Origin of the sequence: Streptomyces sp. NPDC058683, from assembly GCF_042716195.1 — a bacterium.
Lineage (GTDB): Bacteria > Actinomycetota > Actinomycetes > Streptomycetales > Streptomycetaceae > Streptomyces.
Window position 1 is genome coordinate 158,966 of record NZ_JBHXSK010000013.1, and the last position, 57,125, is coordinate 216,090.

Genomic DNA, 57,125 nt, shown 5'->3' on the forward strand with positions numbered 1-57,125 from the left:
TACACCGGGGGGTGGTCTGGGGCGCCGGGGGGGGCCTCACCGCCTCCCCCCGGCCCGGCCCCCCGGCGGGGGGCGGCCCCCGCCGCCCCCGCGGGCCCCCCCACGGGCCCCGGGCGCACCGGCATCCGGCGACCGTCCTCGCGTCGTCCAGCGACGATCCACGTCGACGGCAGACCGCCAGTACGAGGGCACGGGCAACACCGTGGTGCGGGCGGATACGCGCGGCCTTCACACGCGGCCTTGGGGTGCAGCGCCCGGGGGCAGTGGTGGCGGTTCGGGGACCGAGCGACGACCGTCAGCCGGTCTCCGGCGCCTGAGGCGGTCACGGACCACACGGCAGCACGGGCTCGCCGGGACCCGGGCAGGCCGCCGCAAATCAGTGGCCGCCCGACCGAGCCGACCGCACGCTGTACGCCATGGAACAACCGCTACGCGGGATTCGCGCGGCCTACGCCGAGTCCACGATCACCGTCTACCAGGCGTACTCGCCGGAGATCGGACTGCCCGCCGCCCGCGAGGGCCGCTTCCCCGGCATGTGGAAGCGGGACCGCATGACCTGGGTCACAAAGCCGCGTTCACAGCCCTTTTCCTGGAGTGACTGCCCCTGCTGAGCTGCCGGGCGCGCTGCTCCAGTTCGAGTCGTAGTCCCCAAGCAGCCGCTCCGGGCCGCCCGAGTCGCACGTGCCGCGGAGGATGCACTCCCCGTCCCCGCTCGGGATCTGTCGGAGCGGCCAATGCCGCAAGGGAAAGGTCTACCCGCTGATCCCTCACGGCAGGACCGGAAGCCCGGCTCGACGCCGGGTCCTCTTCGGCTCTGTGGTTCAGTCGCTGTCGTCGCCGCACTTCGGCTCGGCGAGCCTGTCCTGCCGAGCGGGTCGAGTCGGAGGGGACGACTGGGTGCCGTTCTTGGCGACCGGCTGGAAGTAGTGGTCCAGCGCCCAGGCCGCCACGTGGGCGCCGGCCCGGCAGCCGGCCACGTCCGCCGTGCGGGAGTGGACGCCGCCCCACACCCGGGCGTCGACGACGTCCCGGTTGAGGTCGTCGGCGGACCCGTAGAACCGCGTGGTGCCGGTGACCTCGGAGGGAAGGTAGAGATCGATGTGCGAGGTGCCGAGAACTTCCGTCAGGGCGCGTGCCACGGCAGCGGCGACGGTCGTATGGCCGGCGATGTAGTCCGGGTGTGGTGGGGTGAGGAGCAGCGGCTCCCACGCCGGATCTGCCGTCGTCGCGGGGTTGCCGTCGGTGTCGGCGAGGCGGATGGCGGTGATCGGCCGCCAGGAGCCGTAGTGGAACTTGGCGTCCCATGCCGTGACGACGGCGTCGGTCGCCGACGCGTTGACCGCGGCGAACAGCCGGGCCGTCGCGGCGATGCCGAGCCGGTGCCGGGCGGCGTGGTCTCGTACGCCTGTCTGGACCTGTTCGACCAGGTTGCCGCTGAAGAAGAGCGCGGTCTCGGTCTGCTGCGCGCTCCTGCCCGAGCCGGTCTTCGCACCCATGGCCTTCAGCTCCTGGACATCCTCGGCGTAACCGGCCGAGGAGAGGGCGGGTGGTCCGCCGGGGCGAAACTGCTGCGGGGAGGCGAGCAGGAGGGGGCGGAGCCTTGCGAGCCAGGTGTCGATGAAGGGCTGGAACGCGGGCGGGGTGGGCCGCCAGACCCCCGGCGCCGGGGAAGCGGTGAAGGGAACGTCCGCGAACCTTCCGTCCCCTTCGCGGAGTTCGATGATGCGGGCGGCGGCGCGCTTTCCATAGTCAACGCCCCGGTCTCTGGCCTGACCGGCCGGAAGAGCGGCGAGCGAGTCCGCGTAGGCGGTGTCGAGCCGCTCCTTGAAGGCGGGGAAGTAGGTGAGCAGCACGTCGTGGGCCGCAGTGGCGGCGGCCGCCGCGGAGGATGCCTTGGCCGGACCGCGCTCGCGCCATTTGTACAGGGCATAGCCGCCTTCGATCCCCACCACGGCGTTGTACACGGCGACGGAGACGAACCCCTCCCAGATCGCTGCCTGCCCGGAGGGGCGTGGGCCGAGACTGGTCTTGATCGTGTCGGAGGCGACGGCGTTCCACTCGCGGACCACGGCCGCCGGGTCCGCCGCGGGCCGGGCGTCCGCGTCGGGGGGACTTGTCGCGGCGGTGAGCGTCACGAGGGCGATGGCCACGACGGCGCTGACGAATCCCCGGACACGTGAACGCGGAGGAACGGGAAGAGGGGGATCTTGATACACGACGTCCTCGCTAGAGTTGAGTGCCCAAGGCTTAGCAACGGCCCACTTCGCGATCAAGACAACTCGCCGCGAACCGGGCAGGTCCGGGCCTCGCCCCGTTCCTGGCCCCGGCGAACCGCGCTGCAAGGGGCAGGGCTGCGAACCTGCCCGCCCGCCTCGACACCGGGATCCGGCCGCAAGGCCGCCTGGCAGCGTCCGATCGAGCGATCATGCTTGCTCGCCCACCTCGGTGAGCGTGACCGTGACCGGAGGTCCCCGATCCGCTGAACGTGCGCCGGATCGGTGGGTTGGCGTCAAAGGTCTGTGAGCACGGCTTGACCTGAGTCATCAAGCAGCGTTTACAGCCCGCAAGAACCAATGCCTACGCGCTGGAACGAGGTCACCTTCGGGCCGGCCTGTCGAGGCGAGGATCATGGGCCCGTGATGAAGTGGACGAAGGAGACGCCCCCGGGCGGGCAGTCCGATCATGAGCCCGAGCTCTCGGCCTACCAGCGGGCGATGCGGAACCGGCTTCTCGCGGCCCCGGTGGTGCCCGCGCCCGAACCCTGGCGGCTCGTCTTCGAGTACGAGTACGGCGTCCCTGTCGGCGGACTGCTCGGGATCGGCTTCGCGACGGATCCCGCCACCGGCCACGATCTGGTGATGGTCGTCTCCTCCGACGGGCACGGTCTCTTCGACGCCGTCACCGGCGAGAAGATCGCCAGGGACCGCGACCCCGCTCCCGAGGACAGCACCCCCGACGCCGTCGCCGACCTGTCCTGCCCCGGGCTGGGACCGATCACCGGAAGCCGCGTACACATCGCCGGGCTCTTCGGCGGTGGGCTGCACACCACCACCGAAGACGGCTGGACCCTGGAAGTCGTCACCCCGGCCTGGCCGAACGAACGGGTCCTGCTGTCCGGCGACGGCGGGCTCCCCCACACAGGTCCGCACGGAGAGGAGTGGTGGCACATCTTCCACTCGAACTACTCCACATTCCGTGCAGCCGGCTTCTCCCCCTCCGGCCGAACGATCGCCGTAGCGACGAGCAGCGACCTCTCCCTGTGGACCCGTGGAGCGAACACCGGCACCAGCCGCTCCAGCAATACCGAGACCTGACCGCAAGGGCGGCAGCAGGGCCGTGCCGCGTCAGCCGTCGAAGCGGATCCACTTGAGCGGCGGGCCGCCTAGTGGGGCAAGAGCGGCACGGTGGGTTGCACCGGCCCAGACACTGAAACCGGCGTCACCACGCTCGTCCAAGACATGCAGAACGAGTCCTGGAGCCACGTAGAAGCGCGTGGGGAACGCAGCGCAGAAAGGCCGCAGAGGCACGGGGAGAAGCCCTTCGGTGAGTCGGTCGAGCTGCTGTTTCGTGACCTGGTCGCACAGAGCCACGTACTCCGCACCCATGGAAGCCTCATAAAGCGAGAACTGCATGAGGAAGCCGCTGAGTGGTTCCTGCTCGGCGATCGGAGGTTCGTCGTACTCACGGAACCAGACGGTCGGATCGGTTTCGGGGCCATCGAGCGTCCACAGCAGCGACCAGAAGAACCCTCCCTGGTTCTCTTCGCCGAAGACGAGCATCTCCCCCTTGGGATCGGTCTGAAGCTCGGAAAGGGGAAGGAGTCGATTCTGCACTCCCAGGCAGCGAGGGCGGTGCTGTGCCAGCCGGTAGAACTGCCCTAGTCCGTCAGGAAGATCCAGGGGAGGTGCCTGCACTGGAGGTCGTTCGGCAGTCTCGGACGCAGCGGGATACCAACCGGTGATGAACTGTTCGAGCGCGCCGGCTCGGTCGCCGTTCACCTGTTCGAGCCATTCCAGGTTCGGCAGATCCGCCGGCGGGAGGGGAGGGCGGACGCGGTCCAAGTCGGGCTTGCTCAGCGGTGAAGCGAGTCGAAGCGCACAGTCGGTGAGGACGTGTTCGTTGGAGCCTGGACGGAGTACCGTGCCGGCCCGGGTCACGGATCCGGTGCCCAGGTACACGAGGCCTTCCGAGGCCCGGACCGTCAGGTGAAAGGGCAACTTCCTGTCATCTGTGCCCCACTCCCAGGGCTCTTCCACGAGCCGTTTTCTGACGGGCGTTGGCGCAGGGCCTACCAGACGGACCTCGTCGGCGTTCCACACGCAACTCCTGTCGAGGACATCCCCGGCTTCCACGATGATCAGTGTCCCGGCATCTCCGACAACAACTGTGGCGCTCCCGAAGGTGAAACACTCCCGGGCCGCCGTGCCACCGCAGAGCGCGTACGCCCACTCGTCGTCCACGAGTGACATGGGAGGTATCCCATGAGAATGATCAACCATGTGCACATCTTCCTCGCCGATCCGACGCCGGTTGCCCACGTGCCGGGCGTCGCCTGGCAGCAGCGCCTCAAGAGGTTTGTGAACGAGGCTTGACCTGGATCAAGCCGTCATTCGACCGAGCCGCCTGGCAACGTCAGCTGAAGCGTGCGCCCGCCCGCGTGCAGTGGGACCCCGAGCGGGACCTGCACCTCCAGCCCTGCCGTACCGGTCCTTGCAACTGGACGGGCGTCAAGCCGAGCGGCCGGTCGGGGACGAGCTCGGGGGTGTTCTGCCCGACAGGCACCGGCCCTGTTCCGATCGCGGGATGGACACCGGCGCCCGCTTCGAGCGGTCAGGCGCGCCGCGGTGAGCGAGGTGCTCGCCCGTGCCGGACCTCGGTCAGTCGGCGCCGGGCTCCTCGTAGGGGATGCGGCTCAGGTGCAGGACCGAGCCCAGAGTGCCCCATTCATCGCCGCCGAGCTTGGTGAGCGGGCGCAGCAGCTCGCTGTTGGGACGATCGTCGACGATGTATTCCTCGTCCGCCGCGGCACGGACCACCCGTCCGAAGACCAGAGTGGAGTTGCCCATGCGGAGCGTGGTGTGTGAACGGCACTCCAGAATCACATGGGAGGAAGCCACTCTGGGGGGCCGCACGCATTTGCTTTCCTCCCGCTCGACACCTGCGGTGTCGAATTCGCTGACCGACCGGGGGAAGTCGATGGCGGTGGCGTTGATCAGCCCCAGCAGCGGTTCGGACGAGAAGTTGACGACGAATTCCCCGGTGTCCTCGACGTTGCGGAGGGAGTCCTTGCGTCCGATCGAGGTGAACTGGACGATCGGGGGATCGGTGCTGGCGATGCTGAAGAAGGAGTGCGGGGCGAGGTTTTCGGTTCGTCCGTCCGAGGTGATCGTGGAGACCCAGGCGATGGGCCGGGGAACGACGACCGAAGTCAGGAACCGGTAAAAGGCAGTGCTCCCCATTGTCTCGGGATCGAATTCAATGCGCATGCGTTCCAGTATTTGACCCCGCCGCGCTCGGGGCACCTTCAGGCCACGGTCATGGGTGAGCGGGCTTCCGGGTGGGCCCGCCGAGATCCCGATTGCCAAGGAGCTGCCGCTCGGGGTCCCGGCGGACAAGGACGCCGGAGCCAAGGCCGGGGCCGAGGCCGAGGCCCGGGCCCGGGCCGGCTGCCAAGATCGTCCGTCATGTGTCCGGGTCAGCGAGGCCGGCCCAACGCACGTGACTACGATCGCTGCGACATCGCCAGCTTGTTCAGCTGTGTCCTGATGATCTCATCCGGTACGGCGGCCGGACTCTCGCCTTCTGACCCTCGGGGGCGGTTGAACTCGTAGAACATGGCGACCGTCGCCCCTTGCCGAACGGCCACCACCGCGTAGGGAACTCGGACGGGCTCGTCGTCCTCAGTGTCCGCCGCAAGTTGGGTGAGCCGCAGGGACACGGATTCATCGCCGTAGCCGGGGTCGGGCTGGAGTGCGGTCTCGTCGTACCGGAAGCGCACCCCGATGTCCATGAAGGTCTTGCACCGCTCGGCGGCCGTGCGGAGTGCGTCGATCACCCGCGCGGCATCCCCGGCGCCGTGCGACGCAAGGATCACGGTTGCTCCGGGACGGTGCTTCTTCGAGAAAACCATCCGGCCGATGCGCGCGGTGGCTGCGAAGCCGCTGCTTCCCCCCAGTGCCTGAACGACGGGCGCGCATTCGGCAGGATCCGCCGTCCTGTGAGACGCCCCGGGAGCCGCCAGGGTCTGTTCGACCTCGTAGCCGTCAAGATCCGCGTCCGTGATCGCCGCCCGCTCCAGGTCCGCCTTGCCCAACGGCTTGCCCAACGGCGTGTCCTCCGCGCCGGCCGTCCTGGTCCCTTCCGCCGTTGTGCCTGCCCGGGAGCCCTGCCCCGACTCGCATGCGGCGAGCGTGAAGAGGGTCATGAGCATGGCAATAGCAATGCCGAGCCGTGATTGGCGAACCACTGTCTTCCCCACCCGATTGACTGAATGAGCGCGCGCAGGTTCCCGCCGGCTCAGAAGTTCGGCCCGAGCCCTCCACCCCGGCTCGAAGCATCACGCAGCACAGTAGATCGTCGGATCGGGACGCGGGACGGATCTTGGGGCCGAGAGGCGACGCGAGGACGGAGCCCGGCTGCCAAGCCGGCGCAGGAACCTGTCCTACGCAGCGGAGGCCAGCAGCACCAGGAGCAGCAGAATCAGCCGCAGCACCGAGACCGCTCGACCGCCTTTCACCGTCTCCGGACGATTCTCACGCCGCAGTACCGCACACCCTGTGCCGACGAGTGACATGAGCAGGAGGATCGCTGAGCCGATGAGCAACAGGTCGGAGGGCTGAGGCAGGATCGGGCCTGGTTCCGCCGGGTCGATCTGGTTCTGTGTCGACCACGCGACGAGCAAAGCGGCAAAGTAGCAGGTCAACAGGAGATCCAGCAGCAGGACGACCAGCCAGGTCCCGTCCGGACCGAACCTTCGCGTCTTTCCGCCCGCGCCCGCCACGGGGTGGATCGTAGCGCCACCGGCGCACGGCGGGGCGCTGCGCGCACCCGGGCCCGCAGGCACCGGCACGGCCCGGCTGCCGGGCGTCGGCCGGTCGGCCTCCGCCCTGCGCGCCGGGCCGTGTCGTGGTCAGCTCTCCGGGTCAGCTCTTCGTGTCAGCCCTGCGTGCGGGCCGGGAGTCGCCAGCCCGGGCGCGGGAAGTGGCAGGTGTAGCCGTCCGGGTAGCGCTCCAGGTAGTCCTGGTGCTCGGGCTCGGCCTCCCAGAACGGGCCGACCGGCTCCACCTCGGTGACGACCTTGCCCGGCCAGAGTCCGGAGGCGTCCACGTCCGCGATGGTGTCCTCGGCGATCCGCTTCTGCTCGTCGTCCACGTAGTAGATCGCCGAGCGGTAGCTGAGGCCGATGTCGTTGCCCTGGCGGTTCTTGGTGCTCGGGTCGTGGATCTGGAAGAAGAGCTCCAGGATCGCGCGGTAGTCGGTCTTCTCGGGGTCGAAGAGGATCTCTATGGCCTCCGCGTGCGTGCCGTGGTTGCGGTACGTCGCGTTCGGCACGTCACCCCCGGTGTATCCGACCCGGGTCCCCGTCACGCCCGGGAGCCGGCGGATCAGGTCCTGCATCCCCCAGAAGCATCCGCCCGCCAGCACGGCCCTCTGCGTCTGCGCAGCCATTACGGACCCTCCAATTTCTGTCAGCTCGGTCACTCGGGCTGTTCGGCTCGCACATCACCGGCGTCCCGCGCCCACTCCCCACAACGCGCGAGGGCCCCGGGCGATTCCGCACCCGCCCGAACACCCGACGGTCGGCGTCACGGGCCCGCCGGAGTGAGGGTCGAGCCCGCCGGCCGCCTGCCACCGTTGCCGTCGTCCGTATCGTGCCCCCGTTCGACGCGCCGCAGGCCGCCGGGGGCCGATCGGCCGTCCGGAACGACCATCGCTCGTCAGGGGGAACACCGACGGAGTGGTGGCGGTCGGCCACGGACGATACGAGGTCCATGAAACGGACGCCCTGCGCACCGGCTCCCTTGCGCTGACGGACGGTTGCTTCGATCTCCGCTACGGACGGTTGCTTCGATCTCCGCACCGACGGACTCGGCCGTGCCGGCTCCGGGAATTGGGTTGCGTTCGCCGTGTGCCGGCGGGCTGAATGGCCCGTATGGCCGACATTCATGGCTCCTACGACGAGTTGTTCGCCGCTGTGCCCACCATGCTCTCCGGACTGCTGGACGAGGGGGACGTGGGAGGCGCCGTCGCCGTCTTCGTGGACGGGAAGGCCGTCGTCGACGTGTGGGGCGGGTTCGCCGACGCGGGGCGGAGTGTGCCGTGGGAGCGGGACACGATCGTCAACGTGTTCTCCGTGACCAAGACGATGACCGCGTTGTGCGCGCTCGTCCTGATCGACCGGGGTGAACTGGATCCCGACGCGCCGGTCGCCCGGTACTGGCCCGAGTTCGCCGCGGCGGGGAAGGACGGCGTGCTCGTACGGCATCTGCTGTCGCACACCGCCGGGCTGCCCGACTGGGAGGGGCCGATAGAGGAGCTGTACGACTGGACGTCGGCCACGGCCCGGCTCGCCGGGACGGCTCCGCAGTGGCAGCCGGGGACGGCGGCCGGGTATCACTCGCTCACCCAGGGGTTCCTCGTGGGTGAGGTGGTGCGCCGGATCACCGGGCGGAGCCCGGGCGAGTTCTTCGCCGCCGAGGTGGCCGGGCCGCTGGGCGCCGACTTCCACATCGGGCTGAGTGCCGAGCACGACCGGCGGGTGGCGCTCACCGTGCCGCCGCCGGGCAAGGACGAGGACTACGCGGCCGCCGCACGGGACAGCGACGCGAAACGCGCCGGCGTGGCCACCCTGCGCGTCCGCGACGGCAACAGCCTCGCCTGGCGACGCGCCCAGATCCCCGCGGCCAGCGGCTTCGGCAACGCCCGCTCCATCGCCCTCGTGCAGTCCCTGCTCGCCTGCGGCGGAACCGTCGGCGAGGTGCGGGTGCTGTCGCCTGCGGGGTGCGAACGGGCCCGGGAGGTGCAGTTCGACGGTGACGACCGCGTCCTCGGCATGCCCTCCCGGTACGGCCTGGGCTACGGCCTCTTCGGGAGCGCCCTCGGCTGGGGAGGCTGGGGCGGCGCGCTGGTCTGGGTCGACCCGGACGAGCGGATGGCGCTCGCCTACGTGACCAACCAGATGCGCGAACCGGCGACCGACAACCGGGCGATCGAGCTGGTCATGGCCGCGCAGGACGGACTCAAGGGCCTGCGCGGGTGACCGCGCCGCACCGCCGTCAAGGCGAACCCCGGGCCCTGACCGGCGGAGTCTTCCTCGTCGGCGGGGGCTGGGAGGCGCCGGAGGTGTACGGGCCGCTGCTGCGGGCGGCGGGCGGGGGCAGCCGTCGTATCGGGTGCCTGATCGTCGACGAGGGGGACGGGGAGGAGCAGTTCGCGCGGTACGCGGGGGCGTTGCGGGCCGCCGGGGAGTGCGATCCGGTGCCGTTGCTCGTGCCGGTCGGTGAGCGGTTCCAGCCGGATCCGCTGAAGGACGCACTGGACGGACTGGACGCGCTGGACGGGGTGCTGGTGTGCGGTGGGCTCACGCCCGCCTATCAGGACGCGTTCGCGGGCTGTCCGGAACTGCTGCCCGACGTGCTCGCCGAGCACGGCATCCCCTACGCCGGGTTCTCCGCGGGCGCCGTTCTCGCCGCCCGGCGGGCCGTAGTGGGCGGTTGGCTGGTGGACGGCGTGCCGGTCTGTCCGCCGGACACCGCCGAGGACCTGGACGAGGTCGAGGTCCGGCCCGGCCTCGGCCTGGTGCCCTTCGCGGTGGAGGTGCACGCGGCGCAGTGGGGGACGCTGGCCCGGCTGGTCGCGGCCGTGTCGCACGGCCGGGTGCCGTACGGCGTCGCGATCGACGAGAACACCGTGCTGACGGTGACGGACGAGCGGGGCCTGGTCGGCGGGCGTGGGCGCGTGCATCTCGTACGGCCGTCCGGCGGTGACGGGGCGGGTGCGGTCGTACGGTCGTACGTGCCCGGGGAGTCCGTGCCGCTGGGTCAGCCGCCGCTGCCGTAGGGCCGGGTGAGGATTTCCAGGCGGTGGCCGTTGGGGTCGTCGAAGTAGGTGCCGCGGCCGCCGTCGTTGGTGTTGATCTCGCCGGGGCGGCTGTGGGACGGGTCGGCCCAGTAGGTGAGGCCGGTGTCCCGGACGCGGGTGAAGATCTCGTCGAAGTCGTCCTCGGAGACCAGGAAGGCATAGTGCTGCGGCGGGATGTTCCCGGGGCTCTCCATGTAGTCGAGGGTGACGCCGTTCGGCAGGGCGACCGGGACGAACGGGCCGTATTCCGGGCTGACTTCGAGGCCGAGGATGTCGGCGAGGAACCTTGCCGACGTGTGCTTGTCGTGTGCGGCGACGATGGTGTGGTTCAGGTTCACGGTCATCGTGGGACCTCCTCCTGTCCAACGTACTCCCGGCACCGGTTAAGGTAAGGCTTGCCTTAACCACTGATCGGGAGACCTGGCTGTGCGTGCGTCGAGAATGAAGGCCGTCCTGGCCGTGTCCGCCGTGTCCGTGGTGGGCGGCCTGCTGGCCGGCTGCGGCTCCTCCGCCACTGACAACGATGCCGGTGCGTCGCATGCCGACGGAACCGTCAACAAGGTCTCCGGTGCCTCCGAAGGCCCCTCCGCCGCGCCGAGCGCCCTCGCCGACGGCATGGGTTCGGACAACGAGACCGACGGCCTCTTCCCGCGCACGGTCACCCACTTCGAGGGCAGGACCACCATCAAGGCGCAGCCGAAGCGGATCGCGGTGCTCTCCACCGGGCAGCTCGACGACCTGCTCACCCTCGGCATCGTCCCGACCGCCGGCACCCGCGCCGAGAACGCCGGGCTCGTCCCCGACTACCTGGCCGACGCCTTCCCGCAGAACAAGAAGCAGCTCGCCGCGATGACCGACGTGGGCACCCGCAACGCGCCCAACCTGGAGTCGCTGGCGGCCGCCAAGCCCGACCTGATCCTGGTCAACGACTCGCTCGGAGACTTCTACCCCCAGCTGTCGAAGATCGCGCCCACCGTGGTCACCGCCGGCCAGGGCATCAACTGGAAGCGCGACCTGCTGCTGGTCGGGGACGCCGTCGGCAAGGGGCAGGAGGCGCAGGAACTCCTCGACGACATCGTCGGCAACGCGAAGAAGAGCGGCACCGCTCTCGACCCGTCCACCACCGTGTCCATGGTCCGCTTCACGCCCGACCGCACCCGGATGTTCGGCGTCTCCTCCTTCACCGGCTCGATAGCCGTCGACATGGGCCTCTCCCGCCCCAAGTCCCAGCAGTTCAACGCCATTTCGCAGGACATCAGCGCCGAGAAGGTCGATGTCGCCGACGGTGACTGGATCTTCTACTCCGTGCAGGGCGACGCCGCCAAGACCGACGCGGCTGGGGGCACCCCCTCTGGGGGAACCCTGGCCGGGCCGCTGTGGAAGTCCATGAAGGCGGTCAAGGCCGGTCACACCGTGCAGGTCGACGACGACCCCTGGTACCTCAACGCCGGTCCCACGGCCGCGCGTCTGGTCGTACGACAGCTCGCCGAGCGCCTCCGGTAAGTGCGCCGCGCCCTCGTCTGGCCGACGGCCGCCCTCGTGGTGGCCGTCGTCGCCGTACTCAGCCTCGCCGTCGGCACCCGTGCCGTACCGCCGGCCACGGTGTTCGACGCCCTGCTGCACGGCGGGAACTCACCCGACGCGCTCGTGGTGCGCTCCCTGCGGCTGCCCCGCACCGAGATCGGCCTCACCGCGGGCGCCGCGCTCGGTCTCGCCGGCGCCGCGCTCCAGGCGGTCACCCGCAACCCGCTCGCCGACCCCGGCATCCTCGGGCTGAGCCAGGGCGCGGCGGCGGGGGTCGTGCTCGCCATCGTCCTCGGCGGCTCCGCGTACGGCTTCGGGGCGTACGTCTGGTACGCCTTCACCGGCGCCGTCCTCGCCGCGTGCCTGGTGTACGGGATCGCCTCGCGCGGGCGGGGCGGGGCGTCCCCGGTGAAGCTGGCGCTGGCCGGTACGGCCCTGTCCGCGATGACCGCGGGGGCGACGACGGTCGTCCTCACCTCCAGCTCCGCCACGCTGGACGAGTTCCGGTTCTGGCAGGTGGGGGCGCTCAGCGGGCGGGACGCGGGGACGGTCGTACGGATGCTGCCGTTCCTGGCGGTGGGGGCGGGGCTGGTGCTGGCCTGTGCCAGGGGGCTCGACGCGCTGGCGCTGGGCGACGAGACGGCTCGGGCGCTGGGGCACCGGGTGCATGTCGTACGGGGGTGTGCGGCGCTGGGGGCCACGCTGCTGACCGCTTCCGCGGTGGCGGCGGCCGGGCCGATCGCGTTCGTGGGGCTGGTGGTGCCGCATCTGGCGCGGCGGGTGGTGCGGTCCGGGGGGTATGCGCGGGTGCTGCCGCTGTCGGGGCTGCTGGGGGCGGGGCTGTTGCTCGCCGCGGACGTCCTGGGCCGGGTGGTCCGTGCTCCGGCGGAGGTGCCGGCCGGGGTGATGACGGCGCTGGTGGGGGTGCCGGTACTGGTGGCGCTGGTACGGAGGAAGGGGGCCGTGGCGTGAAGTGGCGGGAGCGGGGGGTGTCGCTTACCGGCGCTGGCAGGGTGCCGCCCGCGCCCACCCGTGCCGCCCCAGCGGCACGACTGCCCGCGGCTGAAGAGGAACGGCAGGCGAATCGCCCCGTCAGGGGCGCGGGGAACTGCGCGACCAGCCCCCACCGGCCCGCAGGGACCGTGCTGCGCCCTCACCGGCCCGCAGGGACGTTCGTGCTGCGCCCGCACCCCCGTTTCTCCCTCCTCCTCCACAGGCGGTCAATGATCGTCGCCCTCGCCCTGCTCCTCGGCCTCCTCCTCGCCATGGCCGCCTCCGCCTCTCTGGGCCAGACCTACATCCCCCCGGCCGACGTCTGGCGCACCCTCCGCGGTGACCCGACCCCCTACGACCTGGTCGTAGGCGAGCTGCGGGTCCCCCGGATCGTGCTCGGCGCCCTCGTCGGCGTCTGCCTCGGGCTCGCCGGGGCGCTCGTGCAGACCGTCACCCGGAACCCGCTCGCCAGCCCGGACGTCATCGGCGTCGGGCACGGCGCCGCCGCCGCGACCGTGCTCGCGCTGGCCACCGGGGCCGTCGCCGCGCCCGGCGCGATGCCGCTCGTGGCCGTCGGCGGCGGACTGGCCGCCGCCGCTCTCGTGTACGCCCTCGCCTGGCGGCACGGCATGCAGCCCAGCCGCTTCGTGCTCACCGGCGTCGGTATCGGCGTCGCGCTGTCCGCCGTCGTCCAGCTGTATCTCACCGACAGCGAGCTGGACGCGGCCGAGCAGGTCAAGCTCTGGCTGACCGGCAGTCTGAACGGGCGCGGGTGGGACCAGGCCGGCCCACTCGCCGTCGTACTCGTCCTCGCCCTGCCGGGGCTGGTGTGGGCGGCCCGGGCCGCGCGGCCCCTCGGTCTCGACCCCGACACCGCCGCCGCCCTCGGCCTCCCCGTCGACCGGGCCCGCCTCGGCCTCACGCTCCTCGGCGTGGTGCTCGCCGCCACCGCCACCGGGGCCGCCGGGCCGATCGGGTTCGTCGCGCTGACCGCACCGCAGCTGGCCCGGCGGCTCACCCGCACGCCTCAGCTGCCGCTGGTCTGCTCGGCGCTGACGGGCGGCCTGGTGCTGGTGACCGCCGACCTGGTGGCCCGCACCCTGGTACCTCCGCTGGAGATCCCGGTGGGTGCGCTCACCTCCCTGGTCGGCGGTCCCTACCTGCTCTATCTCCTCGGCCGACGGAAGTGACCCGGAGGAGTCAGATCGTCGCCGTGTCGATCACGAAGCGGTAGCGGACGTCGCTGTTGACGACCCGCTCGTACGCCTCGTTGACCTGGTCCGCGTTGATCAGTTCGATCTCGGCGCCCAGGCTGTGCTCGGCGCAGAAGTCGAGCATCTCCTGGGTCTCCTGGATACCGCCGATGCCGGAGCTGCTCAGGACGCGGCGGTTGCCGAAGACGGAGGAGAGCAGGATGTGCACCGGCTCCTCCGGGATGCCGACGTTCACCATCGCGCCGTCGGTGCGCAGCAGCGACAGGTACGCGTCGAAGTCGAGCGGCGCCGACACCGTGTTGAGGATGATGTCGAACGTGCCCTTGAGGTCCTCGAAGGTCTTCGGGTCGCTGGTCGCCCGGTAGTCCGTGGCGCCGAGCTTCAGGCCGTCGTCCTTCTTGCGGAGCGACTGGGACAGGACGGTGACCTCCGCGCCGAGGGCGGCGGCGATCTTGACGCCCATGTGCCCCAGGCCGCCCAGGCCGACCACGGCGACCTTCTTGCCGGGACCCGCGTTCCAGTGCTTCAGGGGCGAGTACGTGGTGATGCCGGCGCACAGCAGCGGCGCGGCGACGTCGAGGGAGAGGCCGTCGGGGATGCGGACGACGTAGTTCTCGTCGACGACGATCTTCTGCGAGTAGCCGCCGTAGGTCGGCTGCCCGTCCTTGCCGACGGCGTTGTACGTCCAGGTGGGACCGCCACCGGTGCAGTACTGCTGGAGACCGGCCTTGCAGTTGTCGCACTCGCGGCAGGAGTCGACCATGCAGCCGACGCCCACCCGGTCCCCCACCGCGTACTGGGTGACACCCGGGCCGACCTCGGAGACGACACCCGCGATCTCGTGACCGGGCACCATCGGGAAGATCGCCGTACCCCAGCCCTCGCGGGCCTGGTGGATGTCGGAGTGACAGATACCGGCGAACTCGATGTCGATCAGGACGTCGAATTCACCGACCGCGCGCCGCTCGATCGTGGTCCGCTCCAGCGGGGCCTTCGCGGCGGGCGCGGCGTAAGCAGCAACAGTGGTCATGAGGGGGGTTCTCCTAGGGGTGTATGCGTACCCGGTCGCCTTCTCCCGGGCACCCGTCCAGGCTCCTCCACGCTACGTCCGCCACCCAGCCCTCGCCTCTGCGTACGTCTGGCGTGCCTACCACTGGCGGGATCAGGTTCCCGTGCGTACGACCGTGAATACTGGAGGTATGGAAGAGCAGCCCCCGACCTCCCCCTCCCCGCCCCTGGACCGGCGTGCCGAGCTCAGCGAGTTCCTGCGCACCCGGCGGGCCCGGCTGCGCCCCGGTGACGTGGGGCTGCCGGACTTCGGGCGGCACCGCAGGGTGCCGGGCCTGCGGCGCGAGGAGCTGGCCCAGCTGGCCGGGGTGTCGGTGGCGTACTACACGCGCCTCGAACAGGGCAACGGGCGGAACGTGTCGGCGGAGGTACTGGACGCGATCGCCCGGGCGCTGCGGCTCACCGACGCCGAGCACGCGCATCTCATGCACCTCGCCAAGGGCAAGCAGCACAAGAAGAAGGCGTCGGCGCGGCCGCAGCAGGTGCGTCCGGCGCTGGGTCAGCTGCTGGAGGCGATGGACGGTGTGCCGGCGTACATCGGGGGGCGCCGCTCGGACATCCTGGCGTGGAACGGGATGGCGGCGGCGGTCTTCGGTGACTGGTCGGAGCTGCCGGTCACGGAGCGCAACTGGGCGCGGCTGGTGTTCCTGCGGCCCGAGTACCGCGATCTCTTCGTCGAGTGGGAGCAGAAGGCGATCGACATCGTCTGCCTGCTGCGCATGGACGCGGGCTGCTTCCCCGACGACACCCGGCTGTCCGCGCTGGTCGGCGAGCTCTCGGTGAAGAGCGAGGAGTTCCGCCGGCTGTGGGCGACGCACGACGTCAAGGAGAAGAGCCACGGAGTGAAGCGGCTGCACCACCCCCTGGTGGGCGAGCTGTCCCTCAGCTACGAGTCGTTCCGGATGCCGGACGACCCGGACCAGTCCCTGGTCACCTATCACGCGGAGCCGGGCTCGGCATCAGCACAGGCGCTGCGGCTGCTGGCCAGCTGGGGCACGGACGCGACCCGGGTCGCCGCCCCCTGACCTGACCCCGGGCAGGGGAACGGCCCGCCGGAAGCCGCGCTTCCGACGGGCCGCTCGCTGTGGGTCCACTCAGCGGCTACGGCTCACTTGGCGTAGTACGCGTTGTAGATCGAGACCGTCGACTTGTTGCCCTTCTTGTCGGCGATCTTGGCGTGGAACGAGATGGCCTTGCCCTTGGCCGGGTTCTTGACGGTGATCTTGCCGTGGCTGACCGTCAGCTTCTTCCAGGTCTTGCCGTAGTCGTACGACACGTAGACCGAGAGGGACTTCAGGTTGCGGCCGGCGGCCGAACCCTCGACGGCGACCGGGAAGGTGACCGTCTTGCCCGCCTCGACGCGGCTGTCCGACCCGGTGTTGGCGCCGAAGTGGACGGTGGAGGCCGGGAGCTTGGCCGGGATGCCGCCGGTCGGCTTCTTCGAGTGGAAGGTCCAGCTCGCGTCGATCCGCGTGGAGGCGGCGGCGACCTTGACCGAGCGGATGACCGAGGTGGTCAGCTTGTACTCGGCGTCGGCGGACGGCACGGTGAAGGCGTCGCCGCCGAACAGCGGGTCCTTGTTGGAGCCCACCTTGGTGCCGTTGCGGTACAGGGTGGTGTTCACCGACAGGAAGTCGGAGGACCCGGCGTGCTTGGCGCTGTCGGAGAACAGCGGGATGAAGCCGGAGATCTGGTTGGCGTCGCGGTACAGACCGAACTCGCTGGTCAGATGCGGGCCGAAGATCGCCCTGTTGAAGGTGTTCTGATAGCTCTTGCCCGCCTTGTAGAGCTGCGGGTCGCTCGTGTAGAAGGCGTCGGCGATCGGCAGGCCCTGGGCGTCATGGCCGCTGAACTGGGTGAAGTCGAAGCCCCACAGGGCGCCGTCGACGGTGGAGACGTGGACGGTGCGGGTGCTGGGCAGCTTCTGCTCCACGGCACCGCCCATCACCATGTCCTCACCGACGATGCCCCACGGGCTGACCGAGCCGGTCTTGCCGGGAGCGGAGCCGCCGAGGCTGTTCTTGACCGTGGCGAGCTCGCCGGCCTTGAAGTGCCGGACCTTGTCGCCCTGGATCTTCTTGACCTGGGCGCTGGTGGCGACGTCGTACTCCTCGCTCGCGCCCTTGGTGAACTGGCCGCTCCAGGTCTGGGTCAGACCGCTCGCGACCTCGCCGCCCAGCGGAGCCATCCGGATCTTGTCGAAGGTGTCGAAGCCGACCCCGAACCCGATGCCCGCCGGGTCGTACATGTAGTCGACCGTCGCGAAGGCCGGCTTCGCCTGCGCGTCCGGCACGGTGATGTCGGCCGCCTTGGTGGTGCGGGCGTCGACGGTGACCGTGAGGTCCTGGGTGACGCTCAGCTTGGGCTGGACCAGCCAGTCGATGCCGCCGTCGAAGGTGGTGAAGTCCTTCGCGATCCAGGCGTCGAGCAGGTACGTGCCCTTCGGCACCCGGATCGTGGCGGTCCCGGAGTCGGCGGTCGGCACGGCGTAGGCGTGGCCGTCGCCGAGGCCCGAGTAGCCCACCAGGCCGGTGTCGTAGAGACCGGTCGGGTTGCCGTCGCGCCCGATGTGCTTGACGGTGACGCTGTACGACTGCACCTCACGCTGCACCGCGGCCGCCGTACGGACGCTCTGGCCGTCGCCGGTCGCCGTGACGTACGCCGAGTAGGCGCCGTCCAGGGTGCCGCCCAGCTTGGTGTTCACGGTGACGTCGACGGCGGCCGTGCCGCCCGCCGGGACGGTCACCTTGGTGGCGCCCAGCTTGAAGAAGCCGGCCGGGGCCGCCGCGCCCTTGGGGTCGGTACCGCTCGCCGAGAGGCTGAGGGTGACGTCCTTGGTGCCGAGGTTGCGGTAGGTGAGCTGCTTGGTGACCGGGGTGTCGTCGGTGTGCGGCCACTGCTGCAGACCGAAGCTCACCGACACCGGGTCGGCGACCACGGTCTGCTTGATGGCCTTGTCGACGGCGATACGGCCCGAACCCTGCTCGAACGGCGTGTACTTGCCGCCCTTGGCAGAGCCGGTCAGCGCGGCCTTCAGCTGCTGGTAGCCCCAGTCGGGGTGCTCCTGCTTCAGGATCGCGGCGGCGCCGGCGACATGCGGGGTCGCCATCGACGTACCCGAGATGGTCAGGTAGCCGGGCGGGTTCTCGCCGACCTCCTGGTCGATGAGACTGCCCTTGGCCGCGGCCGCGGTGATGTCGACGCCGGGCGCGGTGACGTCCGGCTTGATGGTGCCCTCGGCGCTGGGACCGGTGGAGGAGAAGTCGGCGAGCTTGTCGTTGCCGTCGACGGCGCCGACGGTGAGCGCGGCGTCCGCGCTGCCCGGCGAACCGATGGACTCGGGACCCTCGTTGCCCGCGGCGATCGCGAACAGGATGCCCTTCTCGTTGGAGAGCTTGTTCACCTCGGCTTCGAGCGGGTCGATGTCCGGGGTGTCGTAGCCGCCCAGGCTGAGGTTGACGACATCGGCGCCCTGGGCCGCCGCCCACTCCATGCCGGCCAGGATGCCGGAGTCGTCACCGGAGCCGGTGTCGTCCAGGACCTTGCCGTTGAGGATCTTCGCGCCGGGCGCGACACCGGTGTACTTGCCGTGCGACTTGGCGCCGGTGCCCGCCGCGATGGACGCGACGTGCGTGCCGTGGCCGAAGTGGTCCGAGGCGTCGGCCGCCGTGGTGAAGTTCTTGGACTCGACCACCTGGTCCTTGAGGTCGGGGTGGGTGCTGTCCACCCCGGTGTCCAGGACGGCGATCTTGACGCCCTTGCCGTTGTAGCCGGCCGCCCACGCCTTGGGGGCGCCGATCTGCGGCACGGACTTGTCGAGGCTGGCCTTGCGGACGCCGTCGAGCCAGACGTGCGCGATGCCGGCGGCGGTCTTGTCCCCGTTGGTGACCGCGTCCCACAGCTCCGGCGTGTCCTTGACCGGGGTCTGCACGGCGTCGGCGTTGAGCGTCCTGAGGCTGTGCCGCAGGGTGCCCGCGTCACGGACGTCGGCCTTGGCGGCGCCGGCGGCGCCCTGGTACCCGACGATGACCTTCAGGCCGTTCTTCTGGGCCTTGCGGGTCGTGGCCTTGTTCAACTCGGTGACGTCGAAGAGCCGTTGGTCCAGCTTGCCCGAGGAGACCAGCCGGACGGCGTCACCCGGGACGACGAGGGTGTGCCCGTCGGACTTGCGGATCTGGAAGGGTATCTGCTCGCGTCCCGCGGCCCGCTCCAGGCCGACGACCCGGCCCTTGGCGTCGAGGGCGACCCGGTCACCGGTGATCAGGGTGACATGGTGCCGGCCGGCGATCGACGAGGCGGCGGCCGCGGCGGCGCGCTGTTCCGGCTTCGCCGACGCCGGGCTGGTCATGCCTGCGGCGAGGGCGACGGCTGCCGCCGTGGCCACCGTGGCCGCGGCAGCTCTTTTCACTTGTCTGCGCAAGACTCCCCCTGGGAGACGGTGTACCGGGCGAATTCCCCATTCACCCGGCCGGGGGCAGTCCCGTACGCATATACGTCAACCCCCCGGAATACGGAGTATGCCGGGGGGCGATCAGCGGGCTCAATAGATGAGAGACCGGTAAGAGATGTACAGGAGAACTGTTACGCGCCGGGGCAGACACTGTTACCCAACTGCGCGGTTGTGCGCGGGAGTTCGGTGTTAGGCACCGTCAGCCCGTGACGCACCTCACGCGCCCGCGTTCTCCTTGACGGTGATCTTGCCCTTGCGGATGGTCGCCAGCCGCGGGGCCTTCTTCGCGATCGCGGAGTCGTGGGTGACCATGATGAAGGTCAGCCCGTGCTCCTTCCACATGCGCTCGAGTACGTCCATGATCTCGTCGCGCATGCCCTCGTCGAGGTTGCCGGTGGGCTCGTCGGCGAGCAGCACCTTGGGCTGCTTGACGAGAGCCCGGGCGATGGCGACGCGCTGCTGCTGGCCGCCGGACATCTCGCCGGGGAGGTGGCCGAGGCGCTCGCCGAGACCGACCGACGTCAGCGCCTCGGCGGCGCGTTCCCGCCGTTCCTTGGCCTTGACGCCGAGCGGGACGAGGGCGGTCTCGACGTTCTCCTGGGCGGTGAGCGTCGGGATCAGGTTGAAGGACTGGAACACGAAACCGATGTTCTCGCTGCGGACCCGGGTCAGCTTGGTCTCGGAGAGCTTGGCCAGGTCGGTGCCGTCCAGGACGATTTCGCCGGAGGTCGGCCGGTCCAGGCCGCCGAGCATCTGCAGGAGGGTGGACTTGCCGCCGCCGGTGGGGCCCTGGATGACCAGGCGGTCGCCGTCGGAGATGGTGAGATCGATGCCGTCGAGGGCGCGGACGGTGTCCTTGCCGCGGGAGTAGAGCTTGGTGACGCTTCTGAGTTCGTACATGGTGACTCCTGGGAGGGTTCTGGGGTGGGGCGGGTGCGTTGTCGGCCGCGGGCCGGTGGGGGTTGTTCGCGCAGTTCCCCGCGCCCCTGACGGGGCCCGTCGTAGCTGCGGGCAGTCGTGCCGCTGGGGCGGCACGGGTGGGCGCAGCGGCACCCTGCGAGCGCCGGTAAGTGACACCCCCCGCCCCAGCCACAACCGACGCCGGCTACTCCACGCGCCGCAGCGCGTCCGCAGGCCGCAGCCTCGACGCCCGCCAGCCGCCGAACGCGCCCGCGATCAGGCCGCCGGCCACCGCCAGCCCCACCGCGACCGCGATCGTCGTCACGCTGACCGGTGCCGTCAGGGCGACCTCCAGCGTCTTCGCGGCCTGCCGCCCGCCGCCGAAGCCACCGCCACCACCGCCGCCGCCGAAGCCGCCCCCGCCGCCGGGAGCGCCGCCGGCGTTGCCGCCGCCACCGCCACCGCTGCCGAGGGAGGCGTCCAGGGTCGGACTGATCTCGGTGACGACGTATGCGCCCGCCAGCCCGAGCGCGATACCGAGCGCGCCGCCGACCAGGCCGTTGACCATGGCCTCGCCGATGACCTGCCCGGTGACCCGGCGGGACTTCCAGCCCAGCGCCTTCAGCGTGCCGAACTCGCGGACCCGGCGGGAGACCGCCGAGGAGGTCAGCAGTCCGGCGACCAGGAACGCGGCCACGAGCACCGCGATGGAGAGCCACTTGCCGACGTTGGTGGCGAGCGAGGACGCCGTGGAGAGGGAGCCGGAGACGGTGTCCGCGAGGTCGGCGGAGGTGGTGACCGTCGTACCCGAGACGTTCTTCTGGATGGTCGACTTGACGGCCGAGATCTGCTTGGAGTCGGTCGCCTTGACGTAGATCGTGGTGACCTTGTTCTTCTCGTCGGCCAGCGTCTGCGCCTGCTTCAGCGGCATGTAGAGGTTGGCCGCCGCGTCACCGCTGTCGGCCGTCGCGATGCCGATGATCGTGTACTTGACCTTGTTGATGGTGACGGTCGAACCGACCTTGTACTTCTTCTCCTTGGCGTACGCCGAGTCGGCGACCAGCACCTTGGCGTTCGTCTCGGTCGTCTTGAAGGTACGGCCGCTGGTGATCTTCGACGAGGTCAGCGGGCCGATCCCGGTCTGGGTGACGTCGGTGCCGTAGACCGTGTACGAGTTGACGTCGAAGTTGGCACCGCCGCCCTGGACCTCACCCTGCGGCGCGCCGGTGCCGCCGCCGTTGCCCTGGCCCTGGCCGCCCTGCTGGTTGCCGCCGGAGCCCTGGTTCTGCTGGAACTGACCCCGGGTGAACTGGCCGCTGATCTTGACCACGTTGAGGTTCAGCCCGCCGACCGCGGTCGCGACGCCCTTCTGGCCGCCGACCTTGGTGACGGTGGTGGAGGCGAGGGTGGTGAAACCCTGCACCATGACGCGGTCGCTGCTCTGCGTGCTCGACGAGCCGTTGTTCTGCGCGTCGAAGTTGAAGCGGGGCCGCTGGGAGGCGCTCGTGGTCGCCGACGCGGCCTTGGTGACGGTCATGTCCGTACCCAGGCCGTACAGCGACTGGAGGACCTTGTCCTGCGCCTTCCCCATGCCGTTGGACACGGAGTTGACCACGATGACCAGTGCGATGCCCAGCGCGAGGCCGGAGGCGACGACGAGAGCCGCCTTTCTGCGGCGGCGCAGTTCGCGCCTCAGGTAGGTGAAGAACATGACCGCAAGGTAGGGACACACCGTGATGGCTCGATAAGGCCGAAATAAGAGAAGCATGAGAAGGCTGTGGCGGGCCCCAGAAATGCCGATGCCGCCCCTGGGGGCGGCATCGGCGAGCTGTGTGGCGACTGTGCGTCAGACGGCCGAACCGGCCTTCCAGTCGGCCCAGTTCAGGTTCCAGCCGTTGAGGCCGTTGTCGGGGGCCACGGTCTTGTCACCGGTGTTGGAGATGATCACCACGTCACCGACGATGGAGTGGCTGTACACCCAGTAGGCCGGCGTACTGGTGTCGTTGGCGCCCTTGGTGTCGGACAGGCCGACACAGCCGTGGCTGGTGTTCACGGCACCGAAGATGGACTTGGCGCCCCAGTAGTTGCCGTGCAGGAAGGTGCCGGAGCTGGTGAGGCGGATGGCGTGCGGCACGTCCTTGATGTCGTACTCGCCCTTGCCGTCGCTGTCGGTGAAGCCCACGGTCGCGCCGTTCATGCGCGTCTCCTTGAACTTCTCGGACATCACCATGATGCCGTTGTACGTCTTGTTCTCGGGCGAACCGGCGGAGATCGGGATGGTCTTGACGGTCTTCCCGTCCTGGGTGATCTTCATCTCCTTGGTCTTGGCGTCGACGTAGGAGACCTGGTTGCGGCCGATGTGGAAGGTGACCGTCTTCTGCTGGACGCCGTAGACACCGGAGGCGCCCTGCACACCGTCGAGCGCCAGCTTCAGCGTGACGGTGGAGTTCTCCTTCCAGTAGTCCTCGGGCCGGCAGTCCATGCGCTGGGTGGAGAACCAGTGGCAGGCGACCTCCTGGCCGCTGCTGGAGGTGACCGTGATGCCCTTCTGGACGGCGGCCTTGTCGGTGATCTGCTTGTCGAAGTTGATCGACACGGGCATGCCGACGCCGACGGTCGAGCCGTCCTCCGGCGTGAAGGTGCCTATGAAGCTGTTGGCCGGGGAGACCGTGGTGAAGGACGCGTTCTCGTGGGCGACCAGGCCGGCGGAGTCCTTGGCCTCGGCGGCGACCTTGTAGGTGGTGGACCGCTCCAGCTGGGCGGAGGGCTTCCAGGTCGTCTTGTCCGCGGACAGGGCGCCGCTGACCGCGGTGCCGTCGCCGGTGGTCATGGTCACGCTGGTGAGCGTGCCCTTGCTGACGGTGACGGCGGCGGAGTTGTTGATGGACGCGTTGCCGGAGCCGTCCTTGGGCGTGATCGTGATGTCGGCCTTGGACGACTTCTTCGCCGCCGCCTGGTCCGACTGGGCCTGCGAGCTCTCACCGCTGCCGGACGCCTTGTCGTCGCTTCCGGAACACGCCGTGAGCACCAGCACACCGCCGAGCAGTGCGGACGCGGCCACCAGGCCCTTGCGCCGCTTACTGTCCGTCATCACACGCTTCTCCATCGTTGCCGAGTCCGCGAACACACCGAGAGTCCCCGTCAAGAACCTTCAACGCTACGGCCGCTGCGTCCCGTTCCACATTCCAGGGAGGTGTGGGGCACACCACGTCCGCCGGGGCGGCCGGTGCGGCAGGGGTCGGTCCGTGCGTTGTCCGAGACGACGAAACCCCGGACGGCGGTTGCCGTCCGGGGTCACTGGTTCCCCGGATCGTTCAGCCGATGCCGTCCTCTTCTTCGTCGCCTTCGCCATCATCCTCGTCGAGGTCCCAGTCCGGCGAATCCGGATCGTAGGAAACGTGCTCGCTGGACCAGGAGGCCTGCTGGAGCTCGACTCCGGGCACCTCACTGACCAGGTCGAACGGGTCGACCAGGTAGGCGAGTGCCTCGGCGGTGTCTTCCGTCACAGCGGTCTCGGCGTGCGCACGCTCCTCGCCGGGCAGCTCGGGGTCCTCGGCGATCCGCTGCAGCGCGGCCTTGGTGACCTCGCCGGCGTCCTCGACTTCGAGGACCAGTTCCACCCGAAGCCGTACAAAACGTGATGTCTCTGGAGTGCTCATGACCGGAGCGTACGACCGAAACCTCCCGTGACTTTCCCGTGACCCGCGATTTTCACTAACATCGCCCCACACGGCCAATTCGCCAGCGTCACAAGGGGATCGATATTCCGTGTCATCCGTTCGCCGCCCGCTGCTGACCGCCACCGCCGCAGGCACGCTCCTGTGCGCGCTGTGGTTCGTCCCGTCCGCCAACGCGTCGCAGGGCACCCCGGCGAGAACCGGCACGTCGGAGAGTACGGCGACGCACGTCACCCAGCAGGCCAAGGCGCTGTCCGAGGCCACCTCCGAGGCGACCGGGGACGCCACCCGACTCGCCGACACCGGAAGCCCGGACACCACGCCGTACGTCATCGGCGGCACCCTTTTCCTGGCCGTCGGCGCGGGGTTCGTGGTGTATTCGGTACGCCGGGAACGGCTGGAATTTTAAATAACTTGACCGGTCCTTGACCGGGGACTCAGAGTCCTCTCATGAAGAGATCATCGGGCGTGCGGATGTGCACCCTCGCCGCCGGCGGCGCACTGTCCCTCGCCCTCATCACGGGCTGCTCCGACGGAAGTTCGAAGGACTCGGCCGCCACCACGGATTCCGCCTCCACCGTCAAGGCGCTGAGCGCCGCGGAGTTGAAGCAGCGGATCCTCGCACAGGGCGAGGTGGACGGCTACAAGGTCAACGCGATCGGCGCGGCCGCGCCGGTCCGGAGCAAGATCAAGGCGAGCGACGAGAAGTGCCGCCCGCTCGCCTACGTCCTCACCGGCCTCGCGCCGGCCGACGCGTCCGCGGAGATCGGCCGCACGGTCCGCGAGGACAAGAAGGACCCGACCGACGACGCGACCTCCCTCGACGACATGGCCGACGGGAAGTTCGAGGCCGCGCTCAAGGACTCCCTGAACCTGAACGTCACCTCCCTCGACCTGTCGTCGTACGACGGGAACGGCGCACAGCAGGCGCTGAAGGCCCTCTCGGCGGCGGTCAAGGACTGCGCGAGCGGCTTCACGGGCGGCTCGGCCGGCGACGAGCAGAAGGTCACGAAGGTCACGGCGACCAAGCCCTCCGGCACCGGCGACGAGTCGGTGGCGTTCACGGCGGTCACGGAGATGGACGGCGACAAGGGCCCGCTGCACGCGGAGGTGGTACGCCACGGCAACACGCTCGCGACGTACTACACGATGAACATCGGCGCGATGATGTCCGGAAAGACGTACACGGTACCGACCCCGGTCATCAAGGCCCAGTCGGCAAAGCTGAAGTAACGCCCAGTTCCCGGCGCCCCCTTGGGGGCGCGGGGAACTGCGCATCCTGGGGGCGCGGGGCTGTATCGATATGCGGCTACCGCCGCGTGGGCGCGACCAGCCCCCACGCACCCGCGGCCGACGACCTACCGCAGCGCCCCGGTCACCTTCTCCGCGGCCTCCACAACCGCTCCGGTCCGCACGAACTCCTCCGCCGCCGCAAGGTCGGGCGCGAGGTACCGGTCAGGGCCGACCCCCTGCACGCCCGCGGAGCGCGCCGCCTCGATGACCGCCAGCGAGGCCGGCGCCGCCGTCAGGCCCTCCCGCAGTTCGATCGCCCGGGTCGCCGCGTACAGCTCGACGGCGATGATCCGCGCCAGATTGCCCACGGCCGTCCGCAGCTTGCGCGCCGCCGACCACCCCATGGACACATGGTCCTCCTGCATCGCGGAGGAGGGGATGGAGTCGGCCGACGCCGGGACGGCGAGCCGCTTCAGCTCGCTGACCAGCGCCGCCTGCGTGTACTGGGCGATCATCAGGCCGGAGTCGACGCCCGCGTCGTCCGCCAGGAACGGCGGCAGCCCGTGGCTGCGGTTCTTGTCCAGCAGCCGGTCGGTCCGCCGCTCGGCGATGGACCCGAGGTCGGCCACCGCGATGGCGAGGAAGTCGAGGACGTAGGCGACCGGCGCGCCATGGAAGTTGCCGTTGGACTCGACCCGTCCGTCGGGCAGCACGACGGGGTTGTCGACGGCGGAGGCCAGCTCCCGCTCGGCGACGAGGCGCGCGTGTGCGAGCGTGTCCCGCCCGGCCCCGGCGACCTGCGGAGCACACCGCACCGAGTACGCGTCCTGGACACGCGGCGCGTCGTCCTGGTGGTGCCCGGTGAGCTGGGAGCCCTGGAGCACGGCGAGCATGTTGGCGGCGCTGTCGCCCTGCCCGGGGTGCGGGCGGATCGCGTGCAGCTCGGGCGCGAGCACCTTGTCCGTGCCGAGCAGCGCCTCCAGGCTCAACGCGGCCGTGACATCCGCGGACTTGTAGAGCATGTCCAGGTCGGCGAGGGCCATGACCAGCATGCCGAGCATGCCGTCGGTGCCGTTGAGGAGCGCGAGCCCCTCCTTCTCGCGGAGTTCGACGGGCGCGATGCCGTGCTCGGCGAGAAGCTCACCGGCGGGGCGGACGACGCCGTCCGGGCCCTCCGCGTCACCCTCGCCCATCAGCGTGAGCGCGCAGTGGGAGAGCGGGGCCAGGTCGCCGGAGCAGCCGAGCGAGCCGAACTCGTGCACGACCGGGGTGATACCGGCGTTCAGCACGTCGGCCATGGTCTGGGCGACCTCGGGACGCACACCGGTGTGTCCGGAGCAGACGGTCTTCAGCCGCAGGAACATCAGGGCCCGCACGACCTCGCGCTCCACCCGCGGCCCCATGCCGGCCGCGTGCGAGCGCACGATGTTGCGCTGCAACTGGGCCCGCAGCTCCGGGCTGATGTGCCGGGTCGCGAGGGCGCCGAAGCCGGTGCTGACGCCGTAGACCGGCTCCGGCTTGGCCGCCAGCGCGTCCACGATCTCGCGGGCCGCCGCGAGGGCCGCGACCGCCTCCGCCGACAGTTCGACGCGGGCGCCGCCGCGCGCCACGGCGAGGACGTCGGACGCGGTGACGCCGGACGTCCCCACCACCACAGTGTGCATATCCATATTCAGGAGCGTACGCAGTGAATGCGGCTGCTGTCACTAGTGGGGTACGGGGTTGCCCCTTACTCATACGTCACAGCCGTACGGGTCATGCCCGCCGGCCCCGGAAGCTGCGCCGCTCGGCCCGCTCCGGCGGGGGCGCGTCGGCCAGCCGTACGACGGGATCGTCCGGCCCCTCCCGCCCGGCCACCACCGGCCGGTCCGCGCGCAGCGCCTTGGCACGGTACTGCGCCGCATCGGCGAGCCGGAACAGACGGCGGGCCGAGCGCACCGGCCCGATCGGGTCCGCGGTCGAGGCCACCCCGCACGCGACCCCCTCCCCCAGCTCCAACTCCCCGGCCCGGCGGCAGAGTTCCTCGGCCGCCTTGACCACGTCGTCGGCCGGCGGCCCGACCGCGAGCAGACAGAACTCGTCCCCGCCGCGCCGCGCGGCGAGGGCGCCCGGGAGCATCGCCCCGCACCGGGAGAGGACCGAGCCGAACCGTTCGAGGAGACGGTCGCCGACGGCGTGCCCCTGGCTGTCGTTGACCCGCTTGAGCCCGTTGAGGTCGCAGACGACGAGACTGACCACGGCGTCGTCCGCGCGGTGCCGGTCGATCGCCTCGTCCAGGCGCACGTCGACGGCACGGCGGTTGGCGAGCCCGGTGAGCGCGTCGGTGTACGCGAGCCGGCGGGCCTCCTCGAGCCGCTCGGTCTGGGCGATCCCGGCGGCGACGACGGAGGCCAGGACGGTGGCGAAGTCGGCGTCGCCGCGGCCGAAGACGGGGGCGTGGACGGCGCGGGCGACATACAGCTCGCCCCAGGCTCTGCCGTGCAGCAGGATCGGCGCGACCAGGCAGCAGCCGCGGCCCCTGCGGCGCAGGGCGTCGACCCGCTGGTGCGAGTAGCCGGGCCGGCCGGCCGCGGGACCCTCGGCCGTCTCCACCCAGGCGTTGGGGCCGCCGCCGCCCGCCCAGCGCTCGTGCAGGAACTCGGTGATCTCCGGGAACTGGTGCACCGGGTAGGCCTCGGCCTCCGGGAACTCCTCCTCGTCCGGGGCGCGCTCCCCGACGTTCACGAGGACCCGCAGCCGGCCGAGGTCGCGCTCCCAGACGGAGAGCGCGGCGAAGCTGCCGTCCAGGGCACGGCAGGCACCGACCGCGGCGGCGTGCCAGCACTCGTGTGGGGTGTGAGCCGCAGCCATGCCCTGAGCCAGCGCCACGACGGCGGCGAGCCGGTTGTCCTCACCCATTACTCCAGGTTAGGGAGGATTGGGTGCATTCGGGACATGGGTGCGGCGAACAGGTGTTGCGACGACCTGTTCCGTCGCGGCCCGCGGCCCGGCCGGGGCTGGTCGCGCAGTTCCCCGCGCCCCTTACGGGTGGGCGCAGGCGGCACCCTGCCAGCGCCGGTCAGCGGCACCCCGGCCCCCGGCCCGCCCGCACCTCACTCCCCCGGCCACTCCGGCTTCCGCTTCTCGTTGAACGCCGCGACTCCCTCCGCGCGGTCGCCCGAGAAGGCCACCGTCCGCCATGCCGCGTCCTCGACCTCCAGCCCGGACCGCAGGTCCAGCCCGTGCCCGAGCCGCAGCGCCCGCTTCGCCGCCCGCAGCCCCACCGGCGAGTTCCCCGCCATCCGCTCCGCCAGCGCCAGCGCCGCGTCCCGGTCCTGTCCCGCCTCCACCAGCTGGTCGACGAGGCCCAGCTCGTGCGCCTCCGCCGCCTCCACCCGGCGCGCCGTGAAGATCAGCTCGGCCGCGCGGGCCGCCCCGACCCGGCGGGGCAGCAGCTGCGTGCCGCCGCCGCCCGGAATCACCCCCACCGACACCTCCGGCAACCCCACCACGGCCGTACCGTCGGCCACGATCACATCGCAGGACAGTGCCAGCTCGAAGCCCCCGCCGAGCGCGTAGCCGTGCACGGCGGCGATCGTCGGCATCGGCAGCTCCAGTACGCCGGTGTACGCCCCGCGCGACAGCGGCCGCGCCCGGACCAGCTCCGCGTCGGTCATGGAGTTGCGCTCCTTGAGGTCGGCGCCGACACAGAACGCCCGTTCGTGCGAGGAGGTCACCACCACCACCCGGGCCTCCCGGTCGGCGCTCAGCGCGGCGCACGCGGCCACGATCGAACGCGCCATCTCCGCCGACACCGCGTTCATGGCCTTGGGCCGGTCCAGTACCAGCTCCGCGACCTGGCCGTGCCGTCGTACCAGCACGAACTCCCCGAACCGCTCCTCGCTCACGACACGCCCTCCGGTTAACGTGGGTTAACAGCCTGGACCCGATCATCGCAGCCGAGTCGTGAACGGGAAAGGGCAGCCGTCCGGTTCCCGGACCGACGCCCGGCAACCCGTTCGAGTGACATCCCACCCAAGTCCCCTCGCACCGCCCAGGGGAGCGCATAACGTGCGCTCGCCACGGCGCATCGGGGGCGCGAGCGCATCGGGGAGGGATCGTGATGACCGGGACGTCGACGCAGCCGACGCGAGACACCGACCTCACGGCCGCGGAGCCGGCACAGCCGATACCGACGCCGCCGGCCACGCACACCGCGCTGCCGACCGCACGGACCGGCCCGGCGCCCACGGCCCGGCCCCCCACGGACATCACCCCGGCCGGCCCGCGCCGCTTCACCCCCCGCCCCCGAGGCCGGCATCGCCGCCCCCGCCCCCGCAGGATCCTCCTCGTCGCCGGCGGAATCGCGCTGGCAGCCGGAGCCCTGAGCCTCGTGCGGGTGAGCGTCGATCCGGGCGCCGGCGGCCCCGGCGCCGCCGAGGCCGAACCCCGGCTGGATCCGGGCACCGGGACGGACCGGTCGACCCCCGCCGCCGCCACGGTCGCCACCGCCACCACCATCCCCCTGGTGAGCCCTTCGTCGACCTCGGCGCTGGGCGGGGTGAGCACGACCCCGACGACGGCCTCCACCCTCGTACCCCCGCGGGCCACGCCCCCGACCACCGCACCAGCCACCCCGGGTACGACCACGATCCCCGAGTCCCCCGACACACCGGCCCCCTCGACCACCCCACGGCCGACCCCGGCACCACCCCGGGCCACACCCCGGCCCTCCGCCTCCGCCCACCCCGGTCTCTGCGTCCCGATGGTCGGGCTGTGCGTCGACCTACCGGGAACACCCGTCGGCTAGCCCTGCCCCTGTCCCTGCCTACACGACTGCGCGGAGGTCACGGGGCGGCCGGCGGCGCATCCCGGCGCGTGAGCAGCCACGGCTCCACGACGCCCAGGCCACGCACCGGGCGCTGCCACATCGGCTGGAGGGCGAAGCGGTACGTCGGAGGTTCCTCGCCCTCCTTCTCGGCGGTGGCCGCGGCCTCGGCGGCCTCCGCCTCCGAGGCGGGCGCCTCGCCGGAGCGGATCAGTTCCTCGGCGAACGCCGAGTCGACGAGCACGGCGTCCCGGGGGGCTATGGAGGTCAGCCGGGAGGCCAGGTTCACGGTCGTGCCGAAGACATCGCCCATTCGGGTGGTCACGGTGCCGAAGGCCATGCCGACCCGCAGCTCCGGCATCGTCTCGTCGTGCGCCATCGTCTCGACCAGGCGCAGGGCGATGTCGGCGGCCGTGCCGGCGTCGTCGGCGGCGTACAGGACCTCGTCGCCGAGGGTCTTGATGAGCCGGCCGCCGCGGGCCGCGACCAGGTCGGCGGCGGTGGTCTCGAACGCCTCGACCAGCTCGCCGAGCTCCTCCTCCTCCATCCGGCGGGTCAGCCGGGTGAACCCGACGAGGTCGGCGAAGCCGACGGCCAGCCGCCGGTCGACCATCTCCTCGTCGTCGGCCGACTGCACGACCCGGCCGGCCGAGGCGGCGAGCTGGCGGCGCCAGACATAGACCAGGAACTCCTCCAGCTCGGGCAGGAGCAGCTCGACGATCGGGTACGTGACCTCGGTGCGGGTCATGCCCGGCTCGGGGGGCTCGGTCAGGCCCTCCAGGAAGGAATCCATCTGCCACTCGGCCAGACGGGCGGTGGTCTGCCCGGTCGACCGGGCCACCTGCACGGCCATGGCCTCGCTGAGCAGGCCCGCCTCGACGAGACCGGCGAGCCGGCGCAGTGCCAGCACGTCGGCCTCGGTGAGCGCCTTGGCCTGCCCGATGTCCGCGAAGCCCATGGCCCGCCAGAACCTCGACGCCAGTTCCATGGAGACGCCGGCGCTGCGGGCCGCCTGGAACGGGGTGTAGCGGCGCTCGGCACCGAGGATCAGGCCTTCGAGGCGCAGGGCGAGCGGGTCCTCGCCGGAGTCGGCGGCGTCCGCGCCCTCGCCGGAGCCCGTGTCGTCGACGGTCACGCCTGCTGCCCTTCCGATCTGCCGCGGTCGCATACTGACCGGCCTCAACTCTACGGCAGCTGTGCGGTAGCTCACTTCGTGAGGTGGGCCGGCATCAGGGTTCACGGGGTGGTGAAAGGGGCCGGTCGCCGCGGCCGGCACCTCCTGGGGGCTGCCGCCCCGCCCTCACGCCGGTCGCAGGTGCACGATGTCGCCCGCCCCCACCGGCTCCTGCACCCCCGCCTCGGTGCCGATCACCAGTCGTCCGTCCCCGTCCACGGCCACCGCCTCCCCCACCAGCGACCGGTCTCCCGGCAGCTCGGCCCGGACGGTCCGCCCCAACGTCGCGCACCCCGCCGCATACGCCTCCTGGAGCCCGCTGCGCGCCGGATCGCCCTCCGCCGCCCGCCAGCGCCCGTACCAGTCCTCCAGCGACCGCAGCACCGCCCGCAGCAGCGGATCCCGGTCCGTGGTCACCGCGCCGGCCAGCGCCAGCGACCCCGCCTGCGGCACCGGCAGCTCCTCCGCACGGAGCGTGACGTTGATGCCGACGCCGACCACGACGGCGTCCTCGCCGGCCCGCTCCGCCAGGATGCCGCCGGCCTTGCGCTCCTCGTCACCGACGGTGAGCAGCAGGTCGTTCGGCCATTTCAGTGCCGTATCGACACCGGCCACCCGCGCCAGCCCCGTCGCCACCGCCACCCCGGTCAGCAGCGGCAGCCAGCCCCAGCGGGCCACCGGCACCTCGGCCGGCTTCAGCAGCACCGAGAAGAACAGGCCCGAGCGGGCCGGCGCCGTCCACTGGCGGTCCAGGCGGCCCCGCCCGGCCGTCTGCTCCTCGGCCACGAGCACAGCGCCCTCGTCCGCGCCCCCCGCGAGGGCCCGCGCCACCAGGTCCGAATTGGTGGACCCGGTGCGCTGCACGACCTCGATGCCGCAGTAGAGGCCGCCGTCCCGCACCAGCGCCCTGCGCAGCCCCGCCGCCCCGAGCGGTGGACGGTCCAGGTCGGACCAGCGATTGTTGTTCTCGTCTGCTGCATCTCGCGGCGTCATGCAAGCCACCCTAGATGTGGTGTACGCCGCACTGCCGTTTGGTAGGTGCCCCACTACGCTACGGATGAGTAACCGTCCCCCCTTTTGAGCAGGCAGGGAGCCGCATCCCGATGTCCGAGCCGGAAGAGATCGACATTCACACGACCGCGGGGAAGCTCGCGGATCTCCAGCGCCGTGTCCACGCAGCGACACACGCCGGTTCGGAGCGCGCCGTCGAAAAGCAGCACGCCAAGGGCAAGTTGACGGCCCGTGAGCGGATCGAGCTGCTCCTCGACGAGGGCTCCTTCGTCGAACTGGACGAGTTCACCCGCCACCGCTCCACCGACTTCGGCCTGGAGAACAACCGCCCGTACGGCGACGGCGTCGTCACCGGGTACGGCACGGTGGACGGCCGCCCGATCGCCGTCTTCTCCCAGGACTTCACCGTCTTCGGCGGCGCCCTCGGCGAGGTCTACGGCCAGAAGATCGTCAAGGTGATGGACTTCGCCCTGAAGACCGGCTGCCCGGTCATCGGCATCAACGACTCCGGCGGCGCGCGGATCCAGGAGGGGGTCGCCTCCCTCGGCGCGTACGGCGAGATCTTCCGCCGCAACACGCACGCGAGCGGTGTGATCCCGCAGATCTCGCTGGTCGTCGGGCCCTGCGCCGGCGGCGCCGTGTACTCCCCGGCCATCACCGACTTCACGGTCATGGTCGACCAGACGTCCCACATGTTCATCACCGGCCCGGACGTCATCAAGACGGTCACCGGCGAGGACGTCGGCTTCGAGGAGCTGGGCGGCGCCCGCACCCACAACTCGGTCTCCGGCGTGGCCCATCACATGGCCGGCGACGAGAAGGACGCCATCGAGTACATCAAGCAGCTGCTGTCGTACCTGCCGTCCAACAACCTCTCCGAGGCCCCGGTCTTCCCGGAGGAGGCCGACCTGGCCGTCACCGACGAGGACCGCGAGCTGGACACCCTGGTCCCGGACAGCGCGAACCAGCCGTACGACATCCACACAGTGCTCGAACACGTCCTGGACGACGGCGAGTTCTTCGAGACGCAGGCCCTGTTCGCGCCGAACATCGTCACCGGCTTCGGCCGGGTCGAGGGTCACCCGGTCGGCATCGTCGCCAACCAGCCGATGCAGTTCGCCGGCTGCCTGGACATCAAGGCGAGCGAGAAGGCGGCCCGCTTCGTCCGCACCTGCGACGCCTTCAACGTCCCGGTCCTCACCTTCGTCGACGTCCCGGGATTCCTCCCCGGCGTCGACCAGGAGCACGACGGCATCATCCGCCGCGGCGCCAAGCTGATCTACGCCTACGCCGAGGCGACGGTCCCCCTGATCACCGTCATCACCCGCAAGGCCTTCGGCGGCGCCTACGACGTCATGGGCTCCAAGCACCTGGGTGCCGACCTCAACCTCGCCTGGCCGACCGCCCAGATCGCCGTCATGGGCGCCCAGGGTGCCGTCAACATCCTGCACCGCCGCACGATCGCCGAGGCGGAGGCGGGCGGCGCCGACGTCGAGGCGGTGCGCGCCCGCCTGATCCAGGAGTACGAGGACCACCTCCTCAACCCCTACACCGCCGCCGAACGCGGCTACATCGACGCGGTGATCATGCCCTCGGACACCCGCCGCCATGTCGTACGGGGCCTGCGCCAGCTCCGCACCAAGCGCGAGTCCCTGCCGCCGAAGAAGCACGGCAACATCCCCCTCTAAGGAGCCGCTGTGACGATCAAGGTCATACGGGGCAACCCGACCCCGGAGGAACTGGCCGCCGCACTGGCGGTGGTGAGGGCGAGGGCGGCGGCCATGGCAGCCGCCCCGTCCGGCACCCCGACGGCAAGGGCCGCCTGGTCCGACCCGTCCCGCATCGCCCAGCACCACGTCCCCGCCCCGAGCCCGACGGCATGGACCCGCACGTACTGGCCGAGCTAGCGGCAAAAGAGCAGGGGCGCGGGGCTGTATCCATATGCGGCTCCGCCGCGCGGGCGCACCTAGCGGGCGCACCCAAGAGAAACCCACGGCTCCAATTTGAGTACGGCTACTCAGGCGCCCCACCCGGCCAAGCCGCACGCTGGTGCCATGCTGTGGTCGGACCCTGACGACGAGCCGCCGAAGGACCTGCAAGACGTGCAGAAAGCCCTCCGGCGGCTCGGTGTCCTCCTGGCTCTGGTCATGATCCTGCTGATGATCGTTCTCGGCGTGAGGTGAGCAGCCGCCTGTCGGTGCCCACCGATACGCTGACACCATGCGCAGACTCGTCCTCGCCTCCCAGTCCCCCGCCCGGCTGAACCTCCTGCGCCAGGCGGGTCTCGCCCCCGAGGTGATCGTCAGCGGCGTCGACGAGGACGCCGTCACCGCCCCCACCCCGGCCGAACTGGCCCTCGCCCTCGCCGAGGCCAAGGCGTCCGTCGTCGCCGCCCGCCCCGACGTGCAGGGCGCGATCGTGATCGGCTGCGACTCGGTGCTGGACCTCGACGGCCAGGCGCTCGGCAAGCCGGCGGACGCCGAGGAGGCGACCGCCCGCTGGAAGTCGATGCGCGGCCGGGCCGGCACCCTCCAGACCGGGCACTGCGTCTGGGACACGGCGAGCAACCGGCACGTGTCGGCGACCGCGTCCACCGTCGTCCGGTTCGGCGAGCCCACCGACGCGGAGGTCGCCGCGTACGTCGCCTCCCGCGAACCCCTCTACGTGGCGGGCGCGTTCACCCTGGACGGCCGCAGCGCGCCGTTCATCGACGGCATCGACGGCGACCACGGCAACGTGATCGGCATCAGCCTGCCCCTGGTCCGCCGGCTGCTCGCGGAGCTGGGCATCGGCATCACGGAGTTGTGGGCGCCGGCGGAGTGACCGGCCCGACGGCCGGCGTGTCCTTCCTCGGTTCCGGTTCCGGGTCACCGCCCGCAGGACCGGGACCGTCCGCATCCCCGTCGGCGTCCGCACCGGCGCCGGCGCCCTCCGTACGGTCGTACGTCATCAACAGCAGGACCACGAGGGCGAGGACGACCACCATGGACAGGAACGCGGTCCAGCCGATCAGGCCCCACGCCACGGCGCCCAGCAGGCCGTGTACGACCGCGACGCTGATCAGCAGGATGCGGCCGAGGCCGGCGGGCGCCCGGTTGCGTATCGCCACCAGCAGGGCCACCAGGGCGCACAGGGCGAAGTAGAGGCCGAACACCACGGCGCCTATCTTCGCGGTCATCGACATCTTGTCGGGATCGAGCCCGGCCAGGGACATGTCCTGACGGTCGACGACCACTCCCATGAACCAGTTGAGCGCGGCGACGCCGAGTGCCTCCGCGAGGAGTACGACCGCCACGACCCAAGCCACCGGTCTGCGCACCACCGGCCCCCACCCACTTTCGGTCACGGCCCGGCAGGAGCCGCTGTTACTTGAAGTACGTTCAAGACATCGCGAACGCTACTAACGGGTAAACCCGGGGACAAGGGGCTGGGCGTGGGCAAAGATTCGTTGGGCCATTCGTAGGGACTCGACAAAGAAACACTGTGGGGCGCGGCACGCTCTCACAGAGACCTTGAGCACATCGCGGGGCTAGGGTTTTCCGAAGGAGTCCTGCGTACCTCGGTGCGACAAGGGCTTTCGCGGGTCGGGCGAGCCTCGCATCACGCTCCGTGTGGGCAAGCTCACCATTGGGGACGGGTCGAAGTGCCGTGTCGGCCTTCCCTAAACTCGGCTTGTTTCAAGGAGGGAGCCTCAATCGTGCGCAAGGTGCTCATCGCCAACCGTGGCGAAATCGCTGTCCGCGTGGCCCGGGCCTGCCGGGACGCAGGGATCGCGAGCGTGGCCGTCTATGCGGATCCGGACCGGGACGCTCTGCATGTCCGCGCCGCGGATGAGGCGTTCGCCCTGGGCGGTGACACCCCGGCCACCAGTTACCTGGACATCGACAAGGTCCTGAACGCGGCACGCGAGGCGGGGGCCGACGCCGTCCACCCGGGCTACGGCTTCCTCTCCGAGAACGCGGAGTTCGCCCAGGCCGTCCTGGACGCGGGCCTGACCTGGATCGGTCCGCCGCCGCAGGCCATCCGCGACCTCGGCGACAAGGTGGCCGCCCGGCACATCGCCCAGCGCGCCGGCGCCCCGCTGGTCGCCGGTACCCCGGACCCGGTCTCGGGTGCCGACGAGGTCGTGGCGTTCGCGGAGGAACACGGCCTGCCGATCGCCATCAAGGCCGCCTTCGGCGGTGGCGGCCGCGGCCTGAAGGTCGCCCGCACCCTCGAAGAGGTCCCGGAGCTGTACGACTCCGCCGTCCGTGAGGCGGTGGCCGCCTTCGGCCGCGGGGAGTGCTTCGTCGAGCGCTACCTGGACCGGCCGCGGCACGTGGAGACCCAGTGCCTGGCCGACAAGCACGGCAACGTGGTCGTCGTGTCGACCCGTGACTGCTCGCTCCAGCGCCGCCACCAGAAGCTCGTCGAGGAGGCCCCGGCCCCCTTCCTGTCCGACGCGCAGGTCGCCGAGCTGTACCGCGCCTCCAAGGCCATCCTCAAGGAGGCCGCCTACGAGGGCGCCGGCACCTGTGAGTTCCTGGTCGGCCAGGACGGCACGATCTCCTTCCTGGAGGTCAACACCCGCCTCCAGGTCGAGCACCCGGTGACCGAGGAGGTCGCCGGCATCGACCTGGTCCGCGAGATGTTCCGGATCGCCGACGGCGAGGAACTCGGCTACGGCGACCCGGAGCTGCGCGGTCATTCGTTCGAGTTCCGGATCAACGGCGAGGACCCGGGCCGCGGGTTCCTGCCCGCCCCCGGCACGGTCACCACCTTCGACGCGCCCTCCGGCCCCGGTGTCCGCCTGGACGCGGGCGTGGAGGCCGGCTCGGTCATCGGCCCGGCGTGGGACTCCCTGCTGGCCAAGCTGATCGTCACCGGCCGGACCCGCGAGGAGGCCCTTCAGCGGGCCGCCCGCGCCCTGGACGAGTTCCAGGTCGAGGGCATGGCCACGGCCATCCCCTTCCACCGCGTCGTCGTCCGTGACCCGGCGTTCGCCCCCGAGCTCACCGGCTCCGAGGACCCGTTCACCATCCACACCCGCTGGATCGAGACCGAGTTCGTCAACGAGATCAAGCCCTTCGCCGCCCCGGCCGACGCCGAGGCGGAGGAGGACGCCGGCCGTGAGACGGTCGTCGTCGAGGTCGGCGGCAAGCGTCTGGAGGTCTCCCTCCCGGCGTCCCTGGGCATGACCCTGGCCCGCACCGGCCTCGCCGCCGGCGCCAAGCCGAAGCGCCGGGCCGCCAAGAAGTCCGGCCCGGTCGCCTCCGGTGACACCCTCGCCTCGCCGATGCAGGGCACGATCGTCAAGATCGCGGTCGAGGAGGGCCAGGAGGTCAAGGAGGGCGACCTGATCGTCGTCCTGGAGGCCATGAAGATGGAGCAGCCGCTGAACGCCCACAAGGCCGGCACCATCAAGGGCCTCGCCGCCGAGGTCGGCGCGTCCCTCACCTCCGGCGCCGTGATCTGCGAGATCAAGGACTGACGAGACCCCGAACCGCATCGCCCGGCGAACGGCACCCGCCCGTTCGCCGGGCGCCCGACTTTCTGGAACGGCCCATGCGCGCCGACGCCCGCCGCAACCACGACCGGCTGCTCGCCGAGGCCCATGCCGTGTTCGCCGAGCACGGCACCGACGCCTCGCTGGAGGACGTGGCCCGGCGGGCGGGCGTGGGCATCGGCACCCTGTACCGGCACTTCCCGAACCGGCATGCCCTGATGAGCGCGGTCTTCGAGGACGCGGTGGACGAACTCCTCGCCAGGGCCCGCGAGTTGCTGACGGCTCCCGAGCCGTGCAGGGCCCTGCTGACGTGGCTCCACGAGGTGGTCACCAGCACGGCGACGTACCGGGGCCTGTCCCGGGCCCTGATGTCGGCGTCATCGACCGACCCGGCCTCGGCCCTGGCCCGTTGCGGCACTCCGATGCGGGAGGCCGGCGCGGCCCTGCTGACCCGCGCTCAGGAAGCGGGGACGGTACGGGCCGACGTACAGATCACCGACCTGCTGCAACTCACCCACGCCATCGCCCTGGCAGTGGAGGAGTCACCGGGAGACCCTGGGCTGGCAAACCGCTTGCTGACCCTGACTTTGAAGGGACTCAAGCCCGAGAGACCCAGGGGCGCGGGGCTGTATTGATATGCGGCTCCGCCGCGTGGGCGCGGCCGGCCACAGGGAACCAGCACCCGCGCGACAACCGAACCACCACGGCAGGCACCCGGTCAGCGCCGCCGCATATCAGCAACCCGCCCCCGCTCGGTCCCCGTCGGCTGCTCCCCGTTCAGCATCGAGGCCGATCGCAGGCCCGACCCCGGCACCTGACTGCGCCGCGGCCCCGGAAGGGATACGTCCCGACGCTGCTGATGCTGTTGCTGCCGCGACGGGACATGATCACCCCCCGGGTTTCCCGACGCTCCGGCCACAGCGATCTGCACCCCCTGGTCGGCGAGGGCCTGGAGCTCCGTGGCGGCACGGTCGTCATGAGCCGGCGGCTCGTCCGTGACCAGCCGGGTGATGACGTCTGTCGGCACGGTCTGGAACATCGTGTCCGTACCGAGCTTGGTGTGGTCGGCGAGGACGACCACCTCCGCGGCGGCCTGCACCAGCGCCCGGTCGACGGACGCCGACAGCATGTTGGACGTGGACAGGCCCCGCTCGGCCGTCAGGCCACTGCCCGACAGGAAGGCCTTCGACACGCGCAGTCCCTGCAGGGACTGCTCCGCGCCGGAGCCGACCAGGGCGTAGTTGGAACCGCGCAGGGTGCCGCCGGTCATCACGACCTCGACCCGGTTGGCATGGGCCAGGGCCTGTGCCACCAGTAGCGAGTTGGTGACGACGGTGAGGCCGGGCACCCGCGCCAGCCGGCGCGCGAGTTCCTGGGTGGTGGTACCCGCCCCGACCACGATGGCCTCGCCCTCTTCGACGAGACCCGCGGCGAGATCGGCGATGGCCGTCTTCTCGGCGGTCGCGAGATGTGACTTCTGCGGAAAGCCGGACTCCCGCGTGAACCCGCCCGGCAGTACCGCACCGCCATGCCGGCGGTCGAGGAGTCCTTCTGCCTCCAGTGCGCGCACGTCCCGCCGTACGGTCACTTCTGAGGTCTGGACGACGCGGGCGAGCTCACGGAGCGATACGGCCCCGTTCGCGCGCACCATTTCGAGGATCAATTGGCGACGTTCTGCAGCGAACACGAAACTGACAGTAACCCCAACGACCGTCTGGTTTCAGCAGTTTGCGCCGAATAGCAGAAGTTGTTCGCACAGCAGGGTCGGAAGTGGTATAGGAGCCATCCCACCCGACTATGCCGCACGCATGCTCGACAACTCCCCGTGACCAGCGGGGAGTCGGTTCCGGCCGTCAGAGTTCGCTGCCGGTCTTCCGCGTGTGCAGCTGCCGCGCGACCTCCGCGATCGACCCCGAAAGAGACGGGTACACGGTGAACGCGTTCGCGATCTGTTCGACCGTCAGATTGTTGTCGACGGCGATCGAGATCGGATGGATCAGCTCCGAGGCCCGCGGCGAGACCACCACGCCGCCCACCACGATCCCCGTCCCCGGCCGGCAGAACAGCTTCACGAAGCCGTCCCGGATGCCCTGCATCTTCGCGCGCGGGTTGCGCAGCAGCGGCAGCTTCACGACCCGGGCGTCGATCTTGCCCGCGTCCACGTCCGCCTGGGTGTACCCCACCGTCGCGATCTCCGGATCGGTGAACACGTTCGACGACACGGTCTTCAGGTTCAGCGGAGCCACCGCGTCGCCCAGGAAGTGGTACATCGCGATCCGCCCCTGCATGGCGGCCACCGACGCCAGCGCGAACACGCCCGTCACGTCACCGGCGGCGTACACACCGGGCGCGGTCGTCCTCGACACCTTGTCGGTCCAGATGTGCCCGGAGTCGCGCAGCTTGACGCCCGCCCCCTCCAGCCCGAGACCGGCGCTGTTCGGAATCGCACCGACGGCCATCAGACAGTGCGAACCGCTGATGACCCGGCCGTCCGCGAGCGTCACCTCGACCCGGTCCCCGACCCGCTTGGCGGCGGCGGCACGCGACCGGGCCATGACGTTCATGCCACGACGGCGGAAGACGTCCTCCAGAACGGCAGCCGCATCCGGATCCTCACCCGGCAGCACCCGGTCCCGCGACGACACCAGCGTGACCCTCGACCCGAGCGCCTGGTAGGCGCCGGCGAACTCGGCACCGGTCACACCCGACCCGACCACGATGAGCTCCTCGGGGAGCTCGTCGAGGTCGTAGACCTGGGTCCAGTTCAGGATGCGCTCGCCGTCGGGCTGGGCGTCGGGCAGCTCACGGGGATGACCACCGGTCGCGATGAGCACCGCGTCCGCGACGAGGGTCTCCTCACTCCCGTCCGCGGCCGCGACCACGACCTTCCGCGACCCGTCCAGGGACTGCATGCCCTCCAGCCGCCCCCGCCCCCGCATGACCCGGGCACCGGCACGCGTCACGGAGGCCGTGATGTCGTGCGACTGGGCCAGCGCAAGCCGCTTCACCCGCCGGTTGACCTTGCCCAGATCGACCCCGACCACCCGCGCCGCCTGCTCCAGCGGCGGGGTGTCGTCGGCGACGATGATCCCCAGCTCCTCGTACGAGGAGTCGAAGTTGGTCATCACCTCGGCCGTAGCGATAAGAGTCTTCGACGGCACGCAGTCGGTCAGCACCGACGCTCCGCCCAGACCGTCGCAGTCGACGACGGTCACCTCCGCGCCGAGCTGCGCGGCCACCAGCGCCGCTTCATAGCCGCCGGGTCCGCCACCGATGATCACGATCCGAGTCACGTACTCCATTGTCCCGCACCCCTCAAGGTGCTACTGCCCGGGGGCGCCACCCGGCGCTCCCCGGGGCTGGAGAGGTACCCGGGACGGCTGCCGTACCCTCTCTCCATGTCGTCGCTCTACGCCGCGTACGCCGGCAATCTCGACGCACGGCTGATGTCCCGCCGCGCCCCGCACTCCCCCCTCCGCGCCACCGGCTGGCTGAACGGATGGCGGCTGACCTTCGGCGGCGAGCAGCTGGGCTGGGAGGGCGCACTGGCGACGATCGTCGAGGACCCCCTCTCCCAGGTCTTCGTCGGCCTCTACGACCTGGCCGCGATGGACGAGGAGTCCATGGACCGCTGGGAGGGCGTCGGCATGGGCATCTACCGCCGGGCACGCGTGCGCGTGCACACGCTGGAGGGCGAGGAGACCGCCTGGCTCTACGTCCTCAACGGCTACGAGGGCGGCTTCCCCTCGGCCCGCTATCTCGGCGAGATCGCCGACGCGGCGGAGTCGGCGGGCGCCCCGCACGACTACGTCATGGAGCTCCGCAAGCGCCCCTGCTGAGCCCCCAAACCACACAGACCACCCACAGCCAGAACAAAAGTTGCCTGCGTCACACCGATCGTTGGAAACGACAAGACAACGATCGCCTTCCCGTGAGCTCAGTCATCTACGCGCGTAGGCCCAGACCAGCTACTCTCATCCGCGTGAACGCATCTCTTCTTCCGGACGACATCCAGGGCGACCCCCATGCCGCTGCCGGGGCGGCCGCCGCGCGCCTGCGCGAGCTCACGGGCGCCGAGACCCACGACGTCGCCCTCGTGATGGGCTCCGGCTGGGCTCCGGCCGTCGACGCCCTGGGCGCTCCCGACGCCGAGTTCCACGTCACCGAGCTGCCCGGCTTCCCGCCGCCGGCCGTCGAGGGGCACGGCGGCAAGATCCGCTCGTACTCCTTCGGTGACAAGCGCTCGCTGGTCTTCCTGGGCCGCACGCACTACTACGAGGGCCGCGGTGTCGCCGCCGTCGCGCACGGGGTCCGCACCGCCGTCGCCGCCGGCTGCAAGACCATCGTCCTCACCAACGGCTGCGGCGGCCTGCGCGAGGGCATGCGCCCCGGGCAGCCGGTCCTCATCAGCGACCACATCAACCTGACGGCGACCTCCCCGATCGTCGGCGCGAACTTCGTGGACCTGACGGACCTCTACTCCCCCCGCCTGCGCGCCCTGTGCAAGGAGATCGACGCCACCCTCGAAGAGGGCGTCTACGCGCAGTTCCCCGGCCCGCACTACGAGACGCCGGCCGAGATCCGCATGGCCCGCGTCATCGGCGCGGACCTGGTGGGCATGTCGACGGTCCTCGAGGCGATCGCCGCGCGCGAGGCGGGCGCCGAGGTCCTGGGCATCTCCCTGGTGACCAACCTGGCGGCGGGCATGACCGGCGAGCCCCTCAACCACGAGGAGGTCCTCCAGGCGGGCCGCGACTCGGCGGCACGGATGGGCGAGCTGCTCGCGCAGGTACTGGGCAGGATCTGAGAAACGCGGCAGAGGGTGCCACGAAGGGTCGTAGAGCGACTGCGGGACCGCCACCGGCCGGTCGCGCAGTTCCCCGCGCCCCTGGGCGGACACACCCACCCGGCCCCACAACGAACCGTCGCCTGCACGCGCGCCCCACAACGAACCGTCACCCGCACGCGCAACCCACAACGAACCGTCGGCTACACAGGCGGCCCACAACGAACCGTCGGCTACACGCGCAACCCAGAACGAACCGTCGGCTGCACGCGCAGTGGGTCGTGGTCGTCGGTCGTTCGTGGGGGTCGTCGGTCGCGCGCGGCGGGAAGGGGACGGGGTGGGGAGTTTCCGCCCGCAGCGGCCGGCGCCCGTCGCCCTGTGCAGGACGAGAGACAGCACCGCCGGTCCGAGGACGGAGACTCCCCACCCCGGCCCCGACCCACCACCACCCGTAGGCGCTACGCGCACCCCCACCGAAGCAGCACAGGCGCCGCAGGCACACCACGAGAGGTTGGACGACGACCGTGCAAGACGATCTCATCGCCCGGGCCAGGACCTGGCTCGCCGAGGACCCGGACCCGGACACCCGCGACGAGCTGGCCAAGCTGATCGACGCCGGTGACATCACCGAACTGTCGGCCCGCTTCACCGGCACCCTCCAGTTCGGCACCGCCGGCCTGCGCGGCGAACTCGGCGCCGGCCCCATGCGCATGAACCGCACCGTCGTCATCCGCGCCGCCGCCGGCCTCGCCGCATACCTGAAGAACCACGGCCAGGGCACCGGCACCGTCGTCATCGGCTACGACGCCCGCCACAAGTCCGCCGACTTCGCCCGCGACACCGCGGCCGTCATGACCGGCGCCGGCCTCACCGCCGTCGTCCTCCCCCGCCCCCTCCCCACCCCCGTCCTGGCGTTCGCCATACGGCACCTGGGCGCGGTCGCCGGCGTGGAGGTCACCGCCAGCCACAACCCGCCCCGCGACAACGGCTACAAGGTCTACCTCGGCGACGGCTCCCAGATCGTCCCGCCCGCCGACGCGGAGATCGCCGCCGAAATCCAGTCGATCGCGAGCCTCCACGACATCCCCCGCCCCGAGGCCGGCTGGGAAACCCTCGACGACACCGTCCTGGAGGCCTACCTGGCCCGTACGGACGCCGTCCTGGCCCCCGGCTCCCCCCGCACCGCCCGCACCGTCTACACGGCCATGCACGGCGTCGGCAAGGACACCCTCCTCGCCGCCTTCGCCCGCGCCGGCTTCCCCACCCCCGCCCTCGTCACCGAACAGGCCGAACCGGACCCGGACTTCCCGACCGTCGCCTTCCCCAACCCGGAAGAGCCCGGCGCGATGGACCTCTCCTTCGCGAAGGCCCGCGAGACCGACCCCGACCTGATCATCGCCAACGACCCCGACGCCGACCGCTGCGCCGCGGCCGTCAAGGACGACGGCGCGTGGCGCATGCTCCGCGGCGACGAGGTCGGCTCCCTCCTCGCCGCCCACCTGGTCCGCCGCGGCGCCACCGGCGTCTTCGCCGAGTCGATCGTCTCCTCCTCCCTCCTCGGCCGGATCGCCGAGAAGGCCGGACTGCCGTACGAGGAGACCCTCACCGGCTTCAAGTGGATCGCCCGCGTCGACGGCCTGCGCTACGGCTACGAGGAGGCCCTCGGCTACTGCGTCGACCCCGACGGCGTCCGCGACAAGGACGGCATCACCGCCGCGCTCCTGATCACCGAGCTGGCCTCGGTCCTCAAGGAGGAGGGCCGCACCCTCCTCGACCTCCTCGACGACCTCGCCGTCGAGCACGGCCTGCACGCCACCGACCAGCTCTCGGTCCGCGTCGAGGACCTCTCCGTCATCGCGGCCGCCATGCGGACGCTCCGCGAGCAGCCCCCGGCCGCCCTGGCCGGCCTCCCGGTCACCAAGGCGGAGGACCTGAACCAGGGCACGGACCGGCTCCCGCCCACCGACGGCCTGCGCTACACCCTCACGGGCGCCCGGGTCGTCGTCCGCCCCAGCGGCACCGAGCCCAAGCTGAAGTGCTACCTGGAAGTGGTCGTCCCGGTGGCCACGCACGCCGGCCTCCCGGCGGCCCGCGCCAAGGCGGCCGAGACCCTGGCCGCGATCAAGCGGGACCTGTCGGCAGCAGCCGGCATCTGAACCGAGGGGCGCCCGGCGGCGCCCCTCGGCCCACCGTCCCGGTCGGCGTCGGCCGCCGGCCGGCCCGCTCGTGGACGTGGCGGTGGCCGTTGACGACGAGGTGCACCCGTGCGTTGGCCCATGTACGGGCCCGTAGCACCCCATCGGGTGATTTCCCGGCGGTAGTTGACCCGGGTTCCACACCGTGCCCCGGCGGCCGGGAAACGGTGGTCGGGTAACGCCCGCCACCGCCGTCGTACCGGAGTCTGGAGCCGCCGCCGTGTCCTCGACCGCCCCCGACACCGCCCCCAGCGGACACATTCCGGGCTCCCGACGACCCCACCTCCCCACCGCGGCCGTCCCCCGCCACGCGCTGCGCCGGGCGGCGCCGGCCCTCGCCGCGTATCTGGCCGTACGGCTCACCGGGCTGGTGTTCCTCGCCGTGTGGGCGCACCGGCGGCACCACGGGGTGTGGCCGATGCTGGCGACGCAGTGGGACTCCCGGTGGTATCTCGGGATCGCCGACCACGGGTACGCGCACGCGCTCGGCACCGCCTACGACCACAACAACCTGGCGTTCTTCCCGCTGTATCCGCTGCTGGTCAAGGCCGTGGCCGTGCTGACCCCGGGCACCCGGGCCAGTACCGGGCTCGGGCTCGCGTGGCTGGCGTCGCTGGTCGCGGCCTGGGGCGTGTTCGCGGTGGGCGACCGGCTGGGCGGGCGGCGGGTCGGGGTGCTGCTCACCGTGTTGTGGGCGGCGTACCCGGTGGGTCTGGTGCAGTGGATGGGCTACACCGAGTCGCTGTTCACGGCGTTCGCCGCGTGGACCCTGTACGCGGTGCTCGCCGAACGCTGGCTGTGGGCGGCGGCGGGCTCGGTGCTGGCGGGGCTGACGAGGCCGACCGGCATCGCGGTGGCCGCCGCGGTGACGGTCGCCGCGCTGCTCTCCCTGCGCACCCGCTTCTCGGCCCGCGCGCTGACGGCGGCCGTGCTGGCCCCGCTGGGCTGGTGCGCGTACGTCGGCTGGGTGGGCCTCAGACTGGGCCGCTGGGACGGCTACTTCGCCGTACAGCGGATGTGGCACAACGAGCTGGACGGCGGGGCGGAGACCGTGCGCTGGCTGCGGCACCTGTTCGGGCAGGTCCCGCGGCCGGAGCTGTTCCTGGTGGTGGTGAGCCTGACGATGCTCGCGTCGGTCGTGCTGTTCGGGCTCGCGGTGGCGGACCGGCAGCCGGTGCCGCTGCTGGTGTTCGGTGCGGTCCTGTTGGTGATCGTGGTGGCCAGCGGGGGCGTCTACTTCCCGCGGGCCCGCTTCCTCCTGCCCGGCTTCCCGCTGCTGCTGCCCGTCGCCGGGTATCTCGCCCGCGCGTCACGGCGGTTGCGGGTGCTCGCGCTGACGGCCGCGGTGGCGGGGTCGGTGTACTGCGGTGCGTACATGCTCCTGGTGTGGCCGAGCGCGCCGTGATTCACGGGGAGTTGGGCCTTCGCTTGCTTCTCGGCCGCCTACGGCCGAGAGGGCGACCGCACGCTGTGACTGCGGTAGGGATGCACTCCCGGCCCCCCTTGGAGGCATCCGCCCCCAGGCGTTCCGCCGCCCCGGCTCACTGGCGGAACACCGGTTGCCGCGTAAGAGCCCGGCACGGGGTCCGGTCCCTCGAGTCAGCCGGACCCGGTGCCGGGCACCTCGGGTGTGCGCAGGCGTGCGCGGCCGCGGTGGCCCCCGTCACCGGCCGGGGTCGCGGGCCGCTCGTCGCTCCAGGCGTCGCGCGTCCCGGTGGCTGCGCACCGAGGCACGTATCCACAGCCCGGCGACGAGCGTCATCGCACCGGAGAAGCCCACGATCACCCACTGCTCCAGGGTCACCCCGAGCCAGAGCCCGGCCGCGCCGATGAGCCCGACGAGCACGCTGCTCCAGGGCGTCCACGTGCCGCCACGGAACAGCGCGTCGCCTCCGCTGCCGATGCCGAAGCTGTTGACCGGACCGCCGTCGCCGCTCTTCCCCGCTCGGTGCTCCTGGCGGTTCTCCGGTCGGTTCTTCTCTCGCTTCTCGTCCCGATCCTTCTCTCGTGGCATACCGCTCTCCCTTCGCTCACGGCCGGCCGGCTACGGCTGGACGCGCATGAGGTAGGTGAAGCCCGTGTTCGGCCCGACGCAGGACTGGAGCGTGAGGTCGCCCCAGTACAGGCCGTGGGAGGGGGTGCCGCGGCCGGGTGAGACGTAGGTGGCGTACGCGCGGTAGGAGAAGGTGCCGCGCGGGGTGGTGGCCGTGACGGTCGTACCCACGGGCAGTTCGGCGAACCGCCCGAAGCCGCAGTAGTCGTGGCCGACGACGACGGCGGTGCGCAGCGCGTAGCCGTCCTCCGTGCCGAGGTCGGGCCCCGTCCACTGGACGGCGTCCTGGCAGGCGTCCACCGCGTCCTGGCCGCCGCGGACGACCCGGGCGGACCAGGAGCCGATCCGCAGGGTGGTGGAGCCGTCCCGGCTGCGCGCGCCGAGCGTCTGCGCCTCGGCTTCGGCCGACGGTCGCGGCGATGCCACCGGGGCGACGGGTGTGGTGCGGGGGCGCGGGGAGGCGGTGGGGGCCGGGTCCGGGAGTCCGGCCCGGGGCGATGCCTGGGGTGTGCTCGGGGACGCCGACGGGCGGGGCGTGGGGCTGGGGGTGGGCGCCGTGGAGGCGCGGGGGGACGGAACGGCTCGGCTCGGCGTCCCGTCGGACGTGGGCACCGGTGCGCGAGACGGGGCGGGGGCCGGGGCGCTCACCGGCGAGTCCGCCGACGGCCTGTCGCCCGTCCCGGGGGCGGCGCAGCCCGCCAGGGCCGCGGAGGCGGCCACGGCCGCCACGGCGAGGAGCCGGCGTGCGGCGGCGGTACGGTCCGCCGCACGACCGGATCGTCCGGTGGTCACCGACCGCGCCCGAGGGAGGTGGCGCCGAGACCGCAAGGTCACTTCTGAACTCCCTGTTCGGGGCCGTCGCGGTCTTATCCGAAGCGGCCGTTCACGTAGTCCGTGGTGCGCGGATCCTGCGGGTTGCCGAACATGTCCTCGGTGGGGCCGTGTTCGACGATCACGCCGGGGGTGCCCTGCTCGGCGAGGAAGAAGGCGCACTGCTTGGAGACGCGGGCCGCCTGCTGCATGTTGTGGGTGACGATCACGATGGTGACCTCGTCGGTCAGCTCGTGGATCGTCTCCTCGATACGGCGCGTCGAGGTCGGGTCGAGGGCCGAGCAAGGCTCGTCCATCAGGAGGACCCGGGGCCGGACCGCGAGGGAGCGCGCGATGCACAGGCGCTGCTGCTGGCCGCCGGAGAGCGCGCCGCCGGGCTGGCGGAGCCGGTCCTTGACCTCTTTCCACAGGCCCGCCTTGGTGAGGCACTCCTCGACGAGCCAGTCCTTGTCGTCGCGGCCCGCCCTGACCCCGGCCAGCTTCAGGCCGGCGGTGACGTTGTCGTAGATCGACATCGCGGGGAAGGGGTTGGGCTTCTGGAAGACCATGCCGATCTCGCGGCGGGCGTGGGTGATGCGGCGGCCGCGGTCGTAGATGTCGTCGCCGTCGAGGAGCACCCGGCCGGAGAGGGAGGCGGAGCCGATCAGTTCGTGCATGCGGTTGAGGATCCGCAGGAAGGTGGACTTGCCGCAGCCGGACGGCCCGATGAGCGCGGTGACCGTGCGGGCGGGCATGGTGAGCGAGACGTGCTCCAGCACCTTGTGGTTGCCGAACCAGGCCGAGATGGCCTCGGCCTCCAGCGTCGCCGGGTTGCTCTGCGCGGTGGCCGCGCCGAGCCTCGGCGCCTTGACGGCCGTGATCCTCTTCGTCGGGTCGAGGATCTCGTCGACGAGGGTGCCGGACGTGTCGGTGGTGTCGGACATGATGGTGGACTCCTCGTCGTTCAGAGCAGGTTGGGCAGCAGGCGGGTGGCGGCGCCGGAGACGGCGAGGCCGAGGGCGGCCAGGACGGGGACGCTGACGATCCAGGTCTGCCAGCGGCCCCACACCCGGTAGGCGGCCACGGTGAGCAGGGCGGCCAGGAGCAGCGCCTGCGACCAGAGGAAGACGGAGAGCCAGGCGGCGCCCTCGCTGCCCATGGCCTGCTCGGAGCCGCTGATCCAGCCGAGACCCAGCGGACGCGGCGGGGCCGGCTGGACGGGGCTCGTCAGCTCCGCGTCGACGCGGAGCGTGCCGGAGGGGGTGTACGGCCCGCCCTCGGCGGTGATGAGCGTGAGCCGGCCCTGGTTCGCGGTGAGGACGGCCGGCAGCGGGTCGCCCTCGCGGCGGATGCCCGTGACCTTGTAGTCGGCGGTGCCCTGACCGGTCGTCACCCGGATGTCGCTGCCCACGGGCAGTTCGTGCAGGTGGTTGAACGGGCTGCCGTACCCCCACTGGCGGCCCATGATCACGCTGGTGCCGGCCTGTCCCGGCAGCGGGGTGTCCCGGCGGTGGCCCGGTCCGGACATCAGCACACCGGAGGTGGTGCCCTCGCCGACGACCTGCCTGATGCCGAGGGCCGGGATGCGCAGCAGGGCGACCGGAGCGCCCGGCGCCAGCATCTTGCCGTCGTACGTCTGCTGGCCCACCGGGGCGACGCCCAGGGCGAGTTGCCGGCGGAACTCGTCGTACGCGGTCTGCTGGTCGCGGCTGTGCTGGAGGTGCCCCACGAGGGTGAGGTTGGCGGCGAAGCCGAGGAGCAGGGCGGAGAGCAGGCACAGCGCGACCCCCGCGAAGGCGAAGCCGGGGCGCTCGGCCCGCGGTGCCGCCGCACGGGGCTGGGGCTCGGGTTCGGGCGCCGGCGCCGGCGGCGCCTGGGCCGGCGGGGGCGGGGACAGAACGGTCACGGGGCGCGCTCCTGTGAAGAGGTGTGAGGTGGAGAGACGGAGGCGCGGGCGGCGGGGTGGGGGCCCGCCGCCCGTGTCTCCGCGGTCGGTCAGGCGCGGGGCTCGCCGAAGGTCAGCAGCCCGTTGCGGCGGCCGTACCGGACGAAGGCGATGCCGGCCGCGGTGAGGACGACGGCGCCGATGCCCGAGAACAGCGCGATCTGGCTACCGGTGGAGGCGAGGCCGCCACCGCCGCCGGAGCCGCCGGACGTGCCGCCGGAGGTGCTGCCGCCGCCGGTGCTGCCCGAGGTGGTGCCGGACGTGTCACCGCCGGAGGAACCGTCGGTCGGCTCGGTGGAGGAACCGTCCGTGGGCTCGTCGGTGGGCTCGTCCGTGGGCTCGTCGGTCGGGCTTGCGGAGGGGGACTCGGAGGAGGGTTCGGCGAGGGTGAAGCGGACCTGTGCCACGGCGTTCGCGCCGCTGCAGTCCGGGGTGTTGTCCCAGTAGTTCTGCCCGGCCACGGCCTCCTCCGGCACGGTCAGCGTGGGCCAGGTGACCGTCCCGTCCGCGTCGGCCTTGGCGTCGGGGAACGAGGTGTCGTTGTTGCGCAGGGCCATCGTGTACGTCTTACCCGGTTCGCAGCCCCGGAGGAGGAGCTTCACCGACTGGCCGCGTTCGAGCTGGGGGTTCTCGGCCAGCAGGTCCCCGGACGCGGTGTCGTACATCTCGAACCTCGCCGACTGCACGATCACCTGGAAGGCGGCGGATTCCGAGGCTCCCCACTCGGCGGTGGAGGACGGGGTGAACTTGGCGACGATGTGGTGGGTGTCCTCGGTCAGGGTCGTCGTCGTCAGCTCGGCCTTCCCGCCGCTGACCGTGGCCTGGCCCAGCGTCGTGTCACCCTCCGAGAACGTGACGGTGCCGGCCGCCGCCGCGGGGGAGACCGTCGCGGTGAGCTTCACCGGCGCGCCGGGCGCGGCCACGATGGGGTCGGCCAGAAGAGCCACGCTGGTGGCCGTGGCACCTTCGCCGACCACCCAGTGGTCTCCGGTGACGGTGATCTTCTGGGACCAGTACGGATCGCCCGGCACGATCGACGAGGGCGGAATGGACCAGTCGTCGTTCGACACGCACCGCAGGCGCAGCTCGTACGTTCCGTCGCCCGTGATGATGTCCGACAGGCTGCGGACGTCCACGCCCGGGTTGTCCGCCGCGGCCAGCGAGACCGTCGAGGACGCCTCGGTGTAGGGCGCCTCGTTGGTGATACCCGTCATCGCCAGCGCCTCGGTGCCGCCGGGCTGGACCACGTACAGCGCGAGAACGCTGTTCCAGTTGATGTCCTCGATGGCGGCGTCGGGACAGGCGCCGGAGAACCCGAGGGAGCCGGCGATCGGCTGCGCGTCGGTCAGGTTCCCGCTGCCGGGCGTCATGGTGAAGTCACCGACCGAGGCCGCCCGAGCAGGCTGGGACTGTGAGGTGACCAGGGCTACGAGGCCCAGGACGACCAGGGCACAGGCGGCCGCGAGGGCGGCCGCTCTTCGGAACGGAAGTGGCACTGTCATGGCTTGGCCCCCCGGGGGACGGTTGACGGATGTACTGGGACAGCACGTGGGGCCGGGCACCCGAGGGTGCCCGGCCGTTACGCGGGGATCAGACGATGCGCACGGATCAGCGCTCGCCCGTGGTGCCGGTGTCGCCGCAGTTGCTCAGGGTGCCGAAGCCGTACTTGGTGATCGTGGTGGGGTCGGAGCAGACCTTCGAGGCGGAGCCGACGAAGGTCTCGGCGACGACGCTGTTGGTGAGGTTGGCGGTCGGGACGACGTTGTAGACGTTCCGCAGGAAGGCGGGGGTGAAGGCGCTGTTGAGCGCGATCGCCGTGCCCGAGCCCGTGGTGGGGGCGGTGCTGTTGATGTTGCGCAGGCGCGACTCACCACGGCGGTTCGGAACGTCCGAGAGGCCCTTGCCCTGGGCGATCCACTGGGCGATCGAGTACGGCATCAACTGGTTGGCGTTGACGATCGCCTCGCCGTTGTGCTCCTGGATCGTGCCGTCGACGCAGCTGCCCAGGTCGGCCTCGGTGAGGCCCAGGGCCTGCAGCCAGAACGAGCGGGTGCCGGAGCCGGACTGCGGAAGCAGCGGCTGCGCGTTCGGGAACTCGGTGGAGGTGCACTTGTAGATCGCGGCCAGCTGCGCCGTGGTCAGGTTCGTCGGCAGGGTGCTGCCCAGGTCGGTGGCGTAGGTGACACCGTCCTTGGCGAACGGGATGAAGGTCAGGTCGTTGGTGCTGGTGTCCGCCGGGCCGCGCGAGGAGCGGGCGAAGTCGATGCACTGGGTGCCCGCGGCCAGGTCGGCGTTCAGCGCGTTGATGCCGGCCGAGGAACCGTCGGGGCGCGCGACGGTGTCACAGCCGGTCGCCTTGGTCTTGATCGTGGACGTGCCGGTCGCGTTCCACGACGCGATGATCTTGCCGCTGGCGTTGGTCACCGTGGAGGACTCGCTCAGGCCGTTCACCACGTACTGCGTGGTGTCCGAGCCGACACCCGCGAGCTGACGGTAGTCGGTGACCGGGGTCGGATCGGCGGACGCCGGGGAGGTGAGGATTCCGAGACCGAGAGCCGCGGCACCGAAAACAGCGCCGACCTTGGCGTAGGACTTGACGTTCACTTCTGAACCCCTTGTTTTCTGGTTTTCGAAGACTGGACGTTCAAGCTGAATCCGGAACACTGAAATAAGAATCCGGATTTTTGTGCTGCCGACCCGCCGGCCGGCCACCGCATACGCTTCCATCAATTCCACGCGGTGACCAACCAATTCCCGACGAGAGAAAGGTTACGGGGAGGCTTCCTAGGTATCTCCTAGGGAATCCGTCGATGGGCGAGGCGAAGCAGCAGAGGACCCGAAAGTCCTGCCGCACCGCCGAGGAAAAGAACGACGAGCAAAACCCAGCGAATAATCCCCATGACCTCTGCGGGGGTGACTCCGCTCTGGCTGCTCGCGACGGGCTGCTGCGGCCCCGAGGACGGCGACGCGGAACTGTTCGCGGCGGCCGCCTGCGACGGGTTGGCGGTGCCGCCCCCGCCGGCTCCGCCCGCGGTCCCTCCACCGGTGCCCGTGCCGCCGGAGACCCCTCCGGTGCCGGACCCGGAGCCGGATCCCCCGGAGCCGTCCTCCCCGGGTGGGGCGGAGGTGGAGTCGCCCGTGGTGGTGCCCTGCTCCAGGGCGTTCGCGGCGGTCACGGCCTGCGCGCGCTGCTCGGCCGGCAACGGCGCGTACCCGTAGGGAAGTTGGCCCGCCGCCAGGCCCTGGGTCTGGCCCGCCCCGGCCACGTACCTGATGAACTGCGCGTACGCCTTGCGGGTCGCGGTGTCCTGGTTCATCGAGGCCGCGGCGTAGGCCACGGCCGTCAGCGGGTAGGCCTGGCCCTTGGCGCGCGCCGGATCGGGGTCGAGCACGGTGGCGTCCACGGACGACGGCTTCATGGCCTCGACTCCGGCCGTAAGAGTGCCGGCCGAGGGCTTGACGAAGGTGCCGTCCGCGTTGCGCAGGGCCGCCGTCTTCAGTCCGTAGCGCTCCGCCGACGCGGTGTCGACGAACGCCAGGACGGCGCGTCTGCCCGGCGGGGACACGTCGTTGCCCAGCTTGGCCGGGCTTCCGTTGCCCCCGGGCTGCCATACGACGGTGCGGTTGTTGTTGCCCCGGACGGTGCGCACCGCCCCGTCGTGCAGGTCCGCCGTGTACGGGTCCAGGTCGGTCAGGGTGTAGGTCAGCGGGGGGGTGCTGTTGTTGGCGAGGGCGTTCGGTGTCGTCGGGTCCACCTTGGGGTAGTCGGTGAGCTCGGTGCTCTTCGCCAGGTCCAGATCCTTGAAGTAGGGATTCACCTTCGTACCCCAGGGGTCCGGCTTCCCGGACAGGAAGTCCCGGGCGTCCGCGTCGGACTGGAGCCAGTTCCAGACCAGGCGGGTGGTGTCGGAACTCTGCAGCGGCACCATGAGGCTTCTCGGCGTTCCCTGCAGCGTGGGAAAGTCCGGATTCAGCTCCTGGAATTCCTTGTCGTCGACGAAAGCGTCCGGATTCCCTTTCAGATGGTCGGGCTTCGTATTGAGCGACACGTCCTTCACATAGGAATGAGTGAGCATCTTGGCGACGAGCCGTGGCGTCAGCTTCATGTCCTGGACGACACCGTCCGGGCCCTCGATGAAGAACGCGATCGCCACTCCGGACACCGCCACCGGCGCCTCCACGACCTTGGCCGCGGCATTGTTCTGAGCGACCGGGTCGACGGTGAAGCCGAGCAGGGGAGCATCGGACGTCGTGTTCAGTACCTGGCTCCTGGCCACTTCCTCCCCTCCCTGGGTGAAGGAGAAGGTGCTCCCCGTGACCGAGCACAGCTTCGGCTGCCAGGACGTGACGGCGTCCGTCGCCAGTTCGGAGCCGGCCGTGGTCCGCTCCGGCTGGCCCGTCGGGCAGAACTCGTCGACCGGCTGGAAGGACAGCGGGACGACCATCCGCTGGGCCCAGTTGGTGGCGGACAGCGGCGAGGTGAAGAGAATGGGCTCACGGCCGCCACCGGCGTTCAGGACATCCGTACCGTCCGCGTCGTGCGTGCCGCGCGGCACGACGACCAGCCAGCACGACCGCGGAACGGGGTCGCTGCCGGCGGGCGCGGTGTTCGCACCGCATCCGAGGTGGGGGGCTTCCACCGCGTCCTGTATCTCGAAGTTCACCTCCCCGGTGCCGTTGGCGAAGGTGCGGTTGGCGGCCTGCTCGTTCGTGTCCAGCGGACCGAAGTAGGTAGTGTCCGTGGACGACGTGGTGGCCGGGAGTCCGCCGACGGGCTGGAAGGGAACGAAGGCGTTCGCACCGGTGTACTGCGTCTCCCCCGGGTCGTAGTGGTTGGCGGCCTCGGGGTCGGCGAAGACCTTCCTCGTCCCGGCGGTGGAACCCCTGATCACGTCATCGCCCAGGCCCGTGCTGCCGAACTCGCACTGCTCGCGGGTGGGCCCGGCCGGATCGTCTCCCCAGCACTGCATGATCTGCAGGTAGTCGTACTGGAAGACGTTGTCCGACGTCGGAGCGCCGCCTGTCCAGCTGACCCGGACCCCCTGCGACCGCAGCCCCTTCGTCTGGCCGACGGTCACCTTCAGCTTGGAGAAGTCGTCGTGCGGGCCCTTCTTGCCCGTCACCGTCACCGCGGAGTCCTCGCCGCCCGCCGCCGCGGCGGGGGTCGTGAGGGGCGGGACCGGGAGCAGGGCCAGGACGAGTCCGGCCAGCAGGGCTCCCACGGCGACGACGACGCGCGGCCGGGGCCGCAGGTTCGGCGCGGTGCTCATGCCGCACCGCCCTTGCGCCGGTTCCGGCCCGCCATCAGCCGGGCGACCACGGGCGGGCCGACGACCACGCCGACCAGGAGCACGGCCGACAGCGCCATCAGCGCGGTGCGCAGGCCCATGGAGTCGTCCGAGGCCAGGGAGACCGGACTGGCGGCCACCGAGGTGTCCCCGGTGTTCTGGCCGCCGCCGAGCGCCTCACCGGTGTCGGGGTCGATACCGCCGGCCGTGCCGCCCGAGGCGGTGGAGCCGCCCGTCGTACCGCCGGTGGCGCCGCCCGTCGTCGTACCGCCCGTGCCCGTCGAGCCCGAGCCGCCCGTCGAGGACGAGCCGCCGGTCGTGCCGGAGCCGCCCGAGGCGCTGCCGCCGGAGCCGGAGCCGCCCGTGCTGGAGCCGTTGCTGACCTGCGTGGGCGTCTTGTTGCCGCCGGTGCCGGTCGCGCACTGGTCCGACCCCTTCTTGTCGCACGCCTGCGGGTAGGGGGCGTTCTGCAGCAGTACGTTCTTCCCGCCGGAGAAGGTCGGGTTGTTGCACTTGCTGATGTCGATGTTCCCCGCCACCGCACCCGGGATCTTCTTCGTCTGGTCCATGGCCGCCTGCACCAGGTTCTTCGGCAGCGGCGAGTAGCCGAGCCGGTCCGCCAGTTGCTGGCCCTCGCAGAGGAAGTAGTCGTTGAACGTGCTCAGCGTCGCGCCCTTGGCCTTGGTGAAGCCCATCTCCTCCTTGGTCGGGATGATCATGTAGCTGTAGGAGGAGAGCGGGTAGGTGCGCTTGTCGCCGTACGTGTAGACGGAGTCCAGGTTCTGGGTGAGGTAGTTCGCGGAGCGGGGGTCGTTGTTGATCTGGGCCTTGGTGAGCGCGACGGCCACGCTGGAGGCGGTCGGCTCGATGTAGTAGCCGGCCTTGTTGAGGACCTTGGCCACCGGGAAGCCCGCGTTGCGCGCGTAGGAGTACTCGACGTAGGTGATGGCGCCCTCGGCCTGGGGCTGCTTGGTGTAGCCGGCGACGCCGAGCGACTGCGACTGGGCGACGAAGCCCGAACCGGGGATCACCGGGAAGTACGACGTCAGACCGCAGGGCGTGGACTTGCCCGCCCGGCGGCAGTAGTCGTTCCACAGGGAGCCGTACTGCTTGGACATCCACAGGCTGAACTGCGCGGTCGTACCGGAGCCGTCGGAGCGGACGACCGGGACGATCCGGCGGGCGGGAAGGTTCAGCTTGGGGTTGTCCGCCTTGATCTCCGGCGCGTTCCACTGGGTGAGCTTCCCGGTGAAGATCTTGGTGATGACGTCTCCGGACAGCCGGAGGTTGGTCACCTGCCTGCCGCCGATCTTCAGGTTGTACATGAACGACGTACCGCCGGCCACGATCGGCATGTAGGCGTACTTGCGCTGCGGCGGAGCCTCCGTCGTGCCGAACTCGGTGAGGCCGTAGGGGATCTCGGACACACCGAAGTCGGAGGTGCCGTTCGCGAACTGGGTACGGCCGACCGACGAGCCGACGGCCGAGTAGTTGACGGTGAGTCCCTGCTGCTTGACGTTACGGCGCCACTGCTCGATGGCGTTGGAGCTCCACGTCGAGCCGGATCCGCTGATCTTGACGTAGGTGGCGGCGAAGGCACCCGGCGGGTGCAGCGCCAGCAGCACGCAGACCAGGGCGACGCAGATCGCCAGCGCCTGGTACACGCGCGTAGCGCCCGGGCGTCGGACAGATGCGGGTATCACGGGGTGCTCCTCGTCGGTGCGGGTCTGACGGACGGCTGGGCGGTGCCGGCGTGGGCCGCGAAGCGCCGGGCGTCGCGGCGGGACGCCTTCACCCGGCGGTGCTCCTGACGGCGGGTCAGCTGTCCCGGCCCGCGGCCGCCGATGACGCGGGCGATGACGAACAGGACGAGCACCAGCACCAGCAGCACCGCGGCGGTGCCGAAGCCGCGGGCGATGTAGGTGGGCTCGGGGGACTTGACCAGTTCGAAGGTGGCCAGCGGGAGCGACACCATCGGGTCGTGCAGCGGATCGGTGTTCAGCTCCGCGGTGTATCCGGCGGTCAGCAGGACCGGCGAGGTCTCGCCCACCCCGCGGGCCGTGCCCAGGATGATCGCCGTCATCAGTCCGGACCGTGAGGTGGGCAGCACCACGTGCCACACCGTGCGCCACCGCGAGGTGCCGAGCGCGTACGAGGCCTCCCGCAGCGTGCCCGGGACCAGCCGGATCACCACGTCCGACGCGCGGATGATGATCGGCAGCATCATCACGGAGATCGCCAGCGCGGCCGCGAGGCCGGAGCGGTCGAAGCCCAGCGCCAGGATGAAGGTCGCGTAGATGAACAGGCCGGCGACGATGGACGGCAACGCTGTCATCGCCTCGACGATGGTGCGGACGAACCGGCTGAAGGCGCCCGGCACCTCGTTGAGGAAGACCGCGCACACCAGTCCGGACGGGATGCAGATCACCAGG

General features: G+C 71.1%; 50 protein-coding genes and 2 pseudogenes (1 of these 52 cut by a window edge). 22 read left to right on the plus strand and 30 right to left on the minus strand.

Translation table 11 applies throughout. The features are described from left to right. Positions 1-416 precede the first annotated feature (416 nt). Positions 417-608, plus strand: a pseudogene (locus tag ACFWXC_RS16540) (DUF4291 family protein); the annotation flags it as partial. A gap of 213 nt (positions 609-821) precedes the next feature. Here the strand turns inward: ACFWXC_RS16540 and ACFWXC_RS16545 are convergent. After that, the gene (locus ACFWXC_RS16545) at positions 822-2,150 is read right to left on the minus strand and encodes a vanadium-dependent haloperoxidase (RefSeq protein ID WP_384479203.1); all 1,329 of its coding nucleotides are present in this window, start codon (positions 2,148-2,150) and stop codon (positions 822-824) included. Between the two features lie 489 nt (positions 2,151-2,639). On the opposite strand from ACFWXC_RS16545, the gene ACFWXC_RS16550 reads away from it, so the two are divergent. After that, a complete protein-coding gene (locus tag ACFWXC_RS16550; protein WP_384479205.1) occupies positions 2,640-3,314 on the plus strand; it encodes a hypothetical protein in 675 nt (224 codons plus the stop codon). 30 nt (positions 3,315-3,344) lie between these two features. On the opposite strand, the gene ACFWXC_RS16555 is transcribed toward ACFWXC_RS16550, so the two are convergent. After that, positions 3,345-4,460 carry a hypothetical protein gene (locus tag ACFWXC_RS16555; RefSeq protein WP_384479207.1) on the minus strand — a complete coding sequence of 372 codons (1,116 nt, stop codon included), beginning with the start codon at positions 4,458-4,460 and terminating at the stop codon, positions 3,345-3,347. Between the two features lie 152 nt (positions 4,461-4,612). Between ACFWXC_RS16555 and ACFWXC_RS16560 the strand changes: the two are divergent. Next, positions 4,613-4,719, plus strand: a pseudogene (locus tag ACFWXC_RS16560) (DUF4291 family protein); the annotation flags it as partial. Positions 4,720-4,877: 158 nt separating this feature from the next. Here the strand turns inward: ACFWXC_RS16560 and ACFWXC_RS16565 are convergent. From ACFWXC_RS16565 to msrA, 4 genes are all read right to left on the minus strand, one after another. Further along, positions 4,878-5,486 carry a flavin reductase family protein gene (locus tag ACFWXC_RS16565; RefSeq protein WP_384479209.1) on the minus strand — a complete coding sequence of 203 codons (609 nt, stop codon included), beginning with the start codon at positions 5,484-5,486 and terminating at the stop codon, positions 4,878-4,880. A 236-nt stretch (positions 5,487-5,722) separates the two neighbouring features. Then, complete coding sequence (locus ACFWXC_RS16570) at positions 5,723-6,478, minus strand: hypothetical protein (protein ID WP_384479211.1); 756 nt, start codon at positions 6,476-6,478, stop codon at positions 5,723-5,725. Positions 6,479-6,661: 183 nt separating this feature from the next. Next, on the minus strand, positions 6,662-7,000 hold the full coding sequence (locus tag ACFWXC_RS16575; protein WP_384479213.1) for a hypothetical protein: 339 nt from the start codon (positions 6,998-7,000) through the stop codon (positions 6,662-6,664). Between the two features lie 155 nt (positions 7,001-7,155). Further along, a complete protein-coding gene (msrA, locus tag ACFWXC_RS16580; protein WP_384479214.1) occupies positions 7,156-7,668 on the minus strand; it encodes a peptide-methionine (S)-S-oxide reductase MsrA in 513 nt (170 codons plus the stop codon). 484 nt (positions 7,669-8,152) lie between these two features. On the opposite strand from msrA, the gene ACFWXC_RS16585 reads away from it, so the two are divergent. Both ACFWXC_RS16585 and ACFWXC_RS16590 read left to right on the plus strand, forming a co-directional pair. Continuing rightward, entirely contained in the window at positions 8,153-9,259 is a 1,107-nt protein-coding gene (locus tag ACFWXC_RS16585; protein ID WP_384479216.1) for a serine hydrolase domain-containing protein, read from the plus strand. Continuing rightward, the gene (locus ACFWXC_RS16590; RefSeq protein ID WP_384479218.1) at positions 9,256-10,059 is read left to right on the plus strand and encodes a hypothetical protein; all 804 of its coding nucleotides are present in this window, start codon (positions 9,256-9,258) and stop codon (positions 10,057-10,059) included. Before ACFWXC_RS16585 ends, ACFWXC_RS16590 begins: the two co-directional genes overlap by 4 nt. On the opposite strand, the gene ACFWXC_RS16595 is transcribed toward ACFWXC_RS16590, so the two are convergent. Beyond that, positions 10,041-10,424: a VOC family protein gene (locus tag ACFWXC_RS16595; protein WP_384479220.1), complete on the minus strand. Its 384-nt coding sequence runs from the start codon at positions 10,422-10,424 to the stop codon at positions 10,041-10,043. The genes ACFWXC_RS16590 and ACFWXC_RS16595 overlap by 19 nt on opposite strands. A gap of 82 nt (positions 10,425-10,506) precedes the next feature. On the opposite strand from ACFWXC_RS16595, the gene ACFWXC_RS16600 reads away from it, so the two are divergent. The 3 genes from ACFWXC_RS16600 (at position 10,507) to ACFWXC_RS16610 (ending at position 13,787) form a co-directional block, all read left to right on the plus strand. After that, positions 10,507-11,583, plus strand: a complete 1,077-nt coding sequence (locus tag ACFWXC_RS16600) for an ABC transporter substrate-binding protein (RefSeq protein WP_384479222.1) — start codon at positions 10,507-10,509, stop codon at positions 11,581-11,583. Continuing rightward, on the plus strand, positions 11,584-12,576 hold the full coding sequence (locus ACFWXC_RS16605) for a FecCD family ABC transporter permease (protein WP_384479224.1): 993 nt from the start codon (positions 11,584-11,586) through the stop codon (positions 12,574-12,576). A gap of 170 nt (positions 12,577-12,746) precedes the next feature. Further along, positions 12,747-13,787, plus strand: coding sequence for a FecCD family ABC transporter permease (locus ACFWXC_RS16610; protein ID WP_384479226.1), 1,041 nt, complete (start codon positions 12,747-12,749; stop codon positions 13,785-13,787). Positions 13,788-13,797: 10 nt separating this feature from the next. Here ACFWXC_RS16610 and ACFWXC_RS16615 read toward each other — a convergent pair whose 3' ends face one another. After that, entirely contained in the window at positions 13,798-14,841 is a 1,044-nt protein-coding gene (locus ACFWXC_RS16615; protein ID WP_384479228.1) for an NAD(P)-dependent alcohol dehydrogenase, read from the minus strand. A 169-nt stretch (positions 14,842-15,010) separates the two neighbouring features. Between ACFWXC_RS16615 and ACFWXC_RS16620 the strand changes: the two genes are divergently transcribed. Then, positions 15,011-15,904: a helix-turn-helix domain-containing protein gene (locus tag ACFWXC_RS16620; RefSeq protein WP_384479230.1), complete on the plus strand. Its 894-nt coding sequence runs from the start codon at positions 15,011-15,013 to the stop codon at positions 15,902-15,904. An 83-nt stretch (positions 15,905-15,987) separates the two neighbouring features. Here the strand turns inward: ACFWXC_RS16620 and ACFWXC_RS16625 are convergent, their stop codons facing one another. From ACFWXC_RS16625 to ACFWXC_RS16645, 5 genes are all read right to left on the minus strand, one after another. Further along, positions 15,988-19,287, minus strand: coding sequence for a S8 family serine peptidase (locus ACFWXC_RS16625; RefSeq protein ID WP_384479232.1), 3,300 nt, complete (start codon positions 19,285-19,287; stop codon positions 15,988-15,990). Between the two features lie 258 nt (positions 19,288-19,545). Further along, positions 19,546-20,229, minus strand: a complete 684-nt coding sequence (locus ACFWXC_RS16630; RefSeq protein ID WP_384479234.1) for an ABC transporter ATP-binding protein — start codon at positions 20,227-20,229, stop codon at positions 19,546-19,548. Positions 20,230-20,434: 205 nt separating this feature from the next. After that, on the minus strand, positions 20,435-21,940 hold the full coding sequence (locus ACFWXC_RS16635) for an ABC transporter permease (RefSeq protein ID WP_384479236.1): 1,506 nt from the start codon (positions 21,938-21,940) through the stop codon (positions 20,435-20,437). Positions 21,941-22,075: 135 nt separating this feature from the next. Beyond that, positions 22,076-23,320, minus strand: coding sequence for an Ig-like domain-containing protein (locus tag ACFWXC_RS16640; protein WP_384479238.1), 1,245 nt, complete (start codon positions 23,318-23,320; stop codon positions 22,076-22,078). Positions 23,321-23,543: 223 nt separating this feature from the next. Continuing rightward, positions 23,544-23,888, minus strand: a complete 345-nt coding sequence (locus tag ACFWXC_RS16645) for a hypothetical protein (RefSeq protein WP_384479240.1) — start codon at positions 23,886-23,888, stop codon at positions 23,544-23,546. A 109-nt stretch (positions 23,889-23,997) separates the two neighbouring features. On the opposite strand from ACFWXC_RS16645, the gene ACFWXC_RS16650 reads away from it, so the two are divergent. Together ACFWXC_RS16650 and ACFWXC_RS16655 are read left to right on the plus strand one after the other, a co-directional pair. Further along, positions 23,998-24,315 (plus strand): hypothetical protein, encoded by a 318-nt coding sequence (locus tag ACFWXC_RS16650; protein WP_384479242.1) that lies wholly within the window; start codon positions 23,998-24,000, stop codon positions 24,313-24,315. Positions 24,316-24,356: 41 nt separating this feature from the next. After that, positions 24,357-25,139, plus strand: a complete 783-nt coding sequence (locus tag ACFWXC_RS16655; protein ID WP_384479243.1) for a hypothetical protein — start codon at positions 24,357-24,359, stop codon at positions 25,137-25,139. Between the two features lie 125 nt (positions 25,140-25,264). Here ACFWXC_RS16655 and hutH read toward each other — a convergent pair whose 3' ends face one another. The 3 genes from hutH to ACFWXC_RS16670 form a co-directional block, all read right to left on the minus strand. Then, positions 25,265-26,803, minus strand: coding sequence for a histidine ammonia-lyase (gene hutH, locus ACFWXC_RS16660; protein ID WP_384479329.1), 1,539 nt, complete (start codon positions 26,801-26,803; stop codon positions 25,265-25,267). 91 nt (positions 26,804-26,894) lie between these two features. Then, positions 26,895-28,037 carry a diguanylate cyclase domain-containing protein gene (locus ACFWXC_RS16665; protein ID WP_384479245.1) on the minus strand — a complete coding sequence of 381 codons (1,143 nt, stop codon included), beginning with the start codon at positions 28,035-28,037 and terminating at the stop codon, positions 26,895-26,897. Positions 28,038-28,231: 194 nt separating this feature from the next. Then, positions 28,232-29,026 carry an enoyl-CoA hydratase/isomerase family protein gene (locus ACFWXC_RS16670; RefSeq protein WP_384479247.1) on the minus strand — a complete coding sequence of 265 codons (795 nt, stop codon included), beginning with the start codon at positions 29,024-29,026 and terminating at the stop codon, positions 28,232-28,234. Between the two features lie 215 nt (positions 29,027-29,241). Between ACFWXC_RS16670 and ACFWXC_RS16675 the strand changes: the two genes are divergently transcribed. Further along, complete coding sequence (locus ACFWXC_RS16675; RefSeq protein ID WP_384479249.1) at positions 29,242-29,928, plus strand: hypothetical protein; 687 nt, start codon at positions 29,242-29,244, stop codon at positions 29,926-29,928. Positions 29,929-29,965: 37 nt separating this feature from the next. Here ACFWXC_RS16675 and ACFWXC_RS16680 read toward each other — a convergent pair whose 3' ends face one another. Both ACFWXC_RS16680 and ACFWXC_RS16685 read right to left on the minus strand, forming a co-directional pair. Continuing rightward, on the minus strand, positions 29,966-31,081 hold the full coding sequence (locus tag ACFWXC_RS16680; RefSeq protein WP_384479251.1) for an adenylate/guanylate cyclase domain-containing protein: 1,116 nt from the start codon (positions 31,079-31,081) through the stop codon (positions 29,966-29,968). Positions 31,082-31,246: 165 nt separating this feature from the next. Continuing rightward, positions 31,247-32,113: a biotin--[acetyl-CoA-carboxylase] ligase gene (locus tag ACFWXC_RS16685; protein ID WP_384479253.1), complete on the minus strand. Its 867-nt coding sequence runs from the start codon at positions 32,111-32,113 to the stop codon at positions 31,247-31,249. 110 nt (positions 32,114-32,223) lie between these two features. On the opposite strand from ACFWXC_RS16685, the gene ACFWXC_RS16690 reads away from it, so the two are divergent. The 4 genes from ACFWXC_RS16690 to ACFWXC_RS16705 all read left to right on the plus strand — a co-directional run bounded on the left by ACFWXC_RS16690 (position 32,224) and on the right by ACFWXC_RS16705 (position 34,954). Continuing rightward, a complete protein-coding gene (locus ACFWXC_RS16690) occupies positions 32,224-33,819 on the plus strand; it encodes an acyl-CoA carboxylase subunit beta (protein WP_384479254.1) in 1,596 nt (531 codons plus the stop codon). A gap of 9 nt (positions 33,820-33,828) precedes the next feature. After that, positions 33,829-34,038 (plus strand): acyl-CoA carboxylase epsilon subunit, encoded by a 210-nt coding sequence (locus ACFWXC_RS16695; RefSeq protein ID WP_384479256.1) that lies wholly within the window; start codon positions 33,829-33,831, stop codon positions 34,036-34,038. A 147-nt stretch (positions 34,039-34,185) separates the two neighbouring features. Beyond that, a complete protein-coding gene (mmpB, locus tag ACFWXC_RS16700) occupies positions 34,186-34,314 on the plus strand; it encodes a morphogenic membrane protein MmpB (RefSeq protein ID WP_384479258.1) in 129 nt (42 codons plus the stop codon). Between the two features lie 37 nt (positions 34,315-34,351). Continuing rightward, positions 34,352-34,954 carry a Maf family protein gene (locus ACFWXC_RS16705; protein WP_384479260.1) on the plus strand — a complete coding sequence of 201 codons (603 nt, stop codon included), beginning with the start codon at positions 34,352-34,354 and terminating at the stop codon, positions 34,952-34,954. Here ACFWXC_RS16705 and ACFWXC_RS16710 read toward each other — a convergent pair. After that, positions 34,926-35,438, minus strand: a complete 513-nt coding sequence (locus ACFWXC_RS16710; protein WP_384479262.1) for a hypothetical protein — start codon at positions 35,436-35,438, stop codon at positions 34,926-34,928. The two genes, ACFWXC_RS16705 and ACFWXC_RS16710, sit on opposite strands and share 29 nt — an antisense overlap. Before the next feature lie 390 nt (positions 35,439-35,828). Between ACFWXC_RS16710 and ACFWXC_RS16715 the strand changes: the two genes are divergently transcribed. Beyond that, positions 35,829-37,601, plus strand: coding sequence for an acetyl/propionyl/methylcrotonyl-CoA carboxylase subunit alpha (locus ACFWXC_RS16715; RefSeq protein WP_384479264.1), 1,773 nt, complete (start codon positions 35,829-35,831; stop codon positions 37,599-37,601). Beyond that, complete coding sequence (locus tag ACFWXC_RS16720; RefSeq protein WP_384479331.1) at positions 37,598-38,251, plus strand: TetR/AcrR family transcriptional regulator; 654 nt, start codon at positions 37,598-37,600, stop codon at positions 38,249-38,251. Before ACFWXC_RS16715 ends, ACFWXC_RS16720 begins: the two co-directional genes overlap by 4 nt. Before the next feature lie 83 nt (positions 38,252-38,334). Here ACFWXC_RS16720 and ACFWXC_RS16725 read toward each other — a convergent pair whose 3' ends face one another. Both ACFWXC_RS16725 and ACFWXC_RS16730 read right to left on the minus strand, forming a co-directional pair. Then, positions 38,335-39,267, minus strand: coding sequence for a DeoR/GlpR family DNA-binding transcription regulator (locus tag ACFWXC_RS16725; protein WP_384479333.1), 933 nt, complete (start codon positions 39,265-39,267; stop codon positions 38,335-38,337). A gap of 202 nt (positions 39,268-39,469) precedes the next feature. After that, the gene (locus ACFWXC_RS16730) at positions 39,470-40,918 is read right to left on the minus strand and encodes an NAD(P)H-quinone dehydrogenase (protein WP_384479266.1); all 1,449 of its coding nucleotides are present in this window, start codon (positions 40,916-40,918) and stop codon (positions 39,470-39,472) included. 96 nt (positions 40,919-41,014) lie between these two features. Between ACFWXC_RS16730 and ACFWXC_RS16735 the strand changes: the two genes are divergently transcribed. The 4 genes from ACFWXC_RS16735 to ACFWXC_RS16750 all read left to right on the plus strand — a co-directional run bounded on the left by ACFWXC_RS16735 (position 41,015) and on the right by ACFWXC_RS16750 (position 46,002). Continuing rightward, positions 41,015-41,455 carry a gamma-glutamylcyclotransferase gene (locus ACFWXC_RS16735; RefSeq protein WP_384479268.1) on the plus strand — a complete coding sequence of 147 codons (441 nt, stop codon included), beginning with the start codon at positions 41,015-41,017 and terminating at the stop codon, positions 41,453-41,455. 143 nt (positions 41,456-41,598) lie between these two features. Next, positions 41,599-42,423: a purine-nucleoside phosphorylase gene (locus ACFWXC_RS16740; protein WP_384479270.1), complete on the plus strand. Its 825-nt coding sequence runs from the start codon at positions 41,599-41,601 to the stop codon at positions 42,421-42,423. A 503-nt stretch (positions 42,424-42,926) separates the two neighbouring features. Further along, the gene (locus ACFWXC_RS16745) at positions 42,927-44,558 is read left to right on the plus strand and encodes a phospho-sugar mutase (RefSeq protein WP_384479272.1); all 1,632 of its coding nucleotides are present in this window, start codon (positions 42,927-42,929) and stop codon (positions 44,556-44,558) included. A 259-nt stretch (positions 44,559-44,817) separates the two neighbouring features. Beyond that, positions 44,818-46,002, plus strand: coding sequence for a hypothetical protein (locus tag ACFWXC_RS16750; protein WP_384479273.1), 1,185 nt, complete (start codon positions 44,818-44,820; stop codon positions 46,000-46,002). Between the two features lie 258 nt (positions 46,003-46,260). Here the strand turns inward: ACFWXC_RS16750 and ACFWXC_RS16755 are convergent, their stop codons facing one another. From ACFWXC_RS16755 to pstA, 9 genes are all read right to left on the minus strand, one after another. Further along, positions 46,261-46,611, minus strand: a complete 351-nt coding sequence (locus ACFWXC_RS16755; RefSeq protein ID WP_384479275.1) for a hypothetical protein — start codon at positions 46,609-46,611, stop codon at positions 46,261-46,263. A gap of 30 nt (positions 46,612-46,641) precedes the next feature. Continuing rightward, complete coding sequence (locus tag ACFWXC_RS16760; RefSeq protein WP_384479277.1) at positions 46,642-47,442, minus strand: hypothetical protein; 801 nt, start codon at positions 47,440-47,442, stop codon at positions 46,642-46,644. Between the two features lie 74 nt (positions 47,443-47,516). Next, the gene (locus ACFWXC_RS16765; protein ID WP_384479279.1) at positions 47,517-48,404 is read right to left on the minus strand and encodes a phosphate ABC transporter ATP-binding protein; all 888 of its coding nucleotides are present in this window, start codon (positions 48,402-48,404) and stop codon (positions 47,517-47,519) included. 20 nt (positions 48,405-48,424) lie between these two features. Then, entirely contained in the window at positions 48,425-49,366 is a 942-nt protein-coding gene (locus ACFWXC_RS16770) for a sortase (RefSeq protein ID WP_384479280.1), read from the minus strand. 89 nt (positions 49,367-49,455) lie between these two features. Continuing rightward, positions 49,456-50,907, minus strand: a complete 1,452-nt coding sequence (locus ACFWXC_RS16775; protein WP_384479281.1) for an Ig-like domain-containing protein — start codon at positions 50,905-50,907, stop codon at positions 49,456-49,458. Positions 50,908-51,013: 106 nt separating this feature from the next. Beyond that, a complete protein-coding gene (locus ACFWXC_RS16780; RefSeq protein ID WP_384479282.1) occupies positions 51,014-52,009 on the minus strand; it encodes a hypothetical protein in 996 nt (331 codons plus the stop codon). 191 nt (positions 52,010-52,200) lie between these two features. Then, entirely contained in the window at positions 52,201-54,675 is a 2,475-nt protein-coding gene (locus ACFWXC_RS16785; RefSeq protein WP_384479284.1) for a hypothetical protein, read from the minus strand. Further along, positions 54,672-56,396 carry a phosphate ABC transporter substrate-binding protein PstS gene (gene pstS, locus ACFWXC_RS16790; RefSeq protein ID WP_384479285.1) on the minus strand — a complete coding sequence of 575 codons (1,725 nt, stop codon included), beginning with the start codon at positions 56,394-56,396 and terminating at the stop codon, positions 54,672-54,674. Before pstS ends, ACFWXC_RS16785 begins: the two co-directional genes overlap by 4 nt. Further along, positions 56,393-57,125: the 3' portion of a phosphate ABC transporter permease PstA gene (pstA, locus tag ACFWXC_RS16795; RefSeq protein ID WP_384479287.1), read on the minus strand. It continues 536 nt past the right edge of the window; 733 of the gene's 1,269 nt are visible here — the last part of the coding sequence; its start codon lies off the right edge, out of view; it ends in the stop codon at positions 56,393-56,395. Before pstA ends, pstS begins: the two co-directional genes overlap by 4 nt.

Excerpts from the sequence above, each read along its gene's own strand:
- ACFWXC_RS16690 (WP_384479254.1), top strand. The coding sequence starts at position 32,224 with ATGTCCGAGCCGGAAGAGATCGACATTCACACGACCGCGGGGAAGCTC.
- ACFWXC_RS16585 (WP_384479216.1), top strand. The coding sequence starts at position 8,153 with ATGGCCGACATTCATGGCTCCTACGACGAGTTGTTCGCCGCTGTGCCC.
- hutH (WP_384479329.1), bottom strand. The coding sequence starts at position 26,803 with ATGCACACTGTGGTGGTGGGGACGTCCGGCGTCACCGCGTCCGACGTC.
- ACFWXC_RS16565 (WP_384479209.1), bottom strand. The coding sequence starts at position 5,486 with ATGCGCATTGAATTCGATCCCGAGACAATGGGGAGCACTGCCTTTTAC.
- ACFWXC_RS16785 (WP_384479284.1), bottom strand. The coding sequence starts at position 54,675 with ATGAGCACCGCGCCGAACCTGCGGCCCCGGCCGCGCGTCGTCGTCGCC.
- ACFWXC_RS16595 (WP_384479220.1), bottom strand. The coding sequence starts at position 10,424 with ATGACCGTGAACCTGAACCACACCATCGTCGCCGCACACGACAAGCAC.
- ACFWXC_RS16615 (WP_384479228.1), bottom strand. The coding sequence starts at position 14,841 with ATGACCACTGTTGCTGCTTACGCCGCGCCCGCCGCGAAGGCCCCGCTG.
- ACFWXC_RS16765 (WP_384479279.1), bottom strand. The coding sequence starts at position 48,404 with ATGTCCGACACCACCGACACGTCCGGCACCCTCGTCGACGAGATCCTC.
- mmpB (WP_384479258.1), top strand. The coding sequence starts at position 34,186 with ATGCTGTGGTCGGACCCTGACGACGAGCCGCCGAAGGACCTGCAAGAC.
- ACFWXC_RS16735 (WP_384479268.1), top strand. The coding sequence starts at position 41,015 with ATGTCGTCGCTCTACGCCGCGTACGCCGGCAATCTCGACGCACGGCTG.
- ACFWXC_RS16725 (WP_384479333.1), bottom strand. The coding sequence starts at position 39,267 with ATGGTGCGCGCGAACGGGGCCGTATCGCTCCGTGAGCTCGCCCGCGTC.
- ACFWXC_RS16620 (WP_384479230.1), top strand. The coding sequence starts at position 15,011 with ATGGAAGAGCAGCCCCCGACCTCCCCCTCCCCGCCCCTGGACCGGCGT.
- ACFWXC_RS16755 (WP_384479275.1), bottom strand. The coding sequence starts at position 46,611 with ATGCCACGAGAGAAGGATCGGGACGAGAAGCGAGAGAAGAACCGACCG.
- ACFWXC_RS16630 (WP_384479234.1), bottom strand. The coding sequence starts at position 20,229 with ATGTACGAACTCAGAAGCGTCACCAAGCTCTACTCCCGCGGCAAGGAC.
- msrA (WP_384479214.1), bottom strand. The coding sequence starts at position 7,668 with ATGGCTGCGCAGACGCAGAGGGCCGTGCTGGCGGGCGGATGCTTCTGG.
- ACFWXC_RS16730 (WP_384479266.1), bottom strand. The coding sequence starts at position 40,918 with ATGGAGTACGTGACTCGGATCGTGATCATCGGTGGCGGACCCGGCGGC.
- ACFWXC_RS16645 (WP_384479240.1), bottom strand. The coding sequence starts at position 23,888 with ATGAGCACTCCAGAGACATCACGTTTTGTACGGCTTCGGGTGGAACTG.
- ACFWXC_RS16665 (WP_384479245.1), bottom strand. The coding sequence starts at position 28,037 with ATGGGTGAGGACAACCGGCTCGCCGCCGTCGTGGCGCTGGCTCAGGGC.
- ACFWXC_RS16635 (WP_384479236.1), bottom strand. The coding sequence starts at position 21,940 with ATGTTCTTCACCTACCTGAGGCGCGAACTGCGCCGCCGCAGAAAGGCG.
- ACFWXC_RS16640 (WP_384479238.1), bottom strand. The coding sequence starts at position 23,320 with ATGACGGACAGTAAGCGGCGCAAGGGCCTGGTGGCCGCGTCCGCACTG.
- ACFWXC_RS16685 (WP_384479253.1), bottom strand. The coding sequence starts at position 32,113 with ATGACGCCGCGAGATGCAGCAGACGAGAACAACAATCGCTGGTCCGAC.
- ACFWXC_RS16550 (WP_384479205.1), top strand. The coding sequence starts at position 2,640 with ATGAAGTGGACGAAGGAGACGCCCCCGGGCGGGCAGTCCGATCATGAG.
- ACFWXC_RS16775 (WP_384479281.1), bottom strand. The coding sequence starts at position 50,907 with ATGACAGTGCCACTTCCGTTCCGAAGAGCGGCCGCCCTCGCGGCCGCC.
- ACFWXC_RS16705 (WP_384479260.1), top strand. The coding sequence starts at position 34,352 with ATGCGCAGACTCGTCCTCGCCTCCCAGTCCCCCGCCCGGCTGAACCTC.
- ACFWXC_RS16675 (WP_384479249.1), top strand. The coding sequence starts at position 29,242 with ATGACCGGGACGTCGACGCAGCCGACGCGAGACACCGACCTCACGGCC.
- ACFWXC_RS16655 (WP_384479243.1), top strand. The coding sequence starts at position 24,357 with ATGAAGAGATCATCGGGCGTGCGGATGTGCACCCTCGCCGCCGGCGGC.